Here is a 57,671-nt window from a genome sequence, read left to right on the forward strand (position 1 = left end):
AAAGAGGCTGGGACAAAACTAAAAAACCTTAATAAAAGACGAACAATATAGTTATCATAGGTATCGACTCTAAATAACGCTGTTGATTTCCACAAATGGCTTCGCTTTCCTAGGGGCGGTGCTTGAGCCTCCTCGCTCCGCTGCGGGGTCTCAAGCTACCTCTATCTCCCTCAGGAGTCTTCGCCTTTTGCTCCAATCAACAGCTGGTGCTCCCAAAAACTAAATGTATCTTTTAAACGAAAACAGACCCGAACTAATTTGAGATTTCAAATTAGTTCGGGTCTCATTTAGACTAAAACACTTTTGTCCCAGCCTCTTTTACATTTGGGAAATGATTTGTTGCTTTTCCTCTCTGGAAACATAATGCTTCGTCTTAAATACTGAATACCCCTTCTTCCGTATCGAACCAAGTATCGCCCGATACAAATATGCCGCTCCCTTAACAGGAGTTCTCGAATGCATGGGATACAGATGAATAGTGCTCATCGCCTGTTCATAAAGACTTTCTGCTTTATTTGCCATCTCTTCCCACACAGATATGAACTTATTATTCACAATATGCTTATTCAAGTCATCCAGTGAATAGCCCGCTTTCTCCAACATTTCGATTGGAATATAGACTCTCTCTCGCTCAAGGTCTTCCCCGATATCTCTAAGAATATTAGTAATCTGCATCGCCTGCCCGAGCGCAATGGCATCCTCTCGCAATGCACCTTTTTTCTTAGGAGCCAGAATCGGAAGTAGCATCAACCCAACGGTACTTGCCACATGATAGGAATAATGAAGAACTTCTTCTTCAGTGAAATACATTTTTTTATATAAATCCATTTCCTGGCCAACTATCATGTCATGAAAGGATTGTACGTCCATCTCGTACCTAACGAAAACATCCTGAAGAGCTAACCACATTGGATCTTCAGACGGCAGTTTTCCATTTAAAAAAGAAGCAAACATTCCTTTGAATTCAAAAAGCTCTTCTTTCGGATTTTCCCCTTCATCCACGATATCGTCAACCTGTCGACAAAACGCGTAAACAGCCCATACCGCCTGTTTCTTTTCTTTAGGCAGGAGCATAAATGCTTTATAGAATGTTTTAGAATGTTCTTTAATTATGGATTCACAATGATGATATGCTTTCATTAAGTCGTTCATTGAGATTCACATCCTTTGCAGATGAATGATGGGCAAAATCATGGATAATCTGGTTTGCTGCAAGCCTAGCGCTTTGCATAACAATTGGTATACCACCGCCCGGGTGTATAGATGCACCGGTTGCATAAACATTTTCTAAATTAGAATTTGGTTTAGCCTGAGGTCTGAAAACACCAGACTGAAATAAATTCGGAGCGATACCGAAGCTACCACCTTGAAACAATCCATCGAGCTCGGCATCATTCGGTGTTCTTACTTCCATCCATTCCATTCTTTTTGTCAATTCAGGAAATGCTCTGTTTTCAATGTTCTTCATCATCCTGTCTTTAAATGCCGTTTCCTTGCTCCAATCTATATGCTTGCCAGACGGAACCGGTATAAGGACGTACAAAACACTTTTTCCAACTGGTGCCAATGTGGAATCGATTACGCTTGGATTGAATGTATAAAAGGAAGGATCTGTGGGTACCCTCTTCTCTTTAAACACTTCTCTCATATGCTGCTCGAAGTTTCCACCCATGAAAAATTGGTGAACATCTGAATTCTGATAGATTCCATCCAATCCAAAATAAAACAAAACGCATCCTGAGGAAGGTTCATAGTCTTTTTCAATATTGAATTGTAAAGCTGAAGAAGGAAAATCACCATTCCAAACGAGCCCATCAACCGTAATACTCTCACCATTAACTTTAATGGCCTTAACGCGTCCTTGTTCTTTTTGAATATTTTCCACCTTACTGGAAAGGTGCAGTGGTATTCCGCTAGCTTTCAACGTTTCCACTAGCACATCTACGAGAGACGCATAGCCTCCTTTCACATAGTGGATGCCATGTTCATGTTCACTATACGGAATTAAACTATACATGGCAGGAGCTGTTTGTGGATTACCTCCGATATATAACGTTTGAAGGGAATACGCTTCACGGAGACGTTCGTCGTTGAAATAGGTACCTGCAAATTTTTTAGTTGAATGATAAGCTTTTAACCTAAGCAGGGTCTTAAGGTTTTTCCCCGTCCAAAAATCTCTTTTTCGCGTAAACGATTTCTCCAGGAACGAGGTTTTCCCAATTTCAAAACTCTTTTTCATGTCTGTCATATATTGCTTAAATCCTACTTCTTCGCCTGGAAACTGCTTTGACAACTCGGATAGTTGAGTGTTTACATCTTTAAATTTTGTGTATTTCTTGCCATCCTTGAAATGAATGGTATAAAGGGGGGCAAGGCTTATTAGTTCCCAAGCGTCTTTGGACACTCCCGCTTGTGCCAGTATTTCTTTAAGCATATCGGGCAAGAGGACAATGGTTGGGCCCTGGTCTATCCGGTACCCTTCCCTTTCGACAAAGGCCAGCCGACCTCCTGCCTGTTTTTCTTTTTCAAATATACTAACGTGAAAACCCTGCTTTTTAAGTAAAAGGGCTGTAATCATTCCACCGATACCTGCTCCAGCAATTGCTATATGCTTACTCATTGAGCCTTCTCCAATCTTTGCGCTTGAAAGCTTTTTTGAGAATGGGTTTCATGCTCTTCCCTTAACAGTCGTGTTGTTATTCTCGCAGATTCGAGAATGGTTGGTAATCCGCTTCCTGGATGTGTACCGCCACCAACAAGCCAACAGTTTTCAAGTTCTTCAAATTTATTATGCGGCCGCAATACCATCATTTGCGTTAGTTGATGGCCGAGGTTAAAGGTAGCCCCTTTGTATACAAGCACTTCTTTTTCCCAATCAGCAGGTGTGATGATTTTTTCAACTTCTATGTGATCTCTGAGTCCTTTAAATCCGCTTTTTTTCTCCAGTGTCTCAAATACTAACTCTCGAAACTTATCTTTATTTTCCTGCCAATCTATCTCACTGAAATTGTTAGGAACAGGTGCAAGGATATATAGGGCAGACTTTCCTGCAGGGGCAAGTGTAGGGTCTGTCACAGAAGCATTCTGGACATAGATGGAAGGGTCACTTGATAGCTTCTTTGTTCTGGTTATCTCTTCTACATTCTTTTTGTAGTCTTCAGCAAATATGATGCTATGGTGCGGTAGATTATAAACGGTGTCGAGCCCAAGATAAATCATGAAGGTAGAGCAGGAATACTTTTTCTTCTCAAGCTTCCGTTTACTGTATTTTTGTAATACGTTTTCGTCCACTAAATTTGTCATCACATGGGCGAAATCACCGTTAACCACCACTTCATCTGCTTCCACTTTTGAACCATTCTCCATAATGACACCTTTCACTTTTCGACCTTCTAGCCAAAGCTTTTTAACCCCTGTACCAAGGTTAATTTTGCCACCATATTCTTTCACCACTTTTGCCATGCTTTCAGAAAGCTGATTGACCCCTCCGATTGGATGATAGATTCCATATGCATGTTCCATCCAAGATAGAATGGAGAAGGCACCAGGACATTCCCACGGGGACATTCCTAAATATTTTGATTGAAAAGTGAACGCAAGTTTGAGTTGTTCTTGTTGAAAGTATTTACTTAATTGATCATATAAACTGCTGCCAAGGCTTAGCTGCGGTAACGCTTTAATGACTTTCCATTGGAGATAATGATAGAAACGATCCATTTTCCCTTGAAGAATTGGAGTAAGGGCGTCCATACGCTTTTCCGTTTCGGACATAAATCGGTCATATCCCTCTCCATCCCCAGGAAAATACCGTTCAATGGTTTCTTTCATTTTCTCTTTATCACGAGTGACCATAAATGATTTATCTGGAAAAACAAGTTCATACATTTCTTTCAATTCTTTCATTTCCATGTAATCATGCATGTTCCGTCTTGATTCTTCAAAAATCTCCTCTGCTATTTGAGGCATACTTAAAAAGGTTGGCCCCATATCGAAAGTGAAATCCCCTAATGTTATTGCAGAGTTTCTTCCTCCAACATAAGGTTGTTTTTCCATAACGGTCACTTCATAGCCATTTGCAGAGAGCATCATGGCAGCTGCCAAACCACCAGGTCCTGCTCCAACCACTACTATTTTTTTGCTCATTTTAAGTACGCCTCCTCATTCCAAACAAACCGTCTTTCCATTAAACAAAGATTATACAAATATTATACATATTTTTAAATACCCTTACAATCAATAACACTCTCTCTATGTAAAAACGTGCTGAAACGGCATTTGGATGATGTTTTTTTCATAATCTGCAACAGAAATAAGGGGCTTGTACACACTAATATTAAAATAAAAACCCCTATTCAGGAGCTTTTATTTCTTTAATACGATAAAGAGTTTCTACACTCTAATCAAAACACATTTAATCATACTTAGCAATTTATTCCTTTATTGTTACACCGTAATGTGTAAACCATACATGAATTTGTGCGAGGTGGGCTAATAGTTGAGGACCAGTCATCAGCTGACCAAACCAAGGCACCTGAAATGCTTGACCTTCTGATGAAACGATATCTTTCAGTTTCTTTTTATCCATAAATTCAAGTAAAGGACTATTCGAATCTTCCAGAATTTCTTCTAGCCAACCTTTAACCATTTTTGTATATACCGGATGATGGGTTTTAGGGTAGGGACTTTTCTTCCTGTAAAGTACTTCATCAGGTAGTATGCCTTCCAAAGCCTTCCTTAAAATTCCCTTTTCTCTGTTGCCGTGCATCTTCATTTCCCACGGGATGTTCCAGACATACTCCACCAAACGGTGATCAGCAAATGGAACACGAACTTCTAAACTTGCACCCATGCTCATTCTATCCTTGCGGTCAAGTAGTGTTGTCATGAACCAAATCATATTTAAATAGAACAACTCGCGTCTACGCGCTTCTATCAGACTCTCACCTTCAAGTCTAGGCGTTTCCGCAACCGTTTCTTCAAATTTAGAAGTAATATATTCATCTAGTTTCAGTTTGCTTCTCCATTCAGGTCGAAGCAGTTCCATTCTGGCCTGGGTGGAACGCATCCAAGGGAAGTTACTTGATGCAAGATCTTCTGGTCTGTGGAACCATGGGTATCCTCCAAAGATTTCATCTGCACATTCCCCAGAAAGACTCACGACATAATTTTGTTTGATTTCCCGGCAGAACCATAGTAAGGAAGAGTCTATATCCGCCATACCAGGTTGATCTCTTACTAATACTGCTTCTTTTAAATACGCTGCGAGGTTTGTTTGTGAGATGATGGAACGGTGATGAACGGTACCAAAGGTTTCCGTCATTTTCATGATCCATTTCTCATCGGAATTTGGTTGAAATTCATTTGCTTTAAAGTATTTTTCATTTTCCTCATAATCAATGGAATAAGTATTTAATGGCGGCTTGCCTTCATTCTTAAAAGCATTTGCAGCAATTGCTGTTATGGCACTAGAATCCAAGCCTCCAGATAAAAATGTACATACCGGCACGTCTGATATTAGTTGTCTTGTAACAGCATCTGTGAACAAATAGCGCACTTTTTCCACGGTTTCCTCGAAACTATCCGTATGCGGCCTACTTTCCACATTCCAGTAACGCTTGATTTTTAGACCTTCCCTTTTACTCATAATCATTAAATGCGCCGGGCGGAGCTCTTTGATTTGATGAAAAAGTCCATGACCAGGAGAACGTGAAGGTCCAAGTCCGAAGATTTCTGCTAATCCATCATATCCAACTTCACTCGATACTTCCGGATGGGCCAGAAGTGCTTTCAGTTCGGATCCAAAAAGCAACATCCCCTCCCCTTGATGAAAAAATAATGGTTTCACCCCAAGTCTGTCTCGTGCAATGAACAACTTTTCTTCTTTTTCATCCCAAATCGCAAATGCAAAAATTCCATTTAAATGATGAACACATTCTTCTTTCCATTCCATATAAGCCGTCAGTAAAACTTCCGTGTCAGAATGCCCTCTAAAACCATAGCCTCTCTTTACCAATTCTCTTCTAATATCTTCTGTGTTATAAAGCTCACCGTTATAACAGATAGTATAGTTATTCTCCGCTTTATTCCTTGTCATTGGCTGCTTACCGCCTTCAAGGTCAACAACAGCTAAACGTTTATGGCCAAATCCCACATGACGGTCCATCCAAATATTTGTGTCGTCTGGTCCACGTAAAGATAACGTTTCCGCCATTTTTTTTACTATATCTTTCTGATCTTTAATTTCTTTCTTCCAATCTATCCATCCAGTAATACCGCACATATTGTCCATCCACTCCTTTTGCTTTAAGCAAACTACGGGTGTTCTATACTATGCCAGGAGTGCTTATACCATGAATTCTAGAAACACTTTCACTTTTTTTCTTTGTCTGTCCTCCTCTCAATATTCCTCTGAAAAGTGGGTAAAGTAATAAAAATGCGTCTAGTTTAAAGGCATCACAACTAGGGAAGAATGGCAGACACAAAGGTTTACCCCTACAAAACTTGTTGACTACTGGAGGAAACGACTGTGAATCTTCAAAAAAGGAAAAACATTATTTACGAACAGAAACGCTCCTATACATGCGGTACCATTGAAAATATAAACGAACAATGGATTTTCTTTGAAGCTGAGGACGATGAAGCATTTCTTTTAGAAGAGATTTCAGAAGAAGGCATAGAGATACTCTTTTCGAACGAATGGGTACCGGGGGTGTTATTAGAAACCGGTCAAGTTGTATTACATACCAAACATTTATATGAATTAAACAATGGAGATGCCGTGCGTGTCCGTAAAAGACTTCCCCAGCCCTATATGGAATGGCTTGAAGAACTGTCCGAGGATGCGTTTACAAAATTCACCACCCTGCTGAACAACTCCAATATCTCCATTTATGACTGCATCTATTGCTATAACACCATGCAGTTCATGGATAATATAAAGGAGCCATCCGGAGTAAATTTTCTCGTTTATGATAATGAAACATTTATATGCTCCGTTCAACATCACTTTTCTAGAGGAAAGTCAGTAACCGACCGATTTGAATATACCCTGCAAACCGGCAAAAGATATATGTTTACTAATATGGAACGCAGAAAAGCTGAATAGAACGGCAAATGTAAAAAAGCTTGAATCCCTATTTAATAAGGATTCAAGCTTTTAAATTTGCCAATTATACACCCATTGGAAGGCTGAAGCCTAAGTGGAGAATGTATGCCAATACGACCACGAAAAGAACCCAAACCACAACGGTGGATTTACCTTTCCTAGTGCGGACTGCGATCATTTCCATCAAACCGATAACCACAATACCTAGTACCATCTTCAATAGATATTGCCCGTTTGTGATCAATGTCCAACCAAGCTGCAAGCCTGTCACAACGATCAAGATGTAGAACACTCTAAGTACCATCGCTGTTATCTTAGCACCTTTTTCTTTCCCTGCTTTTGTTAAAAAAAGTACTACGACAAACAGAATAAGTGCGATTGCCCATGTTGAAATATGTGCATGTGTCAATTCTACCAACCTCCTTCATTTCAATCAAAACTACTAGTATCATACCATAGAGACAGAAAAAAACTAAGTAAATTACCTTAATATAAGATTTTGAATATTAACAATGATATAATACCTTTGTAAACCATTACATTCAATAATGGAGGTACTTCATTTATGACAACTAAAACACACGATATCATCAGTATGACAGAGAAATTTGGCGCCAATAATTATCACCCGCTTCCAATTGTGATTTCCAAGGCACAAGGAGTATGGGTAGAAGACCCGGAAGGCAATAAATACATGGACATGTTAAGTGCCTATTCCGCAGTCAACCAAGGGCACCGCCACCCAAAAATCATTCAAGCGTTAAAAGATCAAGCAGATAAAATTACCTTGACATCTCGCGCTTTCCACAACGACCAACTTGGTCCTTGGTATGAGAAAATGGCTGAGGTAACGAAGAAAAATATGGTGTTACCAATGAATACAGGGGCAGAAGCTGTAGAAACTGCCGTTAAAGCTGTTCGTCGCTGGGCTTATGATGTGAAAGGCGTGCCAGCTAACCAGGCAGAAATCATTGTATGTGAAGATAATTTCCACGGACGTACCATGACGGCTGTATCCATGTCCTCTAGTGAAGAGTATCAACAAGGCTTCGGTCCGATGCTCCCTGGTATCAAGGTGATTCCTTATGGCAGCATCGAAGCACTTAAGGGTGCCATTACACCGAACACTGCGGCGTTCATCTTTGAACCTATCCAAGGTGAAGCAGGCATCAATATACCAGCCGAAGGGTTCCTCTCTGAAGCTTATGAGGTATGTAAAGCTAATAATGTTTTATATGTGGCAGATGAGATCCAGGCCGGCCTTGGCCGCTCTGGGAAACTATTCGCTTGTGACTGGGAGAATGTCGAGCCTGATATGTACATATTAGGTAAAGCGCTTGGCGGAGGAGTATTCCCTATTTCCTGCGTGGCAGCAAACAAAGATATTCTTGGTGTGTTCAATCCAGGATCGCACGGCTCCACTTTTGGAGGAAATCCGTTAGCTTGTGCAGTTTCCATGGCATCATTGGAAGTATTAGAAGAAGAAAAATTGGTAGAACGTTCTTATGACTTAGGTAACTATATGATGGAAGAGTTACGTACCATTAAAAACCCTATCATCAAAGAAGTTCGCGGCCGCGGCCTCTTTATAGGAGTAGAATTGACGGAAGCAGCTCGTCCTTACTGCGAAAAGCTGAAAGAAGAAGGATTATTATGCAAAGAAACTCACGAAACGGTAATCCGTTTTGCACCGCCACTCGTTATCTCTAAAGAAGACTTAGATTGGGCTATAGAAAAAGTGAAGCAAGTTCTATCATAACGAAAAAGCTTCCTGCTAGAATGAACTAAATCTAGCAGGAAGCTTTTTTGCTTGATTCAATGTAACTTAACTGACCGTATTTCTTAGCGTACCAATTTTCTCTATACACACTTCTACTAAGTCTCCCCCGGTTAAAAAACGTGGTGGATCAAATCCTTTACCAACCCCAGCAGGAGTTCCGGTCGCGATAATATCTCCCGGCTCTAAGGTCATCCCTTTAGAAATAGTTGCTATTATTTCCGGGATGGAAAAAATCATTTGGTCCGTGGAAGCAAGTTGACGGACTTCCCCATTCACCACAGTTTTTATCTTCAAACATTGTGGATCATCTATCACCGATTTATGCACTATGACTGGTCCCATTGGGCATGTTCCATCTAAACTTTTACCAAGAAAGAATTGTTTATGACGTTTTTGCAAATCTCTAGCCGTAATATCATTCACAATTGTGTAGCCAAAGATATAATCCATTGCATCTTCTTTACGTATAGCCTTTCCTGCTTTTCCGATTACTATTGCTAATTCCCCTTCATAGTCTAATTGCCCGGTTACCTCTTCGTGTAAAGGAATGATTTCTTCGTGGCCAATTACGGTAGTGGGAACTTTCGTAAATATCATAATATGTTCAGGAATATCCTCTTCGCTACCCATCTCCAGTACATGTTCACGGTAATTTTTCCCTACACAAAAAATGTTCTTTCGAGGCCTTCGGACCGGCGCATGAAGCCTGACCTCTTTCATAGGGATAAAATAGTCCTTAGAATTTCGTTGTGTGAACACCCAGTCTCTAAGGCTCGCAACATTGGCGACAAACTCTTCCCCAGCTTCTATCCCTTGCAATAGAGTGGATGGCCATATACTTTCTTCTCCTTTAGCTTCATGCGCTTTTTGAAGATCGATGACAAATAGTTGTGCTTCGTCGGTTAGTCCGATCTTAACTTTTCCGTTAATTTCCATCAATAATAAATGCACTTGTGGACTCATCCTTCCCTCTACAAACACAGTGATTATGTAGTAATTTGTTATATTATGACTTGTTTTATCGAAGTGCTTTTTTTCTTGTTTGAGCCGTGCCATAATAGGGACAACCGCTTGCGTAACTTAATCTTATTATAAATGGAGTAGAAGCAAATGTTAGCCTTAAAAATTGAATTAAAACGACAGCAAATGATTCATTGCGCAAAAGAATACGGATTCACTGCTTCTCAAACAGTGAAATGCAGCCAAGAACTCGATGTACTACTAAATAAACAATCGCAACAGCAACTACGCTTATTGGAGAATCAAAATAAATATACGTTGGCACAATGAAAAGATGTGAAGCCTATGCTCACATCTTTTTAAATTTTGGCCTAGTGCCGTAAGTACCCGCTCTCCATAACCACTCCATCGGACCGAAATAGAATTTGGCAGCCCAAACTCTGCTAATGATAATTTGGAAGATATAAATCCCAAGAACAAGCCATACCCCATAAAACGGAGTAAAGGAACCATAAAAGCCAAGTCCATAACTGTAAAATATAAGCGAGCAAACAACGGACTGAAACAAATAGTTTGTTAAACTCATTTTTCCAACGTACTGAAAAGGGGACAATAATTTCATGCCGACCCCTGTTCTACTTGCCATAACGATAGATAAAAAGTAGAAAAGTGCACTTGCAGGTCCACCTAACCCGTCCTGTAAGTATTCTGTTGTGTAATTTTGAGCAGTGTAATATGGTAGCAACTTAAATATAACTGCCAAAACAAAGGTTGCAATCCAGAGTTTTTTCATCCATGAGAGGTTTTCCTCCACATTTTCCAACCATTTGGACTTTGCTGCTGCCGCTCCAAACAGGAACATCGGTAATACTGATAATACTATAAAGAAGAAGTTCGCAATATTAACGAAAGACCAATCGGCAATCCGTTGTTTCGTAATTTCCATAAATGTTCCATTGGCATATACCTGTAAAGATTGGGCGGCATTTGCCTCAAATGTGGAATAGAGATCTGTATCCCCCATCGTTAAGGTTACTACTAGCATTAATAATGACAACAGTACCGTCGGAATCACAATTAGAAGCAGACCCGTCCAAACCATCGCTTTAGATGACATTTTCCTCATTAACAATAAAAGAAAACCACATAAAGCGTAGGTAATAAGAATGTCACCATGCCAGATCAAAAACGCATGAATGATTCCTATCACCAATAATACGAACAATCTTCTTGAAAAATATTTCGGTACAGAGAGGTTTTTTTCTGCTACTCTCGATGTAAAAATAATAAAACCATACCCAAACAAAAATGAAAAGAGCGTATAAAAGCTTGCTTGGGCAATAATATCCACGCCATTCATCACTAAAATGTCCCGTGTATCTGTCCAATATGTTTTTATGTTTACATATAGCATTGGAGCAAAAAATGAAGGCATGTTCACTAGAAAAATGCCTAATATTGCAATTCCCCTTATAATATCTAATGCTACTATTCTCTCTTTTTCTTCTATGGGTGCCCCTTGCATGTAGAATCCTCCCTTTTCGTTCTTTCTTTCATAAAGAATATTATAGCTCTTTTTCCTTTATATTCCTATCACCAAATCCTCTTTTCCTTTTTCAGTTTCCACTCACCATACAGGGCTAATGTCATAGGATATACCATAAGCGCACAGAAAAGGAGTTAACGTTATGCCAGCAATCGTCGGAGCTGTAAATGTTAACAGCATCGGTAACTCCGGGGTCTTTCATATCGGGGATGTTTTTCAAATGTCCCCAGTCAGTTCCGCCAAAACATTTGCAGGAGCCGGAAGCTTCAACACCGGAGACAATATATCTGTAAGCAACACCAACAGCCAGACCAACACCTATGACCAAGATGTCAATGATCAGCCGGTGGCATTGAATATGTAAATCGAAATATGGAGGGACGCACATGGCTTCCAATTTTTTTATCAATCAAAGTATTGTCATCCATCATTTAAAAATAGGAGGTATATCAAACTCCTCCGTTTTTCAAATCGGCAGCGCAGGAGTTATTAAATCATTATCTAACCTGTACAACACAGGAAATTTCACCGGACCAGCACCTGTCAGCAGTGCTGAAATAGCGCAGGAACAGGAACAGCAAAACGACATACCTCCGAGTGCTTTAGAATTTCCTGTACCTTTAACAGGGTCAAGGTAATGAATATTCTGGGCATTCACCCATTTTCAATGTTTGCATAAAGTATTATAGATGATTCTAATAGCACTTCAACAGCAACCAATGAAAGGGGTGGTCGGATGTATAATAATTATCAGTATTTTTATCAAACGCAGCTACAGATACAGCAACTACAACAAGTAGTGGAAAACCAGACGAAGCAAATTTCCACCCTCGAGGAACTGGTGAAACTTATGCAACAGGAAATCACCCAATTAAAAGAAAAGCCAAGTATGAATATTGAACGGATCGAGTATAAATTTGATCAGCTTAAGGTGGAAACATTAGAAGGCACACTTAATATCGGGTTGACACCTGGGTCACCAGGGGAAATTGAAGACTTTGTCGTAACCCAAAACAACTTGGAAGTGCCTGTACCACAACGAAATCAGAATTTAGCCAAAGGGATAGAAGCAGACCTGCGGGAATATCTCAATAAAAACGGAAAAGCAAAAATTGATCAGATAGCCAAACAGCAAGGAAGGACTCTTGAAAAACACTATCATGATTTCATGATCCAAGATGTAAACAATCAACTAGCTTCACGTGTAAATCACACATTAAATGCGATTACCCCAGAAGCTGTCCAAAAAGGATACAATGATGAAAAAATCAAGGAAATAGCTGTCCAACAGCTTCAAGCTGATATGGATAAAGCGTTTGCTGCCTTTATCCAAGCTCTTCCTAAAAAAAATAAATGAGTGGTGTTCATAGATGAATTTCCAAGTTTCAAATCATAATTTACAAGTAGATAAAATTGATATTCTTGGAGTATCTTCCTCTTCTATCTTCCTAGTGGGGGATACTCAGAATATATGCCTGACCTCTTATTTTGACACTCCCCCTGAGGCATTGGTAATCGGGCCATTTGTACCGCTTACCACGGAATAAGCCATGCGCATTTCTAGAGTGAACGATATTAACTTGCATTCCTTGTCTTTCAGCTCCTATTTCCACATTGGGGATTCGTATTATATAAATGCCAAATCAAGAGCTCTCGCTGTGAAAAGAGAGTTTCCTCGTTTTTATGGTAATGAGGGGAATTTTTCTGAGTATCCGATATTTTCCATGCAATCCCCGACTCCTGTTATAACGGAGCGTGTGAACATGGCGGTGAATAATGTCAACCCCAATATTTGCGTCAATTCCATTAAGATAAAAGGGGTTTCTTCTTCCTCTGTCTTACAAATAGGCTCATCCCAGACGGTATGTGCGGAATCAAGAGTAAAGCATATTAGACAGTTGTTAAGTCCGGAAATTCATAAAGCTGCAGGATTACCAGACACTAAAATAAAGAATGAGGATGAATAAATGCACAGTAGCATCACCTTTTAGGTCAGTGTTCATATAGTATAAGTATCATAAAAACATGGGTAGGTTCATTGTTCAAGCGGAAGAATAGAAGAGTGTGCAAACCTAAAAACAAAAAGGATGTTCTACATGCCAGCTATCGTAGGTCCGGTTGCCATCAACAGCGTAGGTGGAGGCGTCGTCAATTTTGGAGATTCCTTCTACATCTCTCCCAAATCCGCCTCCAAAACCTCATCAGGATCCGGTGGATTTAACACCGGAAACTTCGTCATCACCAACAACGGTCTATCCGCCACCAACACCATCGACCCTGACTTCAATGACCAGGATATTGTGGCGAATAACTAAAGGGCAAAAGTCGAAAGAAAAGAAGAAATAAGGGGTCAGACCCCTCTAGGACTTTCCCCTTCAACCCCGAAATACCACAAAATCCGTGCCAAGGCAAGTGGCACGGATTTTGGTTTTTAACGTTTTTGTTTTCGTTCGTTTGATTTTTTGGTTAGTGGTATTTTGGATGATGGCTGTTTTTGGATCCATTTGATGAAGGATGCTATCTTTGGGTCATCTTTTAGAAGAAGAACGGTATTCATCCGGATAGCAAGCTCTTCGTTCGTATATAGGGCATGTATTTGTTTATGACATGGAATACAAAGATTTGCCGTGGGTAGGAAGGTCCCCCCCATTTCCTTAGGGGTAAGGTGATGGACCGTTATTTCCACCTCTTCTCTTTCACAAAGCTCACAAGTACCAATGTCCCATTTTTTCTTACCCATGACAGTCTACTCCTCCATCATTCAGATTCAACATCCTGACACCTTCCACCTTTCTTCCAATACCAATTCAAACATCATAAGTTTTCCAATGTCACAACAGAACCGTTGCCAGAAGACTTTGCAGGGGTAACCACCAGTCGTCTAGGCAAACGTGCCCGTAGCTCTTGTACGTGGGAGATAACCCCAACTGCAAGGTGGTCGGATTGAAGTTTTTCCAATGCTGTGACTACCGCATCCAAAAGCTCTGCATCAAGCGTCCCAAAGCCCTCATCAAGGAAGAAAAACTGCAGTGGATATTCTCCTCTTAACTGAATTTGAGCGGAAAGGGACAATGCAAGTGCCAAGGATGTAAGGAATGTTTCACCACCAGATAGAGTGGAGACAGGTCTCCGTACGCCACCATTAGCATCGTCACGAATAATGAAGCCTCCATTTGAATCCATTTCCAGGGCATATCTCTGGCGGGTAAGCTGTCCCAATCTTTCTGAAGCATCCCTGCTTATTTGCAGCAATTGCTCTTCCGCCAAGTATTCAACAAAACTGTTTCCTTTAAAGACACTCTGAAGCTTTTGATATGCTTGCGTCTCTTCCGTTAGCTTTTTCTTCTTTTCCTCGAGAATCCTAAACCGTTCATTACGCTCCTTTAGAGAAAGGAGATTTTGTTGAAGAGCACTCTTTCTTTCTATCTCATCACGCAATTCCTTGCGAGCAAACTGTAGTTGTTCTCTGAATTTCTCCCATTCGTCTTCTTCTAAAATGTCTGTACCAATCAATACATTTAAACGGGAAAGGTCCTTTTCAACAGCCTTTCTTTCTTCCCAGTACTGTTCTATTTGCTCTTTCCATACAACTTTTGATTCTATATGAACAATCGATCTCTCTACTTCATCGGTGGCTGTGAACACGGACTTGTCAAGTTCATGCTTCCATTTTTCTTGAATGAAAGCAAGACGGGACTCCGATTCCCGTACCATCTGTTCACTCTGTGAAGCAGCTTTTTCTTTTTCTTGAGCATGCTGCTGGGATTCTATCCATTGTTGGTAGTTTTCCCTTTCCTTCTTATTTAAACTTTCCACTTCATACTCAACACGCTTCAGCTCATCCTGGATATTATTCTCTCCAGCGATGGACTTTATTTCTTCTTGTGTATCTTTCATACGATTCAGAACCTGTTCTAACTGCAGTTCCTCTTGGTAAATGTTTTTTTCAATCTCTCGCTTCTTTTCTTGTGTTACTTTTAATTCTTTCTCTTTTGATTCAATAAAATCCACACTTGTATTTATTCTTTCCTGCAGGTCTATTCGGTGTTTTTCATTTTCTTTGGCAGCTTGGAAGGTGGTTTCGATTTCTTCAAAAGTTTCTTCTACGAAATCTCTCTCCCACTTGCTTTTCTTTTCTAATAAATCCTTTTGCGTTTCTTCTTGACGCTTCTTCCATTCATCACGCTGTTCCATATAGCTAGAAGCAAGCTTTTCTGTTTCCTTGAAAGTCCCTGTCCACTTTTGGAGGTAATTGTCCACCTTCTCTTTCTTTTGTTGCAATTGAATGAGGTCTTGAATTAACGCCTTTTGTTCTGTTGATATTCTATGGTATTTTTCAGCAATCAGACCTGCTGTGTCCTTTGACTCGTTCCATTCCCTGTCCCACAGGTCCCACTTTTCAGACGATTCCTTTGGCGAGGGCAAGCCTTTTTCCCCTTCAAGGTCTCGATGAAGCTCGGAAGCTATTTGCTCTAATTTAAGCTTAATCTTCAAATTTTCCTGTTTTTGAAACGAAATTGCAGAAGGAAGTTTTCCTATACCGTTTTCCTCTTTGCTGCTTGCAACTTCCCTATGAGCTTGATGAGAAGCTAGACCGGGATGAACTGTGGAACCACAAACGGGGCATGCGTCTCCTTCTTCAAGAGATTTGGCCAACTCCAATGCCAATTGATGGATTTTAATATCATCCGCAAGCTTTTGTTCCGCCTCTAAGAACTGTTCTAGCTGTCGTTCAAGCCAATCAAGCTGTTGTGCCATTTTTGATGCTTGATCATAGTGCTTTTCTGTACTTTGGAAAATTTCTAAAAGGGATTCTTTTCCCTTATTTAGATTCGCTTCTGCTTTTTGGTTGTCAGCCTGGAAGGTAGAAATTTTGTTTTGTAAGGAGTCTACTTCTGCTCCATTTTCCTTCATTTTTTTCTCAATGAGCAGTATCTCTTGTTTCTTGTCAAATGCTTTCTGAAGTAATTCTAGACGTGCAGGTGCAAACGCAAGGGAGCCAAGCTCATCTTTTAATGTCTTTTGCTTGTTTACTGCCTTGGTATACAATTCCTTAGCTTTTTCTTCCTGGTTGTGTAATTTAGAAAATACTTCTTTATTAGAATCCAAAGAACGTTTCAGTTCTTCCATTTTGGGGTGATGTGAAGTCAATCCTTCCTCAAGGTTTCTCGCACGTTCTAATTTTTCTTTCCTTGCGAGCAGCACAGGTAATTCTGATTCTTTCTTCACTCTAGTTGCTTCATACGTACTCAAGGCTTTATTCAACGCTTCTATTGCAGATTCATTGGCTGTTTGGTCGAGTTTATTTCTTTGTTTCCACTGTAATAAGGCTTTTTCTACCTCTTTCAGATCTACCAACAAAGATTTTAAGCTCTCTGCCTGTACCGCCAATGTATAGGAAGTTTCCAGCTTCTTTATTGAAGCCTCTTGCAAAAGGAAAGATTGAAGCTTTTTTTCCACCTGTGCCTTTTCAAGCTGCCTTTCCCACTGCTTCTTTTTTTGCTCAAAAGCATGTTCCATCTCTTGAAGTGCTTTTTCTGAACTTTTAACGAGAGTCTCTACTTCCTTGAACGCTTTTTCTGCTTCTTGTACCGCCTCATCAGAAGCTTCGCCCAACCCTAATTGCTCAGCGTGTATTTCTCCTAACAGTCTTGTTTTTTCTTGCAGCTCTTCTTTTATTTTTCGTGAAAGCTGGTCGCCGTATTTTTCTAACTGGAAAAGGCGTTGCAGCATTTGTCTTCTGTCTGCACCTTTAAGCGACAGAAATTCGGCAAATTTACCTTGTGGCAACACAACGGCTCTGGTGAAGTCATCAATGGTCAGTCCAAGTATTTCTTGAATGGCCTGATTCACTTCACTTGCTTTATCCGCTATAACGATATGCTCGTCTTCCTTTACTTCCGTCAATCTTGATATTCCTGACTTAACACGGATGTCATCCGTCCTTTTAAAGGTACGTTCCACTTTAAAACGCTGCTTCCCCTTTGCATTTTCTAGTTCAAATAAAAAGGAAACCTCTAACTGATTTTCAGCATGATTCATAATTCCTTGCGTATTATTGGAGGCACGTTCTACTTTTCCGTACAGAGCAAGCGTCATCCCGTCCAGTATGGAAGATTTTCCACTTCCGGTTGGTCCAAAAATTCCAAATACGCCACCCTCACAAAGCGATTCAAAGTCAATTACTTGTTTTTCACGGAAGCTGTGCAGCCCTGCGATCATCAATGTGATTGGTTTCATACTTGTTCCTCCTTCAACGTTTCATCTTGCAATAAGGAGAGAAATAACCGGACTAATTCTTCTTCGGGTTTGGCTCCTCCTGATTGTTTTTCATAAAACCTAACAAACAGCTCTTCCATGGGAACGCTGTCCATCTTCACCGCTTTCCTCTCTTCGACCATTTCTGGAAAAATGGGACGAATATGGAGGATGCCGTCGTGATGTTTTCGGATTCGGTGAATTTCCTCCATGGATAGTGCATTGGTGACATGTATTTCAAGATCTACCCATGCATTGCTATCCTTCTTATTTTCAAGCCATTCATACACTTGTTGAACTCCATCTATTGCCTTCCATTTCACAAGTGGCTTTCCGCTAGAGAGATAGATTTCTTTCGTTTCCACTGCTTCACCAGGCTTTGCATCTATAATGGTGACACTTTTCGTGTAACCAGCCTCTGAAAAACTATAAGCAAGCGGGGAGCCAGAGTATCTGGCTGCCGTTTTGGCACGCTTAATGGTTTGAGGGCGATGCAAGTGGCCTAGAGCAACATATTGGGCTTGATGTGGCAAGCTTTCTGCTGCAACCGTAAATGCTCCCCCTACTTCTATAGGACGTTCTGAATCAGAGGAATTTCCACCGGCAACAAAAAGATGGCTCATGGCAATATTGACAGAGGACTCGGTAAACTGTTCACACATCTTTTCAAAGAACTGGCGAATTCTTGCATCATAATGATTCCTGATAGCCTTTTCCTCAAATTCTTCGGAAAGCACTTCGTTTAACCTGGACTCGGATGGGTATGGCAAAGAAGCGAGTTTCAACGTTTCTTCCGTCGTTGGGACATAGATTGTCTGAACGTCCATTGTGGGATAGCCTAGCAAGGAGATATTTTGCGAGCTTGCAAGAGGTCTGGATGCAGAAAGACGGTCTGGATTATCATGGTTCCCTGCAATGACAGCAACAGGCCTTTTTCCACTGTTGGATAACTGTTGAAGCGACTCATAGAAAAGTACTTCCGCCTGGGCCGGGGGATTGACAGTGTCATAGACATCTCCTGCCATCAGTACCACGTCTACTTTTTCTTCTTCTACAATTTGCAGAAGCTCTTCCAAAAACTGTGCCTGCTCTGGCAAACGACTTCTTCCTTCTAACGTTTTTCCCAAGTGCCAGTCGGCAGTATGAAGTATGCGCATCTTTATTCTTCCCTTCCATGAAAGTGGCTCAAGTAACAACATTTGCCACCTGAGCCACTCTTTATATTAATCCATTTTCACTAATCGATTTCCATCAAAAAAATATAAATATTTCTCCTTTAATTCTTTCTTCCAAATTTCTTCAACGGCTTTCCCGTACAGAGCTACTTGGTCTTTATAACGATTGCGCAGAACTGGTTCTGCTTCTTCAAATCCGTTACCAAATCTACCTGTGATGGTATCCGTTTTATAGTCGATTAAGACAAGCCCTTCCTCATCTTCTAAAAGGCAATCAATGACACCCTGCACCAGAATGGTCTCCTCTTTTAGTTCTTTTTGCTCAAAAAACCCATTTTCTTGCAAAGCAAAACTGAATGGGACCTCCCGGTGAACCTGTAGTGCCTCTAGCATCCGCTTCCCAATAGGAGTGACAAAGAAAGAGACAACTCCGTCAAAATCAATGACGTTTGCCTGTTCGGCTGTAATTAGCTCTTTTTGAACCATTTCCAAGACCTGAGCCTGTACATAATCCCGATCAATTGCTTCAGCTGCAAGGTCTATATTCTGCATCACCGCGTGCATCGCTGTCCCAATTTCTGAAGGAGTCAACTTTTTCTTCTGTAAGAAGGCCGGACGATCAAGGAAATACCTTCTTTCTGTTTGAACAAGCGTGTTGTCTGCGTATGGGTCCTGCTGTTCTCTCATTCTTTTTATCTCTGAAACAGATTGCTTCGAACGATGAATACTTGCCTCTTTGTATGGATAGGTCCAATTCAGCTGTTCCACCACTTTCGCCTTAAAAGGGCTTTCGATGTCAACCTGTTTCCCTTGTTTCACATAGTCTAGAAGAAGGTTTTCTTCCTCTTTTTCAGCTTCAATCTCCTGAATCAACTGTTCTACGTTGGTGACAGATATCTTCCATGAAGTCGGATGATTAGCGATGTCCTCTTGGTTAACAATGCTCGCACCATCTTCTCTCAATACTTGTGCATCCTTGTGTCGCACAAGGGCAGGACCAACCCAGTCCATATACGATTTTGCACCTGCTCTTACATAGTCCGGTAACAGCCAATTTTCATGTAAGACGTGTTCCCCCCACTGCAATTGAGATTTTTCAAGGTCCTTTACCGTTCCGACCAGGTATAATTTTTCCTTTGCCCTGGTGAGAGCTACGTATAATACACGCATTTCCTCTGCTATCAGTTGGGCCTTGGCTTTTCGTTTCAAGGCCAACTGCAATATCGTTGGATAGGTGATTCGCAGTTTTGCATTTACATATTTGGAACCAAATCCGAGCTCTTTATCTAGCAAATAGCTGTTGTTAAGATCAATCATATTAAACTGTCTGGACAGTCCTGCAACAAAGACGATCGGAAACTCTAGTCCTTTACTTGAATGAATGGTCATCAGCCTGACAACATCCTCTTGCTCCCCAAGCGCTCTTGCAGCTCCAAGGTCTTCTCCTCGTTCTTGCATCCTTTCAATAAAACGCAAGAAACGGAACAAGCCGCGGAAAGAGGTGGATTCATATTGTCTGGCACGGTCATACAGTGCTCTCAAATTTGCCTGACGTTGCTTACCGCCTGGCATTCCCCCAACAAAATCAAAGAAGTGAGTGTCCTGATAAATCTGCCAAATTAACTCGGACAATGCTCCTTCACGCGCAGCTGTACGCCATGATTGAAGCAAATGATAAAATAAACGAATTCTTTTAGCTAATTCATGTTCCTCCACCGTATCAGGGGCCTTGTCCATAAATGCCATTAACGCTTCATAATAGGAGCCTCTTTTTTGCTGAATACGAATGGTGGCCAAATCGTTGGAATCAAGCCCGACAATCGGTGACCTTAATACAGAAGCCAATGGAACATCTTGATATGGGTTATCAATGATCTTCAATAACGATAAAAGAATGGCAACTTCTGTTGCTTCGAAATATCCCGTGCTCAAGTTTGCATATAACGGCAAACCTTCCTGCTTAAACTCTTCCATAAATTGAGGAGCCCATGGCATTGAGCGCATCAGAATCACAAAATCCCGATAAGTGACAGGGCGCATCGCTTTTCTATCTTTATCATATATTTCATACCCGGACTGAATAAGATGCTTTATTTTTTGAGCAATCATCTTCGCTTCCACTTGAGCTGTTTCTAATTCCACTTTATCAAATCCAGCGGAGTTATCTTCAGACTCAGACTCGGAAAGCTCTTCCTCATCCCCAGAAACTGAACCGCTTCGATTTATTATCAATAATTCCGATTCTCGGTCCGGCGCTTCCGGATAATAGGCTGCCCCGAACTTTAATTCCGCATCGTCGTCATAGTCTATTTCCCCAACAGTTTCTCCCATAATTTGTTTAAAGATAAAGTTGGTGGCATCAAGGACTTCCGGTCGGGAACGGAAATTTTTATTTAAATCAATACGAAGGCCAGATTCTCTTCCTTCCGTATCAAACCGTTTGTATTTGCTTAAGAATAGGAAAGGTTCCGCTAAGCGGAATCTGTAAATGGATTGCTTTACGTCCCCTACCATAAACATATTTCCAGCTTCTTCACTTTCCTTCGTAACTAGCTTCAGGATCGCCTCCTGGACCATATTTGTATCCTGGTACTCATCCACCATCACTTCTTTAAAAGTGGACTGATAGCGGAGTGCGGCTTCCGATCTCTCTACTTTTCCTTCGTTAAAAGTCGTGAGCACACCTAAACAAAGATGCTCTAAGTCGGAAAAGTCCACTAATCCTTTATCCTGTTTTAAGAGGCTAAATTCCTTCCCATATTTCTTAACTAAATCAACAAGTGTCCCCATCACAGGTGCTAACTCCTCAAGGTCTTTCAGAAAAGAATCGGGACGTCGGGAAAACAATTCATCTTTAATTCCTTGTACCATTGCTTTTGCATCATTACGTACCTTGGTCCATCTTTCTATTAGCTCTTTATCGTATTCATCTCCGCGGCAGGTTTTAGCCCTGGAAAAATCAAGTTCCTGCATAACTGCATACAAGTCTTCCCATGATGTATCAAGGGCACTTTGAAGTCTGTGAAGTTGAGTCAAATCCTGCTCGATATTCTCAGCACGCGGAGCAGGTCCACCCGGCTCAAGCGTAATTTTCATCGCTTTTTCCAGCAAGCTTTCCGCCCCTAGAAACTGCAGCTTCATTTCACGTTTCAATGTCTGGATGAAGGGCAAGTCATCAATAGAATACTTGCTGGTAGACTGATAGAACGATTCAATCTCATCCAGCCATTTGTCAGGGCTTGGATTGGCCCTTGAAAACTCATGAAGATCCAGAACAAGATTTTGCAAAGCTCCATCAGAACGATCATTCGTGTAGCGGTCGACCAATTCAAAAAATAAGTCGTTGTCCTCTTTTCCGTACTCTTCTTCAAAGACGCCTTCAAGAACCTCCTCCTGCATTAATTGGATCTCCGTTGTATCGGCAATACGGAAACTTGGATCAATGTCGATCAAGTAATAGTATTTCCTTACTACCTCAAGGCAAAAGGAGTGAATCGTAGATATGGATGCCCTGTTCAATAAGCTTAGCTGTCGGCGCAAATGAAGCGATGCCGGCTTTTTCTCTAATTGTTTTTCCAATGCTTCGCCAATTCTGTGGCGCATTTCTGCAGCTGACGCATTGGTAAACGTTACGACAAGCAGCCTGTCCACGTCTACATGTTCCTCCACAATCTTATGAATCATTCGTTCAACAAGAACAGCGGTTTTTCCTGACCCAGCAGCTGCTGCTACGAGAATATCTCTCCCAGAAGCGACAATGGCTTTCCACTGATCATCTGTCCACTGGGCATCTATTGGTTTTGGAAGAAGTTCCATGCTCATGATTCCCCTCCCCCTTCTATCTTCGTTTTCATCGAGGAAATGACCTCATTTTTAGGTATCGTTGACAGCACTCTATATTCGTTTTCATCAAGCGATGTATCAAATTGACAAAACGATTTATAGGAACAAAACGTACAAGGCGTTTGATTCTTTAATTTGTAAGGAGCTATGCTTGTCTCACCTTCAGATATTTTCATGCCAATCTCTTCGAACGTTTTTCTAACATATGTTCTCAGCTGAGTGAATTCTTCTTCACTTGCAATCGAAGAGTTCGCTTGAAACCCACCATTCTTTTTTAGTGCAGCAGACACTATTTTGGAGTGCCCGGTCTCGAGCGTCTGATCCATCAGCTTAACAGATTCCTCATCACCTAAAAGCAGACCTTTCATTTTGAAGCTCTTAAAAATCTCCTCTTCTATGATGTCCTCCGGTTTCATTCCATTCGTTTTTATCATTGGATTATGAACATGGAAATACAGGACGCCGGCAGGAGTGGCTTCATTTCCTAGCCAGCCTTTGGAATGAGAGATGACTATATCCAAATAGGTCAGCATCTGTAATGCCAGCCCATAATAAACCTCCGTAAGGTCAAGTGCTTTATTGCTCGATTTATAATCAATGATACGAAGCAATAAGCCGTTGCTTCCCTCTGCTTTATCAACGCGATCTATACGTCCTACAAGCTCCATTGTCACACCATTTGGCAAGTTGATTTGAATTGGCGGCAACTCTTCCTGTTTGCCAAAGCCAAGTTCCAACCCAACTGGGGTAAATTTGCTAGCTTTGGAGTGATCGCTTAGAATCTGCGAAGCTCTTGTGATAATCGTTTCCAACTTCCGTTTGATGTAATGAAAACGATTGGAGCTTAACAGGATTTCCCCTTGCAGCTTTGGCGCGAGAATATGAACAGCTTCTTTTGCCAGTACCTCACACTCCTGTTTGGTGAGGTTCTTCCAATCGTTTCCGCTTTGTCTTAGTTTATCTGAAATATGCTTAAGTGCTGCATGAAAGAGCTGCCCGATATCCGGTGCTTCCAATCGGTAGATTTTTCTTTCCTTCAGCTTTAAACCATGAGAAGCGAAATGGGAAAAAGCACACGCACTGAACTTCTCCATCCTCGACACACTGGCTTCCATGAAGTTTCCGTATAACTCACGACTAACCTTTTGTTTTAATTTTTTGGCTTCATTTTTGTAAAATAAACTTCGTAAGACATGTTCCGTTTTATCCTGCCATTCTTCATTCTCTAATAGTGTATTGTAGACATCCCACCAGATTGGTTCCACGGGATATTTCTTCATCCACGCTTGAAGCTGTACTGCCAAGTTAGATAGTGTGGTCGTTGGGGTATGAATATACCTTAGCTGTTCCTCGTTTGACAGCTCTGCTGGTTCATTGAGCAACAACTTCTCCTCAAGCAAAGGAAACATTTCCTTAATTCGCTTAATATAGGAGGAAGGCAACAATGTTTTCCCCTCTTCGTCTGCCAGTGCATAGCTTATATACAAGTGATGGGAAGGGCTTAAGAATGACGTATAAACAAGGAAATGTTCATCAAGCAGCCGCTCTAAGCTTGTAGGTGCAAGATCCATTCCGTAATTGGACAAGAGCTCTCTCTCTTCTTCTGATATAAATCCCTCGTCTTTAATCTTGGCAGGAATCACCCCATCATTTACACCAATCACAAAACTGTGCTTAATATCTGTCAGGCGCGAGAGATCAAAGTTCGCAACGATAACCTGGTCAATCGCCGGTGGCACTAGGCTAAATCTCAGGCTTTCCAATCCGCTTTCGACCATTTTCATAAACATGGATAACGAAATCGGATGGTCTCCTATCAGTTCGACCATCTGATCTAGCATTTGAATAATCGCCTTCCACACTTGCTCGTTTTCTTTTGCAACGGACAAATTGCCTTCATCTTCGGCCTTGTTCATTCTTGCTTCCAGTTTTTGTGGAATTTTCAAATCTTCCATATATCCATAGAGTGCCTTGCAATAGCCATCAATAGAATTTGCTTTTTTCCAGCGCTTTTCAAGCATGTGAAGAGGTTCTACAATCATCGCTCTTAATTCATTGATTTCCTTTTCATAGGCAATCTCTTCATCTGTTTGCACGTATGGACCTTCTGTATCCACACTAAAAAAGCGACGATATTTCCATGGCTCAGTCGCAGTCCATCTATTCCCTTGTATCCCATAGGACAGGCAATAGTTTTCCAGTTTATCCGTCTTTTCGCGCATCTCATTAATATCTTGATCCTGCGAGTAAAACAAATCCGTCTTTACACAACGAAAAACAGATTCATAGCGCCAGTTTCTTGAAATTACCTCAAGACTAGAACGCAGCAATTCCACCAATGGATGATGGAGCATTGTTCGCTTTTGATCGACGAAAAACGGGATGTCATAATCTTTAAAAACGGTATTGACCAAATCAATGTAAGATTCGGCATTTCTGACAATCACCGCTATATCTTTATAACGGTTACCCTTATCTCTGACAAGCGAGACAATCTCCCTTGCGATGCCTTCCATTTCCGCTCTACGATTGACTGCTTGTAAAATAGATACGTCGGCCTTATTGGGATAGACGACAGTTGGCCGAACATCAAAATACTGTTCCATATGACGCAAGGAATCAGCGTGGTGGAAGCGTGGTGTTTCTAATAAAAGCTCCGGTGTTTCTATTTGGCATCCTTCTTCCAATGCGATATCTTTAAGCTTTTGATAGGTCGTTCCGGTCTCCCTGAACAGATGAAGATCATACGGTGCTTCCTCGTCATATGGCTTATCTGCTGTCAAAGCAATCGTGACCGAGTTTGCATGCTTCATTAATTTCTTCAAGACTGCCAATTCCTGAGGGGTGAAGCTATGAAAACCATCAATGAAAATATCTGCTTTTTGGATATATCTCGAACTTGGTATTTTTTCCACCAAGAGCTGTAAATAATCTTCGCCATCTAGATATTTTCCTTCCAGCGTTTCTTCTAGCTGACGATAGACAACAAGTATGTCTGTCAGCTTTTTAGCTAGCATTTTTTCATGCTCAGAAATGGAGAAATCCTCACCAATACGTACGATTTCTTCCTGTAAAAGTTCAGGTGAAACGCAATAACGTTTAAACTCTGTGATCATGCTTTCCATTTGTTCAATGAATCCGAACTGCTCTGCAGACTTCCCAAATACATGGAACTTACTTTTATGTTCTTCAATCACCTTACGAAGCAACATATGGATACCTGTCTGATCAATATGAAAACGGCTGATACCGCCAACTTCCTGTAAAATTCTCCATGCAAGTCGCGTAAAACTGAACACTTGCGCCCGAATCATTCCCTTAACATCAGGTGACTGCACAATCCGATATTCTGATTGAAAAGTCATCTGTTCCGGCACAAGGTAGACAACTGGCGGACCTTGTGGATCTTCTTTAAGCTTTTGAAGAATTTGTTCGTTGCACCAGGTTGTTTTCCCACTGCCTGTTCTTCCTATTAAAAATCGTATAGACACAAGCTATCCCCCATTTTCCCAATTCCCAAAAATAATACGTACTTATGTTCTTCTTATTCTATTGTACTGAAAAACTACTATTATTGCCAACGGGTTACTTTCGAGAGTGGAACCGGCCAAACACCCATCGCATAAGGTAACATGGGCAGGTGAACGGAAATGCAACGAAGAAAAAACCATTATTTTTCAGCAACATTATTAATTGTCATGGGTTTTTTAGTGGTCTGTAGCCTTTACACATTAATTCCACTTTACAATTCCATTAGCTGGGAGTGGAATGTTCCCAAACAAAAAGTAATATTGGCCAGCAGTTTTTTTAGCATTTTTTATGCAATAGGACTACTGATGTTCGGTCCGTTATCCGATCGATTTGGCAGGAAAAATATTATTAGCTATGGTTTTCTGCTTTCGGCTATCGCTACCATACTCATTGCGCAATCTACGAATATTTCTCACTTGTACGTTGCCCGCTCCATTCAAGGATTCACCCTCGGTTGCTTTGCACCCGTTGCTTTTGCCTATTGCTTTGACCACTTCTCTCCATCACTTCGAAACTTTACTATTTCTCTTATTAACGCAGCGTTTTTGTTATCCGGCATCTTCGGACCTATGATAAGCGAAAAAATAGCTACTTATTTTCAATGGAAAGGCGTATTTATTTTCTTTTCATTTTTTTACTTTCTTTTGTTCTTATTTGCCCGCTTCATTTTAAGCCCATCTAATACATTGATCCTTACAAAGGACAAACCTTGGAAACATTTTTCCACCCTCTTGGCTGACCGTGATTTAAGAATTTTGTATTTGATTGTATTTTCCTTGCTACTCTCCTTTGTGACTTTTTACGATAGCCTATTTCAATACTTATCTAAGGCTTTTCCTGATCAATCTTTTATGTTGGTACGTTCTGTCGGACTGGTTGGCACTGTTTCATGTATCTTTTCTGATTTAGTGATGCGGACCGTCGGCACTAAGCGGTTACTTCTTTCCTGTTCTTTAAGCATTTCGATTTCGTTATTCATTATGATGATTTTTTATGAAAATCTATTTTTGATAGGTGCTTTTTCTGTAATTTATGTAGCTGCCATTTCCTTTTTTCTACCGGCAATCATTACGTATATTGGGATATTAGGTAGTAATCACCGGGGAAGTGCCATCTCCTTGTATTCTTTCACATTGTTGATCGGTACTGCGGTTAGCCCTATCATAAGCCATAACTTTTCATTTCTATCTGTCTTGGGCTTTTTAGGAATATGTTTTTTACTGAATGCTATTTTAGTATTGGGAATCAGAAGAGATGCGTAAGAGAAAGCGGGCAAATCGCGGCTGCACTTTTATGAAGACCTCTTCTTCTACTTTTCCGTTCCACTGAGGTCTTCATTCGCTCCATGAAGACTTCTCTTTCTCACATTCCTGCTCCACTAAGGTCTTCATTCGCTTTATGAAGACTTCTCTTTCTACTTTCTCGCTCCACTGAGGTCTTCATTCGCTCTATGAAGACTCCTCTTTCTCCTTTTCCGCTCCACTGAGGTCTTCATTCGCTCTATGAAGACTTCTCTTTCTACTTTTCCGCTCCACCGAGGTCTTCATTCGCTCTATGAAGACTCCTCTTTCTCCTTTTCCGCTCCACTGAGGTCTTCATTCGCTCTATGAAGACTTCTCTTTCTCCATTCCCGCTCCACTGAGGTCTTCATTCGCTCCATGAAGACTTCTCTTTCTACTTTCTCGCTACACTGAGGTCTTCATTCGCTCTATGAAGACTTCTCTTTCTCCATTCCCGCTACACTGAGGTCTTCATTCGCTCTATGAAGACTTCTCTTTCTCCATTCCCGCTCCACAGAGGTCTTCATTCGCTCTATGAAGACTTCTCTTTCTCCTTTTCCGTTCCACTAAGGTCTTCATCCGCTCCATGAAGACTTCTCTTTCTACTTTCTCGCTACACTGAGGTCTTCATTCGCTACATGAAGACTTCTCTTTCTACTTTTCCGTTCCACTGAGGTCTTCATTCGCTCTATGAAGACTTCCCTTTCTCCATTCCCACTCCACTAAGGTCTTCATCCGCCCCATGAAGACTTCCCTTTCTCCATTCCCGCTCCACTGAGGTCTTCATTCGCTCTATGAAGACTTCCCTTTCTCCATTCCCACTCCACTAAGGTCTTCATTCGCTCCATGAAGACTTCTCCTGCTCCTTTCCCACTCCATTGAGGTCTTCATCCGCCCCATGAAGACTTCCCTTTCTCCACTCCCGCTCCACTAAGGTCTTCATCCGCTCTATGAAGACTTCTCTTTCTCACATTCCCGCTCCACTGAGGTATTCATCCGCTCCATGAAGACTTCTCTTTCTCACATTCCCACTCCACTAAGGTCTTCATCCGCTCCATAAAGACTTCTCCTGCTCCTTTCCCACTCCACTAAGGTTTTCATCCGCTACATAAAGACTTCTCCTGCTCCGTTCCTGCTCCACTAAGGTCTTCATCCGCTCGATGAAGACTTCTCCTGCTCCGTTCCTGCTCCACTGAGGTCCTCATACTCTCCCTAAACAACACTCTCCTCCCCTTTTCCTCTTTAAATACTAATTTACGAGGAAGGAATATCAAAAAAAACCTCCAACTTCCCTGATAGGAGGTTGGAGGTTTCATCCAATTATGTGCTTGGAACAACTGTTGCTTCTTCCATCTGTTTTAAAGTTTTCATTCGTTTTTTCAAATAAAGACCTTGCCCAATACCGAATAAATTTCCTATCACCCAATAAAGTGCCAGTGCAGAAGGCAACGTCAATCCGGCGATTAATATAAACACCGGGATGATGTTCATGACCATCTTCATCTGTGGCTGTACGTCATCTGTAAGCGTGACTCTTGTTTGAATGAATGTCGTGATAGCTGTCACAACCGGTAGAATATAGAATGGATCTGGCTGACCGAGACTTACCCAAAAGAAAGAGTGCTCAGCTATTTCCGTCGTTCTTCCAATTGCATAATAGAAAGCCATGATCACAGGCATTTGAATCAACATTGGAAAACAACCAGCGGCAGGGTTCACTTTGTGGGTCTGGTATAGCGTCATTAATTCCTTTTGCATTTCCCTTTGATCGTCTGGATTCTTTTTATCTTTATATTTCTTTTGCAATGCTTCCATTTCCGGCTTAAGTTTTTGCATCGCAAGCATGTTTTTCTGCTGCTTCAATGCAAGTGGCAGAATAAGTGTACGAATAGCAATGGTAACGATGATGATGGATATACCGTAGCTTCCACCAGTCCATTCAGCCACGCTTGTCAGCGCGAGAGACAACGGATAGACAAAATAATGGTTCCAAACTCCAGAACTATCTGCCGTAATGGGCTCGCTCATGTTACAACCTGTTAATAGTGCCAATAAAAATAGAACTAAACTTACTGTCCAAAACTTTCTCATTTAAATTCCTCCTACTTTTCACAAAATTATCGACTCATGTTTGCATAGTAGAAAGAGGAATCTTCTTCATCTAGGGTTGCTTCTTTTGTAGGCCGTTTTCTATATATGAATGTAATTAGCCTTCTTCGCTTACCAATGATAGACTGCAATTTATTCGATTCAAGGTCCAAGGATGTTGTATAACCACTGTGTTGGTAGACTACATACTTGGAGTCCACAAAAAAGCAGAACGTCAAAAGGCAAAGAACGGCGGCTGTTACATATGGTGCGTATAGTAGAATATCAAGATAAAATTCCATATTATTAGCATTCACCTTTTTAACTGAATATAGTAGATACTACTTGTACGAATGGATAACATTAATGTTTCATTTAAAGTATATCCCTCCAATAAAAAGATACACCTAGTGTGCAATAATTACTAGGTGTATCTTTTTGTTAATTTTCTACTATACATGTTCTTCTTTATTTTTATTATTATAATCATATAGCTTACTAAAAGAATTTTGTAAGTTCTTTTTATCCATTTTCCCTACCGCCGTTTTTGGTACTTCCGGAACAAATACTATTTTCTTAGGTATTTTATAAACTCCGATTCTGGTTTTGCAGAAGGTCAGCAGCTCCCTCTCAGAAGTTTGCCTTTTACTAGAAACAATGGCAATGACCGCCTCTCCCCATACAGGATGAGGTACACCAATTACACATGCTTCCTTGACCGCCTCATGCTGACAGAGTATTTGCTCCACTTCCAATGGATAGATATTTTCTCCACCGGAAATGATCATTTCTTTCGTCCTACCGACTATATAAAAATAACCGTCTTCATCTCTTCTACCCAAATCACCTGTTCTCAGCCATCCATCATGTTTGGCTTTCTTGGTTTCTTCTTCTTTCCCCCAATATTCAGAGAAGACATGGGATCCTCTAATATATATTTCCCCAACCTCTTCCTCCATCGCTTCTAAGCTATCATTTACCATCAATTTCACTTCATTAAATAGCATTGCTTTGCCGACGGAACCCTTTTTTCCATATGCCTCAAAAGGATCGATGTAGAAATTGTTTGGACCCGCTTCTGTAAGTCCGTATCCTTCCTTAAACAATTTCCCCTTCTGGTAGAATATTTCGTAGATTTCTAATGGACAGGGCGCACCACCTGAAAGAAATGTTTTCATGGTTGGAAAATCTGTTCCTTGAAAGTGAGGATGCTCTATCAGCATGCTATACATGGTTGGTACCATTAGGGCAATGGTGCACTTATACAAATCTAATAGTTTGATGGCTTTTTCCGCATCAAAACTCCTCATCAAGACAACGGTCCCACCTGCCATGAGCAATGGAGTCGACAAGGCATTAAGGCCCCCTGTATGAAACATAGGTAGGCAAGTGAGGGTGGTATCTTCTCCATGAAGTCCCCAGCTTACAATAGTATTGATGGCATTACATGTAATATTTTCGTTAGTAAGTATTACTCCTTTTGGGTGGCCGGTTGTGCCCCCCGTATAGATAATGGCCGCTGCGTCATTAATTCGTGTGGAGTGTGAAACTTTCTTTTGTATTTCTTTTGTCGCCAATTCATCCAGTGAGAACACCTGACATTTCAACTGCTTTGCTTCCTCTAAATAGTCATCATGCACTATCACACATTTTGCTTTGCAGTCTCTTACTATATAGTTCCATTCGTTTTCCGCCAGTCTCCAATTGAGCGGCACAAAAATTGCCCCTATGTCTACACATGCAAAAAGCAATTCAAAATACACTATATGATTTGGTGACAACAAAGCCACGCGATCTCCTGGTCCAATACCCGCAGATAACAGTCTGCCTGCCATTTCTCTTGATCGATCGAATAATTGCTTATAATTCCATCTTTCTCCCGTTTCGCCGTCTATCACTGCGATTTTATATGGAGAATGTTGTGAACGCTTCTGTAACCAAGAACCATTCATTTCCACTTCCATCTCTCCCCTACACTTTACAAGATATCCATACTATAGGAGATGGGAGTTACAGAAGGGTTACAATGGAAAACGGGCACCCATATAATGATGGATACCCGTTCACAATACTTAAGCTTCTTTCACTTTCTTACGTTTAATCACAATATAAAAGGCTGGAACAAACAACAATGTAAAGAAAGTAGAAAAGAATATTCCCGAAATAATTGATATTGCAAGTGGGGTAAATAATACATCCCCGCTAAACGCTATCGGAAGTAAAGCGGCGATAGATGTAAAGGCCGTCAGTACGACCGGTCGCAGCCTTGCTTTACCAGAATCAATGACTGCTTCACTCAAGGTTGCACCCTCTTGCAAACGCGATTCCATAAATTCAATGAAGACGGTAGCATTCCTTACCACAATTCCCGCAAGTGATACAATACCCATCATCGCCATGAAACCTAGGCCGGTTTGTGTGATGAATAAGCCAATCATCGCACCAGAAATTGCCAAGTAAACAGAACTCATGATCAGCAATGGCAATCTTAATGAATTAAACTGTACAACCATTAAGATATATATCAGGAAAATGACGATCAAGAACAGCTTCCCTACTTCAATAAAGAAATCACTTCTTGCAGAAGATTCTCCTCCAACTGAAACGGAAATAGTATCTGTTTCATAGGACGCCGCGATATCTTTTACTTCCGCTTCTAATTTCTGTTTGTCACCCTCCCCTGGATACACACGTACCGTTATGGTTCTGTCCCCATCCTTATGAGGAATCAATGGCAATACTTCTGTTTCCTCAACAGATACTAGCTCGGATAGTGGGATGAGAACTGGCGCCCCAAATTCAGTTGTTTCTGTTTTACTTGGAAGCTCCAATGCTTCAAGGTTTATCGTTTCTCCATCTTCTACAAGGTCTTGAACGATGGTAAGTGTTTCTCTCTCAAGTCCCGCTTCATAAGAACCAACTGGGATTCCTTCTGTCACAAGCCTTATTTGATTACTTATTTCTTGAGCGGTAATTCCATGCTCTTCCATTGCTTCTCTGTTTGGAACATAATTGATAGTAGGTTGAGCGGATCCTACGTCATCAATAACCGCTCCGCTTCCTTCCAAGCTTTTAATCTCTTCTTTCATCCCTTTGACGGAATCCATTAGTTCTTCTATGTCTTCTCCGACAACCGTCAAGGCGATGGGAGCTCCTACAGGCGGACCTGCTTCAATTGTAGAAAGCATCACTACGGCGTCTGGATTTTCATCCCGTAGTTCAGGCTGCCATTTGGCAATCGTATCTGCAGCAGACTGCTGCTCCCGGTCTACTCTTAAGACAATCTGTCCCGTGTTCTCACCTGAATTGGATAATGTGCTGCCGAATATTCCAGGTTCTCCGCTCCCTGCAAAGATGGTTGTTTCGTAAACAGCTTTATCTGTTTTTATGCTGTCTTCCATTTGTTGGAGCCTTGATTCTGTTTCCTCCAGTGGTGTCCCAGCAGGATATGTGACGGATACAGTCACCTCTTCACGATCTGCACTAGGGAAGAATACGACCGGAATAAATGGAACGAGTGCATAACTGGCTGTACAGAATGTAAGAACAGCAAGCCCTGTGAGTAGAGGTTTTTTCACTACTTTGGTTAAGATTTTTGAACTATACCAGTTCCCTGCTTTATCGAATTGAGAGCCTAGCAGACCATCTTTCCCCTGTTTGCGCGTCTTTTTCTTTTGACGCCATGCCATAAAAATCGGCACAATGGTCAAAGCGACAATCGTGGAACCTATGATGGTAGCAATGAGAACGGTAGGAAGTGCAGAAATGAATGCACCGTTTGGACCACCTAGGAAAGTCAATGGCAAGAAAGTAAAGACGATGGCCAATGTTGAGGTAATGATGGAAATCCTGACTTCTTTCGTTCCGGTTATTGCACCTTTTAACGGGCCATCACCAAGTTGGTAACGTCTCTGGATGTTATCATTTACTACGATGGCATCGTCCACCAGAATACCTAAGGCAATGATGATCCCGATAATGGAAATCTGGTTTAAATCCACATTTGCATACGGCAAGGGGATTAATCCAAGCGCAATCGATATTGGAATAGAGATTGCCACCAGGATAGCAGAAACGGTATTTAATCCAAAAAACGTAATCAATACCACTGCTAGAATAGAGATAAGGAATGAAATTCCCAAGTCTTTAAAAATTTTGGACACAATTTCATTCTGAGTATAGTAAAGGTCCTTCTCCACTTCTTCTGGCAGGTCTTCAGCGAGACGTTCCATTTCTTCATTCACTGTGGCATGCAGAGTTGGAATGTCTACTCCTTTTTCTTGCATAATGGTCAAAGAAATGGCAGGCGAACCATTATACGTAATTAAATCTTCTTGTTCTGTCGGTATCTGCGTCAAGGTTGCAACATCCCCGACATAAAGCGAATTTCCTTCTTCATCCTTTTTCAAAAATACATTTTCTACTTCTTCAATATTTTCAATATGTTCAAATGTCAGCTGGGAGATCTGGTTTCCTTCTTGCTGACTGCCAAGAGGGGTGATTTCCAATTCATTTTGGATGGCTGTTATTACATCAGGAAGTAGCACTCTCTCTTCTTGCATGGTTTCTGAATCCAAGTTAAGGGTGTAGCTAGACTCTTCCAATCCTTTTATTGTAACTTTTCGAACACCATTAATATCCTCCAATTGAGGAACCCATCCTTCAATGATGTCCTTTTGCTCTAATAACAGTGCACGGTCTTCATGTAAAATGTTGTATGAAGCGATAGCTCCCATTTGAATATCCGTGTTGATTGTCGGTTCAAAAGCGTCTTCTGGAAACTCGCGGCTTACATCAGAAACTTTTTGTTGAACTTGGGAGAATACTTTATCCCTGTCCGCATCATCGGTCAGTTCCATTACAATATTAGATACGCCTAATCCAGAAACAGATGTGACACTATCCATTCCGTCAATATCCAATAGTTCTTTTTCAAGCGGAGTGGTAATGTCCCTTTCCACTACGTTTGGAGCAGCCCCTGGATACACTGTGGTGATGGTTCCTACATTTAGTGAAATTTCAGGGATCTCTCGTTTTGGTATTTGAAAATAGGTCAAGGAACCGATGACCACCAATAATAGTAAAAATATTAATGTTACTTTTGGCTTTTTAATAAGCGCATTAAACACTTGGATTTCCTCCTATACTCAATTATTCAAATTTGACTATTTAACCTGAGTTCATCATAAGGTGTGGTTGTTAGTCTTGGCAAGGATGAATATGCTTTGGAGTGATTTGTTACTTTTTTCGTCAAAACTTCTGAATTGTATACGAAAAAAACTAGGTGCCTAATTAGCACCTAGTTTAAAAGTAAACTATTTTTCTTTTACATCATAATTCCACCATCTACATGTAGTACCGTTCCATTCACATAATCTGACTCATCTGAAGCAAGGTACAGGTATGCACTTGCGATATCACTCGGCTTGCCCAGTCGCTGGAGGGGAATGACTTGTAACAAGCTCTGAATTACTTTCTCTGGGACGGTTGCTACCATATTAGTGTCCACAAATCCAGGTGCCACAGCATTCACATTAATATTTTTCCGGCCAAATTCCTTTGCCCACGATTTTGTCATTCCAACAACCGCAGCTTTAGATGCCGCATAATTGGTCTGTCCAACATTTCCATAAACCCCGCTCACAGATGACGTATTGATGATTTTCCCTTTGCCATTTTCGAGCATATGAGGTACCACTGCTTGCGTACAATTAAATACGCCATTTACATTAACATCCATTACTTTTTGGAAGTCTTCTCCACTCATTTTTAGAAGCATGTTATCTTTTGTAATACCTGCATTGTTAATGAGAATATCTATCTTTCCGAACCTCTCTTTAACCATGGATACCATCTCTACTACCTTGGCCTGATTTGAAACATCCACTTGGTAAAATGCCGCTTCCCCTTCTGCTTGAAGCTCTGCAGTCCTTTGTTCCCCTAGTGTTGCATCATAATCCACAAGTGCAACCCTTGCCCCCTCTTTTAAAAATACACGTGCAGCCTCCAAGCCTAAACCATTGGCTGCACCGGTTATGATGGCCACTTTACCTTCTAGTCTCATTTGTACTGTTCCTCCTGTTTCGTCACGAAAGTTGTAATCGCTTGCAATAATTGTGATAAATCATCCACTTGTGCGGAATGTCCACACCCCTTGAGGGAAAGAAACGTCGCCACTCCCCCTAGGTCCGCTACCACTTCTCTGGACATCTGTTCAGAAATAACAAGATCTTTGTCACCAGCCAACACAAGAACCGGTATGTTTATTTTCTCCACTTCCCCGGTTCCTTGTTTCAGTCCATTATGGTGATTGCTGATGTTAAACATATTTAGCGCATGCAGAATTTCTGGATAATTGCGCTGTGTAAGCATATCTTCCAGATACTCCTCATACCGATTTTCTTCCGGTTGATTGTCATGGTAGATCGCATAATCCCAAATCATTCTTAGTACCTCTTTATTACGGTTTTCGTATGCATGGGAAATGGTAATGGTCCTGGTCTTGTCCTGCATTACCTGTTCATAACTTGTTAGTCTTTTTGATAGATCCGGTTGACCGTTTTCATCCGTTTCATGCATTGGATAACCTCTTGTTGATGCTGATGCAAGTAGAATGAGCTTTTTTGCAAAGTTTGGGTTATCAGCTACAAATTGCATGGCCACCGCTCCGCCTGTGGACCAACCAAGTATTGTAAAGTCGGTTAGATTTAATTCGTCCACAAATAGTTTTATGTCATCTGCTAGTTCTTTAATAGAATAGATTTTTTCGTGATATGTCGACTCACCAAACCCCCTCATATCAACCGCTACAAGATGAAAAGAATCATCTATGTTCTCCATTAGCAAATCCCAATGCTTAGAAGAAGTCATATTTCCATGTATGAGCAGGATGGTTTCACCAAAACCAGCTCGTTCTCTATATCCATATGTCTCCCCGTTTGACAGTTTCACTTGTTTTTGAACGATCATCTTCCAACCTCCCTATTTGACTTTCCCCATTGAATAGTCGTTGCACCCCAAGCATAGCCAATCCCCGCACTCACCAGCACTACATTGTCTCCCTCTTTGATTCTGCCTTGCTGTAAAGCAAGCTCCAATGAAAGAATTTGATCGATTTGACCGACGTGCCCGTAGTTTTCTAGATAAATAGATTGTTTCTCGGACAAACCTAGTTCCTTTAAAACATAATGGTGGGCAGATTTTTTCATGTGAAGAATTCCGAGATAATCCAACTTTTCTTCCGTTAGACCGCTTTTGAATAAAGATTTTCGAATCACTTCCAAGAAATTCTTCATGGATTTCTGTTCTAATCTGGCTTTCATTCCTACTGGATCAAGTACATCCAGCTTATTCAAGCCTTTTTCCAATGCTTCCGGTGAAATGGGATGTTTTGTTCCGCCCGCAACTACCACCACGTCCTCGGAGAAAGAACCATCCGTTATAAGATGAGAAGCCAATAAAGCATTTTCATCATGATTTTTTCTTAACACAATGGCTCCTCCACCCGCTGCAAGGTTATACATGAATCTGGTCCTTGGATTGGTGTAATCAATGAAATCTTCGTTACGGTATCCACCGGCAAGCAGAACTGTCTGAATAGATTCATCCGCTATCATCATATCTTTCGCAACTTTCAATCCCATGATTGTCGTTCCGCATCGCAATCCCATATCAAAGCCTATCGCATTTACCGCCCCAAGCTGTTTCTGCATGTATAAGGCTGCCGTCCATAGTGGATATTCTTTATGTTCTTCTCCAATATAGAGAATCAGGTCTATTTCCTTTGGAGCAATATTCCCCTTTTCCATCGCAATCCGTGCAGCTTTTATTCCCATTTCACACGTATGATCCTCATGACCAGCAACTGGCTTTGACCTAATGCCCAGTTTTTCTTCGACCACCTCTATAGGTATTCCAGATTTCTCTGCAATTTCCTTGCTGGTCATGAAATTTTCTGGAATAAATGTACCGACACTCACAATACCAATCTGCGTCATTATCTCACCCACTAAGTTTTTCTTTCATATATTTACAGACTTCTTCAAAGCAAGTAACCGTTATTTCCTCTTCTCCTTGCACGTGACTGACTGTTATTCTCCAGATTGGTGACGGCTGCCCTGCATCCGAAAAACCGGCACACCGTACAACAAAAGATGCAACTTGTGGCTGACTACTCATCCATTCCCCTCCCATTATCCTGAAATGTCTTTCTCTTTTCCTACTTTGAGCTGTACACCTTTTCTTCTAGACCACCATAATTTGACGGTCCCTACGATACCTTGAGGGAAAAACATCACCACTACGATATAAAGGATTCCGAAGAAAATAATCCATCGTTCAAAAATCCAATGAACTTTTGCAAGGTCTGTTAACCAATGGTGTGCAAACTCTATCAACCCTGCTCCAATTATCGCGCCTATTAAAGTACCTACACCTCCAATGATGGTCATCAGTAGTGCATCCAACGTGACATCTACTGCAAAAACAGACGTATTGACGAACCTAAGTGTCAATACATAGAGACTACCGGCAAAGCTAGCAAACACACCGGCTACCACACTCGCTATGACTTTATAATGCAGCACATGGTAGCCAAGCGATTCAGTTCGATCTTCATTCTCTCTTATTGCCTGCAGAACCCTTCCTAATGGAGAATGTGTAAATCGCTTTAGTAAAAGAAAAATTAGGACCATCATGATTAAAGACAGTAGATATAAATTTAATCTATCACGCAAAAGATCAGGGATACTGAAGGTAAACCCATCATTTCCATATGTGAGTGTACGCCATTTTTCCGCCAATACAAGAAACAGTCCGGAGAAAGCGAGGGTTAACATAGCATAGAAGTGACTTTTCAAACGAAGGGAAAGCATCCCGACAATATAGCTTACAACACCTGCTATAACTGCACCAACAAGTATCGCTAATAAAAGCACTGGTATGGTACTTTCATATTGCTTCAACATAATACCCGTGGAATAAGCTCCTATTCCAAAAAACATGGCATGACCAAACGAAACAATTCCCGTGTAACCAAGCAAGATATCATAACTCATTGCAAAGATGGCAAAAAGGAAGATTTGAGTAAACATGATTAAGAGAGTACGAGAATCTGTAACAAACGGAAGTGCAAGAAGCATCAAAAACATAATGATATAGACGGAATTTGGTATGGACATATATCTGTTCATTCTCTCACCCCTTTACTCCAAATAATCCTTGTGGACGGAAAATCAAAACTACGGTCATCAGCATCATGTTTACTGCCAATGCTAAATCCGGGACGAAATAGGCCATATAGGAACCACTCAATCCGACCAAGATGGCTGCAAGTACCGAACCTGTAATGCTTCCCATCCCCCCAATTACCACCACAATGAATGCCAAGATCCCAAACTCCAGCCCCATCTCTGCATAAATGACACCGGAATAAGGCCCAAGCAGCATGCCACCAAGCGCCGCCATTGCGGCCCCAGCCATAAACACGAGCATAAACACCCGTTTTATGTTGATGCCCAATGCCTGCACCATCTCTTTGTTGATAACACCCGCTCGTACGATTAGGCCTATTTTTGTATTTCTTAAAATATAGAAGATTGCAGCGAAAACAAGCGTACCTATAATGATGATAAATAAACGGTATTTGATGATGATGATATCCCCAAACTCCCAGCTCCCACTCAAATATGATGGAGTTCTTGCGCTAAGCTGGTTTGGACCGAATACCACTTTAATCATTTCGCTTAAAACTAGCATGACTCCTAACGTAATCAGAATCTGTTGAACATGATTTCCATAGACAGGCTGGATGATATATCGTTCAAGCGCAAGCCCCAATATAAGCCCGGTACCGATTGCAGCAATAATTCCTATCATAAAGCTGCCTGTTGCCGAATACACCCAGATCCCTGAGAAGGCGCCCCAGGCAAACAGCCCCCCATGGGCAAAGTTAAGGACATCCATTAAACCAAATATTAAGGTCAGACCAGCAGCAAGCAAAAAAATCAACATTCCCGTTGCTAATCCGTTTACTGTCAGATTCACTAATACATCCACTATATGCCCCTCCTTTATGCGATCCCAAGATATTGCCTTCTGAGCTCCTCATCTTCCTTCAGCTCATGCATGTGACCATGGTGAACGGTCTTCCCGTCATCCAAGATATAGAAGCAATCCCCAATTGTACTTGCCATATAAAAGTTCTGCTCTACTAGAATAATGGTCGTTTCTTTTTTCATCTGCAGGATGGAATCCATCACCTTTTCCACCATAATTGGAGCTAACCCCTTACTAGGTTCATCAATCAATAGAAGCCTGCTGTTATTAATATAAGCTCGAGAAATTGCAAGCATCTGCTTTTGACCGCCACTTAAATTCCCACCACGCTTTTTCCAATAGGTTTTTAAATCGGGAAACAAGTCTAACACCCAATCTAATTTCGCAAGCGTTTCTTCATCTGCTTTTTTCATGGCAACCTTCATATTCTCTTCTACTGTTAATTCTCCGAACACCCCTTGATCTTCTGGAACATAACCAATTCCTCTATTGGCAATTTCATACGTTGCCATTCCGGTAATATCCTGCCCATCAAACACGATAGAACCCTGTTGAGGAGGATTAAGTCCCATCACACTTCTGAGGGTTGTCGTTTTCCCTGCCCCGTTTCTTCCTAGCAGTACAGTGACTTCTCCTTGTTTCGCTTCAAAATCAACACCTTGCAAAATGTGAAACTGCTCAATATATGTTTGTATCTTTTCCACTTTAAGAAGCGTTGTCATCATACAATCCTCCCAAATACGCTGACTGAACTGTTTCATTATTCATGATTTCTTGCGGTGTACCGTCCGCTAACAATTTCCCATTGAAAAGTACCGTAACAGAATCAGATAAGTCTAATATCATGTCCATTTTATGTTCAATTAGTATGATGGTCCTGTCTCCCCTGGCTTTTATTAGTTTAATAACCTCCAGTATTGCCGGTACTTCTTCAATGGACATACCCGCCGTTGGTTCATCCAAAAGAAGCAGTTCCGTTTCAAGCGCTAAAAGCATGGCAATTTCAAGTTTTCTCTTTTCTCCATGTGCCAGATTTTTTGCAAGTGATTTAGCTTTATCATCCAGAAGGACCGTCTTCAATAAATCCAAAGACCGCTCTTCAAACTCCTTGAATTGTAGGAAATGGGAAAACATGTTATACCTGACTCCCCGTTGAGACTGAACTGCCAGCCGAACATTTTCCAAAACTGTTAGATTTGGAAACACATTAGTAATCTGAAACGACCTCCCGATACCTTTCCTAGTCCGTCTCATGGAGGAAAGGTTTGTTATGTCCTCACCTTTCCAAATCACCTCTCCCTTTGTAGGCTTCAGCTGTCCGCTTAAGAGGTTGAAAAATGTCGTCTTTCCAGCTCCATTTGGGCCGATGATGGATTTGAAGTGGAAAGGCTCCACAGTAAAATTCACATGATCCACTGCCACATGCCCACCAAAAGCAATGGTTAAATCCTTAGTCTGCAAAATGGGATTCAAAGTGTGTACCTCCTTCTATTAGTTATCTAATAACACGAAGGAACTTTAGAGCATAGCTCCAAAGTTCCACTTCTACTTATTGATTGTTACGGATTGGAGGAGCTGTTTCCTCCGGAGATAGCTCCCTCATTAACACAGGTACTGGATAGTCGAATCCATCCACTTTCTCCAGACGCACAGCATATAAAGTTTGCATCGCTTGATGATCCTCAGGTCGGAACGTCATTTGACCTTTTGGTGTTTCAAAGCTCATTCCTTCCATTGTTTCTATGATTAAATTGGAATCTGTATCTCCCTCTGTTTTCTTTAGTGCTTCCACGATAGCGATGGCAGCCGTCATTCCTCCTGGAGTAAACAGGTCCGGAACTTCTCCGTTGAACTTTTCTTTATGTTTTTCCACCAACCAATCATTGACTGGATTATCAGGCAGTGTATGGTAGTAAACAGAGAACCCTTCCATTCCGATTAACTGTTCCATCGTGTGTAATGCCGCAATATCAGGAGCACCTGTAGAAATCTTGATTCCTCTTTCTTGTACTTTCATATCGGAAATTTGATTCCAAGGAGAATTGGCACCTGCCCATACAACAAAGAGATAGTCAGGATCTGAATCTAAAATCTTTTGGATATTGGATGTAAAATCAGTTGCAGCAGGATCTGCATATTCTTCTAGAACAATCTCAGCACCAAGTTCCAATGCTGCTTCTTTGAATGCCGCAACTCCATCATGACCAAAAGAATAATCTGGCGCCAATGTTGCAATCTTCACGCCTTCCCCTGCGATTGCAGCTGCTCCAGCCACTGCATCTTGAGAGGAATTTCTTGATGTACGGAAAATATATTTGTTCCAATCTGCTCCTGTAATACTATCTGCCACTGCTGGTTCCACAAGCATCACCTTTTCATACTCTTCTGCAAGGGGCAGTACCGCTAAAGTATCTCCAGAGCTTGAAGATCCGACAAGGAAGTCCACCTCATCTTCTTCCAATAGTTTAGTTGCTTTTTGAATCGCCACTTCCGGTTTTGTTTCGGTGTCTTCCACTACAAACTCTATCTTGTGTCCGTTTACTTCCATTGTTCCTTCTGTTGCATATTCAAGACCAAGTTCAAAGCCTTGAACCGTTTGCTTACCATACGTTTCAAGCGCACCAGTTAATGAAGCGAGCACACCCACCTTGATTACCTTTTGATCTCCATCACCGCTTGAATCTGTTTCTGTTCCGGCATTGCTATCGCTACAGCCAGCCAACACCAACATCAGTGCACACATAAGCAGAAATCCTGTCTTCCACTTTCTCATTTACCTTCCCCCTTAACCCATTAATGTGTTTAAGTTGTAGTTTCAGCTTAAGACGAGGTGGTTACAAATGGGTTACAAAGCAAAGACTGCTACACGAAAAACAACCGCCCGGTTCTTTTTTAGTTGTTGGTTAGTCTCCGCTGTTGATTTCGCAAATGGCTGCGTTTTCCTAGGGGCGGTTGCTTGAGCCTCTTTGCTCCGTCTTTGACTTAAGGTGTTCTTTAGACACCGCTGTTGATCTCCGCAAATGGCTTCGCTTTCCTAGGGGCGGTGCTTGAGCCTCTTCGCTACGCTGCGGGGTCTCAAGCTACCGCTATCTCCCTCAGGACAAGGAAGGCTCCGGCAGCGATACATCGCACGAAGAAAATGCGTAGCATTTTCGAGGAGTCTTCGCCTTTTGCTCCAATCAACAGCTATAAATTACGAGTACGAAGATTTTATGTACTTTCAGTTAGCCTGGGTAGATACCTTTTCTTAATCTCATAGTTGAATGAAGCCACCTTGTTGATTGGAGTGGAAGGCGCGTAGACGCCCGCGGGAGGAAGGGACAGGTGAGACCCCGCAGGCTTGCCGAGGAGGCTCACGGACCGCCCGCAGGCAAGCGAAGCGGCTGGAACGGAAATCAACCGTTTTAAAATATTTCTTATTATTAAAAAAACCCCACCATCATAGCGGGGTTAGTTGGCTTTTCCAAGCACCATGTCGTACATCTTTTTCGTCGAAAACATCGGCTCTACGCCAAGCTCACTTTCCAAATAGTGTTTGCACTTTGCAAACCATTTCATGGCTTGTGAACGATTGTTTTTGTGATAATAACAAAACATCAGCAAGCGATATGCTTCTTCCCAAGTTGGGTCCTTTTCAATAACCCTCTCACATAACTGTATAGCGGAATCGAATTTCTTACGTGCAACCAAAAGTTGTGCAAGCTTTTCACTGCACCGCAGGTAGTAGACCAGTAGTCTCTCTCTTTCATTCAAACACCAATCTGCATATTTCTGGTCTGGAAGGAAATCTCCCTTATATAAAGCCAATGCTTTTTCTAAATAAGTTATGGCCCTTGCAGGCTCCTGTTCTTCCAATCCAGCTGATGCATAGGATTCAAATTCACTACAGTCCAGAACATAGCCACAGCTTGGGTTCAACCCATACGAATTCCCTTCTCTTTGAATGAAGAAAGGCTCGGTTCTAGCTTTTCTCACGGGTTCCAATGCATTGTTCAATGCGTTTAGTGCTACTTTAAAGTCTCTCGCTACCGTTTTCTCAGGAACATTTGGCCATATGGCTGCAAAAATTTCATCTTTAACTAATTGCATGTTTCTTTTTGTGACAAAGAACTCTAGCAGTTCCTTTGCTTTTGCACGCTGCCAATCTTTTGCCCCTACTTCCTTCTGACCGAGCCAAACTTTGAAGTTTCCTAGTGTTTGGATTTTCAACGTATAACCTGGATGATTCTGAAGATGAGAAAAGCCAAGCTCATTCAGTAAGGAAGTAACGTAAGCCCGTTGAATTTCTCTATTCTGCGCTTCCATTAGAAGCGGAGTGAATTGTTGAAGATCGTTTGGCCCAAAGGTCGTTCTGTTGGATAGTATAAATTCATAGTTTCCAGTCTGTAAGAAGTTCAAGAATACATTCATTGATTGTGTAAACTCTTTCCACTCCTGCCGTTCAAAGTAGTAGATGGATTTCCAGAAAGACAGTAACATCTCTGCATACTGATCGCCGCAATTACGCAAAAGCCTGCTCGCACGGAGACCGTAATAATCTGCCTTATCCCACTTCCTATTGTGAATACAAGCTATTTTCATTGCGAGATAGATGAGACCAGAAAGCCAATTATCTTTTACTTCTTCCGTTTCTTTCAACGCCTCTTCTCCACATAGTATGGCTTTCTCATAGGCACCTTGATTGGTGTGCAATATACATAAGCCCATATTAGCCTCTGCTTTTCCTCTTGACACATTCAGCTCTTCCATAATTTCCAGTGCAGTTTGATAACATTCCTTAGCAAGTGCACTATCATAAATCTCCATCAGCTGAACAGCATGCCCTAAACGAATCCAGCCACAAGCCTCTACAAAAGGAGCTTGAAGTTTAATGCCTTGTTTAATTCCTGCATCAGCCAGTTTTTTTGCCTGGTCTGCATTTCCCATGAATGCTTCCACCAGCGATAAAAGGAGATCTGTCTCACGGTGTGACTGCTGCAGTGTCCCTTCTGTTTGATCTTTTTTCTTATAGAGAAGGAGTTTTTTCGCTCTATGCAGGTTGCCTGAACGCAAAAGAATTCTTGCTTCGAGGTTTCCTGCCTCCTCCTGTTTATATACAACATCAAGCTTATCGAACCATTCGAGCGCTTTTGGTGCATGCCCTGCATTCAAGAAATTTTCTGCCATAATGGCATATAATCGATTTTCCTCCTTCTTTTCAATGGGGCATGCTTCTATTAGCATAATCGCTTCAGACAGGACTCTTTCGGCTTTAATGGGTTGGATGGTATCCAGATATATTTTTGCAATCCCTTTCAAAGATCTTATGATTACAAGTATATCCCCGGACTTTCTGGCAGCATCCAGTCCATTTCTATATGCCGTTTCTGCTTCCTCATAAAGACATCGGTAACGAAGAATCTCCCCTTGTATATACCAAAGCATATAATATCTAACTTTTATTTCATCAGAAATTCTAAGCAATTTTTCCAAAACGTAGGAGAGTTGTCCTTGTTCCATCAATTGAATTCCATGCTCATGAATGAGAACACCGATAGAAGAGTAATCGCCTATCTTTTCAAAATGTGAGATTGCCGGGAGAATGTCCCGTTGTTTCATATACCATCTTGCACAGCGTTTATGCAAAAGCAAGAATTGTTCTTCCTGCCCCATAAATCTTCTTTCGAGAAATTCTTTAAAAAGGGCATGATAACGATATTGGTTTTTTCCTGTTACAGTAATGAACAGATGACGCTCTGTTAGGGACTGCAAGATATAGTTGGAACCATTTATGCCCAAGACCTCATCACACATTTCTCCGTTAAGCACATCCAGTATCGAGGTCTGTTCCAAGAACTGCTGAATCATCGGTGTCTGCTTCATGAACACTTCAGTTGCCAGGTACTTGAATAGGTCTTCCAATTTTCCTTGTGTTGTGACCAAACCAGCTGTGGATGTTTCTTCTGCAAGCCTTTGACTCAATAGACCTAACGCCATGACCCAGCCTTCTGATAAGGCGTAGATGTGTTCTATATCGTCATTATTAACATCCAACATATAAATATCTTCGAGAAGCACTTCCACCTCTTCCCTGGAAAACTTGAGATCTTCCTCTGTTATTTCCAAGAGTTCATTCTTCACCTTCATTGCCGTAATAACTTCCCAATCTGGCCTTTCCCTTGTGATGAGAATGACATGAAGATTACTCGGGAAATGCTGTAGCAACCAATGGAACCATGTAACGATGTCAGGGTTTTTCTGTACGTAGTGGAAATCATCTATAATTAAAACCAGAGGTCCATCTATATGCGCTATTTCATTGATAAATAGTGAGCATAGATCTTGAATTTCCTCCTCACGAATATAACGGTCCATCTTGTTCAAATAACTTAATATACCTTCTCCAAATTGATTTTTCCTGGTTCTGATTGAGTGGACAACATATCGAAGAAAGGGGATTAATTCATCATCAAAATCCGTTGCGGTGTACCAACAGGAGATGGCATCAAAAGTAGGTGCGAAGGAGGCAACAATTGTGCTCTTTCCATATCCCGGACCAGAGTGAACAACAGTTACACCGAAGTTGGTAACCGCTTTCATTTTTCTTGCAATTTTAACCCTTCTAAGAACATGTTCTTTGACTGTAGGTGTCGTGATTTTAGTCTGCAATACGGTTTCTTGAGAAAGCATCTACCTACCCTCCTTTTTTCTGAATTTTAGATCTATTATGTTCTATTATAATGATTTGGGAGTGTAAAAACATTAAAAAGAACAGCTAATCCTAACAAAAGCTGTTCTTTACTTGAAGGTCGTATTAAATTCATTAAATGGCCAGTAGCGGACATGGACTTTTCCGACGATGTCTTCTATTTTTACAAAACCAAAATGCCTGCTATCCAAGCTGTTTAATCTGTTATCTCCTATTACAAATACATGCCCTTTCGGTACTTCTTCTTCGCCCGTTAACTCTTTTAGCGAGAAATCTCCTGTAAAGTTGCCACCAAAGATTTTTAAATTTTCAGGAGAGATAAATGGCTCTGTCACGAGCTCTCCATTTACATAAAGCATATCTTGCTTGTATTCAATTTGGTCACCAGGCAATCCAATTACTCTTTTTACATAATGGATATCTGCATCATCTTGTTGAAAAACAACGACATCAAATCGTTCTGGCTTGGTAAAGGAGTATACCATTTTATTGACCATTAGGAAATTCCCCTGCTCCAATGTAGGATTCATAGAATGCCCTTCTACAATATAATTAGAAAAGAAAAGCGCACGAATCATAAGCACCAAAAGGAATGTGACAACCAACCATTTCATTGCTGATTTACGTTTTGTGATCTTTTCTTTCAATTCATAACCCCCGAAAGTCTATCTAGGTCTTTTGTACTTTAATATTATCATAATATACTGAATTTTTACAAACAATTGTTTATTTTTCGCCTGATAGCTGTAGACGAAGTTCTACTTTTTTACCAATAAACCACAAAACTAACATGATCGTAATGGCAATGGCAGTTTTTATAGGCGCGCGAATAAAGGAAATGATGTCATAGCCAATATAACTGATGGTAAAAATCATCACCATTTTACCAGCTACCAGCGCCAGGAAAAATTGATAAAATTTTATTTTTGAGAGGCCGGCAACCACGTTAATTAAGAAAGAAGGTGTAAAAGGAAAACATAGCAAAAGGAATATAGGGCCGAAGCCATGCCTCTCAATCCAAGACATCATTTTTCGAATCTTCTCTTTTCTAAGCAAAGCTTGTATTCTTCGGCTTCTCTTCAATTTATGTACAAAATAGTAAACAATTACAGCTCCGACTACAGACCCTGTCCATGATATTAAAAAACCGAACCAAAGACCAAAAGCGGCAGCATTTGCCATGACAATTACTATTAATGGGAGAAAAGGAAGGAAAGCTTCAAGCACCACAAACAGGAAACCCGGCAGCGGACCAAACGATTGGTACTCTTCCAAAATCTCCAGTAGATTTTCCATTGTTAATAATTCTTTCATATATTCGATAAATTCCATTACACTATCTCCACTTCTCTGCTAGTCATCTTTCTCTATTGTACTAATTATTCCTTTAATGTCCCATTAAATAACCTCATTTTCAAATTTTACTTTGTTAAACAGCCAAACTTTTCATTATGTAATTTCTCAAAAACAAATATGCTTTTATAAAATAGTTCACTATAATCTTCTCCGTCCTCCAACGACCAGCAGATAGAAAGTACCGTATGTGCGAAGCCCCAGGCAAGTATTCTTCTTTCGTTCAATTTCAATTTGTCCACCAGAATGCCAATTCGTTTTGATAGGATTGGTTCTATATTATCATCCGGAAGATTGTTTAAAAGAAATTGAATCGTATCATATTCACGTTCTCCCACCAAGCCTTTAGGGTCGATGGCTATCCATGATGATTCCGCCTTTAAAATATTGTAATGGTGAAGGTCTCCATGCAGGATGTATCTTTCATTTTTTTCATCAAGCAATCTTCGAAAGGTATGAATGGCTTTTAGAAGAAGGTCTTGTGTAATAGGAGCTTTACCTAATGGATGTTCTTTAAAAAAATTATTAAGACTACGCTCTCTTTCTTCAATATGAGGAAGGGTGGAATCAGATTTATCTGGTACCCACAACGTTTTCATTATGCCAGCAGCAATCTTGGTTGCATCTATGTCACCTTCAAGAGTGACAAGCGTATCACCTGGAGTCAGTCGTTCTAAGATTAATATTCCACGATTTAATTCCATGTCTATGATGCGGACCATGCCGTCTCCAGCAAAATACCTTAACGCGTCTACTTCCGAATAGAATTCCTTGCTTGGGACAGAGAGCTTCAGGACAACCTGGCCCCCATCCTTTTTTATAGCAGGAGCCACAAAATTATACGAAAGCTCAAAGGGAGGGAGAACCTTAAGACTCCACTTTTTCTCGCAGTAATGGATTAAGGAGCTAAAGTTCTGTAACCACTCTTCCCCCTTTTCTTGATGGATTTTCCTTATTGTCTGAACATATTTTGTCGGGAGATTCACCATGTTCCTATTCTCCACGCTGTGTAAACGCCCATCGATGACCATCTGGATCTTCCAACTCAAACTGGATGTCTCCCCATGGACGAGTTACCGGCTCAGTAAGTGTTTTATTGCCATTCTGATGGTCTATTGGTGTGAGCCCGTTTTCTTGGACAAAGCGAAAAAGTTCTTTAACATTTTGGACTGCTGCATGTACCTCTGTAATGCCGGGATTTGTTTCGTCTGCCGGATGAAGCATGACTAGACCGCTACCCAGATGGAACCAGTGCATCCCTTCATAACCATGTGAGTATTGGAACCCTGCATTTGTGTACCAATCCTTGGAGCTCTCCGTATCTTTACAAAATAGAACGATGTGATCGAGACCTTTTATCATGTGTAATTACCCTCCTTATTTTTCTTTTCAATAAAACGAAGCTCCCCCAAAAGGAAGAGCCTCGCATGCTTTCTACTTTTTTACTTAGCACCTTCCAAATACTCTACAAACCAGTTCTTAATGTGCTCCAGCCTGTGAATGCGCAGTGCTGGATCTCCGCTTCTGGAGAGCTCATGATTGGCACCTGGGAAACGAACAAGCTTAGTTGTTTTACCCTGTTGTTTCAATGCAATAAAAAGCTGCTCTGCTTGTTCGACAGGACAACGGTAATCTCGTTCTCCGTGCAGAATTAAAAGTGGCGTATTTACATTGCTAACATATTTGATCGGGGAATGCTCCCAAAGCTTTTCCACTTTTTCACCCATATCTCCCTTTACTTCCCATTCAGAGAAATAGTAACCAATATCGCTGACACCATAAAAGCTCAGCCAGTTTGAAATAGAGCGTTGTGTGACAGCTGCTTTGAAGCGGTCGGTATGACTGACCACCCAGTTTGTCATGAAGCCTCCATAACTTCCTCCCGTAATACCCAGATTCTTTTCATCAATAAACTCGAAAGTTTCAAGTGCGTAATCCATTGCAGCCATTACATCGAGATAATCCTTGCCCCCGTAATCACCTCGCACAGCATCGACAAATTCCTGTCCATAACCATGACTTCCACGCGGGTTGGTGAATAAAACGACAAATCCTTGGGCGGTCAATGTTTGGAACTCATGAAAGTATGTGTTGGCATACATGGCATGTGGGCCCCCATGGACCTCCAAGATTGTCGGATATTTTTTACCTACTTCAAATCCTGCAGGTTTCATTATCCAACCATGCAAATCCCAGCCATCGGGTGCTTTATAGCGGATAGGCTCGGCGACACTTAACTCTACTTCATTTTTCCAAGCTTCATTGACATTAGTCAATTGGGTACGTGTCTGAGAACGGAAGTCAAGGTAGTAAAGTTCCCCCGGATCTGTAGAGTTGCTTACCCCTACAATCGCCTCATGAGTATCGGTAAGCATGCTTACAGCATATACATGCTCATCCGGAAGATGGATTGGATACATAGAACCATCCAACGAACCGAAGTAGATTCCTGTTGCACCTTGGTCACTCATTAAGAAATAAAAGCCTTCACTTTCTTCTGTCCACATAAGCCCAGGATTCACATTACCGGAATGGAAATCACCAATTGCAACGTCTCCAACCTCTACATCCAGGTTCTCTGAGAGACAATGAGTTTCACCTGTTGCAAGCTGCGTCACCCATACACGAGTCAACGTAGCACTTTGAAACTCTTTTTCATGTCCTAAGAAACCTAGGTACTGACCATCTGGTGAGAAGGAAATCGTAGAGAAGAAGCCGTTGCTATGAGTAATTTTTTTCTTTTCTTTGGACTGAACATCCATTACATAAACATCCGAGACCAATGAAACATCTGGATCATCTTCAAGATTTGCTACAAAAGCAATTTTTGTTCCATCAGGCGACCAGGCAGGGCTGCCATAATCCCGATCTCCTTCTGTGAGGAGGCTCACTTCCTTTGTCTTTAAATCCAATAGTGCAAGATGGTCGTTCTTGTTGTCTAAAAACCCCTTGGCATCAGACTTGTAACGCATTTTTTCCACTACTAGGGGCTCAGGCTTCTTCTTTTCTTCTTTTTCAGAGGAAGCAGCATGCAAATCCCCCGCACCCTCTACAGAAGTACTGAACAAAAGTTTTGTACCACATGGCGACCAGACCGGACCCCTGGCACCATTTTTGCAGAAGGTAACCTGCTCCGCTTCTCCGCCGTTTACTGGCATAACATATAGTTGGCTTTTCTCGTTTCGGTTAGAGACAAAAGCAAGCTTGCTTCCATCCGGAGACCACCTAGGGCTTGTTGCTCTACCTTTTCCGGATGTAAATGGTACCGCGTTCCCCTCTAAATCCCCTACAAAAATGGAAGAGCGATATTCATTATCTTCCTCGTGGACTGTAGTCTGCACAAACGCATACTTTCGGGAATGTTTATCCCATTGCGGATCGGTGATCGAAGTTAGACGAAACAGATCTTTAGAATCTATTTTTCTCTTTGTCATTGAAATCTCTCCCTTATGTAAAATTCTCCATTCTACTTATTTCGACAAATGAAATAATTCCCCTTTAAGAAAATTGAAAAAACTTTAAATTACAGTTTTTAAAAGGTACTTGCATATTTTTTAGTTTTTGGTATAAAATAAATACGAACAAACGTTCTTAGTTTTTAGGAGGAAGATGAAATGACAAGATTATCAAAAGAGCAAATAAACCTGTTTGAACAGGCGATATATCTTCCTTTGTTATTGATTGTTCTAGAAAGAGATACAAGCGTTATTAAGGACAGCGGAATTAAACTAAAAGAGCCCTATCTTACACTTATTGATCAAGTCATGCGTAAAATTCAGCTTCAACTTAAGCAAATAAAAGCGGACATGAAGCAGCAACACATGAGGCTCCACAAATTAAAGCAGGATGAATCCTTCACCATGTATGCTTTTCTGTTTAATGGATATGAAGAGCACCATAACTATTTCAACCCACGAATTAGGAATAAGGTAAATGAACTTTTGATGCAATTTATTCTACAAACGGAAGATAACTCAACTAATGAAAAATAGGAAGGTATGGTTCCTGTAGAGGGTTACGCAAAGTAACATTCAAATCATTATGTTCATTTACAGAAGCATAAAATACATCTTCAACACTAGCTACTTTCTGTTTTAACAGTTCTTCTCGAAGCCAGGCCTCACTTAACCCTTTGTATGCCAAGGTTTCCTTATAAATTCGACCGTCCATTATGACTGGAAAATCTATGGAGTTTTCGTATCCAGCCGAGCGAACATCTTCCACCTTTGCCACCTCTTTTTGGGGCTTTATTTTAACGGATATGTTTCCATTCGCTTCAATTAAAGCAAAGTGAACATCTTCCACTTTAAATACATCTTTTTCCCTCAGCATTTGCAGGATATTATCAATGGAGTAACTGATTTTACGCATATTTTTAATATGAAATTGACCCTCATATATGACTAATGTCGGTTCGAACGTTAAAAGTCTGCCAAGCTTATGATTTTTTATCTTTCCCCACGCTATTACCTTCTGCAGCAGACCTATCGCGATAATTGCACCTGCAGTAGGAAAATGATGGATGCTGGGGTCAGCAATATCCGCTCCAACTACTGCTCCAAGGGTGATAATAACAATAAAATCAAAGACAGGAAGCTCTCCAATGGACCGTTTTCCCATATATAAAGTTACAATCAACATGAGCGGAAGAATCGTGATAATTCTTCCCAGCACCTTTAAGAAGTCTATGAATAGTTCCATTTTAATCGCCCTCCTAGCTGTGCTTAATGAAAAATTGGTACACTTTGTGTGTAACCGGGGGTTTTTAAGGTAACATGCAGGCTTTTATCTTCATTTAGTGCCGCATAGAATACATCCTGGATATTTACAATATTTTTTTTCAAAAGCTCCTTCTGTAACCATGCTTCATCTAACTCCAGATATTCCAATGCTTTTGGCTGTACTCTACCATCCATGATAACGGTGTATTCGACAGAAGGTTTTGCCAGAGCACCCTGCACATCTTTCATTTTCACAGGCTCTTTTTCAGGTTTTAATTTCACTGATAGCTCTCCATTCGCTTCAATTAAAGCAAAATGGACATCTTTCATTTGGAAAACATTCTTTTCCCTTAACATTTGTAAGATATTATCAATAGAGTAACTGATCTTACGCATATTTTTTATATGGAATTGCCCTTCATATATGACAAGAGTCGGCTCAAAAGAAAGAAGCCTTCCCACTTTATGGTTTTTTATTTTCAACCAAGCAATCAACTTTTGTAAAAGTGCAATCGCAATAATAGCTCCTACAGTAGGAAGATGATGGATATTAGGCTCAGCAATATCTGCACCGACCACCGAACCCAATGTTAAGATGACAAGAAAATCAAAAACCGGAAGTTCACCAACAGAACGTTTTCCCATGAATAAGGTTACGACGAGCATCAATGGCAAAATGGTAATAATGCGAAAAATCACCTTTAATAAATCCATTAAAAGTTCCATAAAGTGAATCGTCCCTCCATCCTTTTTCTTAGCGTTATTCAAAAAGAGAAGGTTATGCATGTTTACTCCAAAAAAAGAAGCCTTTCTTATTCGAAAGACTGTAAGTGAATTTATGAATTATTTTCTGTTAACCTTGCCTCAACTTTGTAAGTCCTTCCTGGTTCTCACTCTGTACATAAGCCCGGGGTTAGCAACAAGGCTGCGGTTTAAGTTACTCCTCTTCCTATTGACTCGTTGCTGAAGCTTTGCCCGGAAAAGAGACGTGCGATGGACTTGTGCTTCATAAGAAGTTTTTGATATAGGAAATTCCACCATGATGTTGTTAGGGAACATGACTTTTGTATTCCCAGTTGGACTATGTTTATATTCATATGCGTAATGTAGAGAAATCCAGATGCAGTTATCATTTGAAGGTGATGCGGTGGGGAAAAAGAAAATGTCATTCATTGGATCGATGACAATTGGGGGTTTGTGAGTATAACCGGAGATGCCCTTGGTACCTTGTTTTCGTCCTTCAAAGCTAGATCCATAAAAATTGCAGCTATCTTCAATAATTTTTATTGGAGGCAATGAAACATAAATTTCTCCTTCTTCTTCAAGTACCTTTGTATAAAGGTTTCCCTCCATTTCAAAGGGAATGATTGCCATGGTAAAGCCATTAATTTCATAATCACACGACATCTCGACATTATTCTTCATTATATTCATCCTTTCCATCCGCGCTCTCTGTCATCTCGTGACAAAAGAACTAGTTATTTGACTATTTATGTATATTTTCCCAGAAAAACCAATCAGTGTAAAGGTTTTTAAAATATTTTAAATATTTTAAAAATTTGTTGATTTTTATAGCGTTCCTCAATATACTATTAAAAAGACTCGAGGTGAGGAACTCATGAAGAATGAGAAGTCTTATACGGAATTGATGAAAGCGAAGAAGATGAACAAGAAAGTGTCCGTTGAAGCCTATATGATGAATGTGTATGTTCAGATGATTATTGATGAGTCTTTATTCCACTACCACAAAAACCTTCTGCAAGAGAAAATTGACAGTGCCCTGGATGCCAATGACCCTTCCCTGTTCCACCTACTTTCCACTAGATATAAAAAATTCCTAAATGATTGGGGCGTTTCCGCTTAAAAGGATAATTCCCAAAAATAAGAGAAGAGCTCATAGCGCTCTTCTCTATTTCTTTTTATTATTTTTTCCCTTGATAAAATTGCGCTTCTTCTGTTGAGCCGCTCAGTGCAGTGGTAGAGGATGTTCCGCCGGAAACGAGCTTCGCCACTTCATCAAAATATCCAGTACCAACTTCGCGTTGATGACGGGTTGCTGTATAGCCGTACTGCTCACTTTCAAACTCAGCTTGCTGCAACTCGGAGTATGCTCCCATTCCACGGTCACGATATCCTCTCGCAAGCTCGAACATACCGTGATTCAAGGCATGGAATCCAGCCAGGGTCACAAACTGGAACTTATAGCCGAACTGGGCAATCTGCTGCTGGAAGGTTTCAATCGTTGCATCATCCAATTTTGCTTTCCAGTTAAATGATGGCGAACAGTTATATGCCAACAGTTTGCCAGGAAACTTCTCGTGAATGGCTTCAGCAAAAGCTCTTGCCTGTTCTAAGTTAGGCTCCGAAGTTTCACACCAGATCAAATCCGCATACGGTGCATATGCAAGACCACGAGCTATAGCTTGATCAATTCCTGCTTTGGTGCGGTAAAATCCTTCAGCCGTTCTTTCACCAGTCAAGAAAGCATGGTCGTTCTCATCAATATCACTTGTAATAAGATCTGCCGCGTCCGCATCGGTTCTTGCAATTAAGACCGTCGGAACACCCATTACATCGGCTGCAAGACGTGCCGAGATTAGGTTTTTCACAGCTGTTTGAGTTGGCAATAATACTTTCCCACCAAGATGTCCGCACTTTTTCTCAGAAGACAATTGATCCTCAAAGTGAACGCCAGACGCACCGGACTCGATCATGCCTTTCATCAACTCAAATACATTCAACTGACCACCAAATCCAGCCTCTGCATCTGCTACGATTGGTGCAAAGTAGTCCACCTCTTCGCTTCCTTCTAGGTATTGGATTTGATCTGCACGTTGCAACGCTTGATTGATTCGTTTAACAACATGTGGCACACTGTTTGCCGGATAGAGACTTTGGTCTGGGTACATATGACCGGATAGGTTGGCATCAGCCGCAACTTGCCAGCCGCTTAAATAAATTGCTTTCAAACCCGCTTTCACTTGCTGGATAGCCTGATTTCCCGTTAAAGCTCCAAGTGCATGTACATAGTCTTGTGTATGAAGAAGATCCCAAAGTTTTTGTGACCCTCTTTTAGCCAATGTATGTTCAATATCAATGGAACCTCTAAGACGCAGCACTTCTTCTGCTGAATAAGGTCTTTCAATCCCATTCCATCGTTGTTCTAGTTCCCAGCTTTCTTCTAACTGTGCAATTCTTTCTTCTCTTTTCATTACTATTTCCTCCCTTAGTTTAGATATCTATTAATCTTCCAATAATTTGTAAGCTGGAAGTGTTAAAAACTCAGCAAATTCATCATCTTTAATTAGGCTTTCAAAAAGAGTGGCAGCCTGATCAAGTTTCCCTTCAGTAAAACGGTTAGGACCTACTTTTGCTATGATGGCTTGCTTTTCTTCCTCAATCAATTGTTTGACCAACTCTAATGTGATTAGGGTTCCATCTTCTAGTTCTGCTTTTGGATGTCTAACCCATTGCCATACTTGGGATCTGGAGATTTCTGCTGTAGCTGCATCTTCCATCAGATGAAAGATTGGGACAGCACCGTTTCCATCCAACCATGCTGCGATGTACTCCATTCCGACATGAATGTTTTTCCGCAAACCATCTGCCGTTATTGTCCCTTTTGGAATTTGAACGAGTGCATCTGGATCTGCCTGGACATCTTCCCTTTTTATGTGCAACTGATTCGGACCTTCCATGTGCTCATTAAACACTTCTAATGCCACTGGAACCAATGAAGGATGTGCCACCCACGTTCCATCATGTCCATCTTTCACTTCACGAAGTTTATCTTCCCTTACTTTTGCAAAAGCTTGAGAATTTGCTTCCTCATCATTTTTGACTGGAATTTGTGCTGCCATCCCACCGATTGCGAAGGCACCTCGTTTATGGCAAGTCTGAATCACCAATTGTGTGTAGGCTCTCATGAAGGGAACTGCCATTGTCACTTGGCTTCTGTCAGGCAACAGGAAAGTCGGATCATTTCTAAATTTCTTTATGAAACTGAAGATGTAATCCCATCTCCCACAATTCAGTCCTGCAGCATGCTCTTTCAGCTCAAATAATATTTCATCCATTTCAAAGGCTGCAGTAATGGTTTCTATTAATACAGTTGCTTTGATCGTCCCTTGTTCGATTCCCAGTTCTTTTTGAGCAAATACAAACACATCATTCCACAGCCTTGCCTCTTGATGGCTTTCAAGCTTTGGAAGATAAAAATATGGAGCGCTTCCATTTTCCTGCAAAGCCTTTACATTATGGAAAAAATACAACCCAAAGTCGAAAAGGCTTCCAGAAACTGATTCATTGTTGATTTGAACATGTTTTTCTTCTAAATGCCATCCTCTTGGTCTTACAAGAAGAGTGGCGATTTCTTTATTCAATTTGTACTCTTTTCCGTTTGAAGCAGTGAAGTCGATTTTGCGCTGATTCGCATCACGTAAATTGATTTGTCCTTCTATCATGTTGCTCCAAGTTGGGGAGGAGGCATCCTCAAAGTCCGCCATGAAGACTTTTGCACCTGAATTTAAGGCATGAATAATCATCTTACGATCAACCGGACCTGTTATTTCCACTCGTCTGTCTTGAAGGTCTTGCGGAATAGCGTTCACTTTCCAGTCACTTGTTCGAATAGCTTTCGTGCTATCAAGAAAGCTTAATGGTTCTCCCTGATCAATCCTTGCTTGCCTTTCTTTTCTTGCTGCTAACAATTCTCTTCTACGCTCATTGAAAGTGTGATGGAGCTTCTCGATGAAAGATAATGCTTCCTGTGTTAGTACAGTTTCAAACCCATTTTTCATTGGTCCTTTAACGCTGATGCCTGTTGTACCGGTATTCACGATATACTTGCTCCTTTCTTGTTATGAAACAGTTAGTATATTTGTATTGTATTATATAACAGAGTGTTCGTAATAAAAAGGCTTTTTTGAAAATTTATTGGTAAATATTTTTCGACACGAAAAAAAAAAAAAAAAACGGGCATGAACAACCCGGTCTAATAAAATTTAAGAAAGCCGTTGTTCCTTTCCGCAAATAGCTGCGCTTTCCACGGGGCGGCCTTGAGCCTCCTCGCTTCGCTGCGGGGTCTCAACATTTCCGCTACTTCCCCGTAGGAGTCTCCGGCATTAGCTCCAATACACAGCTAGAAATAAAAAGAACAAAAGAATAATGTTTTTTGAGGCTTTTTTAACCTTAGTTTAAGGGAGTCACCTTGTTGAATGAAGTGGAAGGCGCGCAGGCAAGATATGTCCCTAAAAAACTGATAACGCAAAGTTTTTAATGATTCCTA

At 41.0% G+C, this 57,671-nt stretch carries 48 protein-coding genes; 12 read left to right on the forward strand and 36 right to left on the reverse strand.

The features are described 5' to 3' along the window. Nucleotides 1–318 precede the first annotated feature (318 nt). From HC179_RS04620 to asnB, 4 genes are all read right to left on the reverse strand, one after another. Complete coding sequence (locus tag HC179_RS04620) at nucleotides 319–1,152, reverse strand: phytoene/squalene synthase family protein (protein WP_168863273.1); 834 nt, start codon at nucleotides 1,150–1,152, stop codon at nucleotides 319–321. Further along, entirely contained in the window at nucleotides 1,118–2,620 is a 1,503-nt protein-coding gene (locus tag HC179_RS04625) for a phytoene desaturase family protein (protein ID WP_168863274.1), read from the reverse strand. The genes HC179_RS04620 and HC179_RS04625 overlap by 35 nt, the downstream gene beginning before the upstream one ends. Further along, on the reverse strand, nucleotides 2,617–4,143 hold the full coding sequence (locus HC179_RS04630) for a phytoene desaturase family protein (protein WP_168863275.1): 1,527 nt from the start codon (nucleotides 4,141–4,143) through the stop codon (nucleotides 2,617–2,619). The genes HC179_RS04625 and HC179_RS04630 overlap by 4 nt, the downstream gene beginning before the upstream one ends. 286 nt (nucleotides 4,144–4,429) lie before the next feature. Further along, nucleotides 4,430–6,280 carry an asparagine synthase (glutamine-hydrolyzing) gene (asnB, locus tag HC179_RS04635; protein ID WP_168863276.1) on the reverse strand — a complete coding sequence of 617 codons (1,851 nt, stop codon included), beginning with the start codon at nucleotides 6,278–6,280 and terminating at the stop codon, nucleotides 4,430–4,432. Between the two features lie 246 nt (nucleotides 6,281–6,526). Here asnB and HC179_RS04640 point away from each other — a divergent pair, with 246 nt between their 5' ends. Then, entirely contained in the window at nucleotides 6,527–7,105 is a 579-nt protein-coding gene (locus tag HC179_RS04640; RefSeq protein WP_168863277.1) for a DUF2777 family protein, read from the forward strand. A gap of 64 nt (nucleotides 7,106–7,169) precedes the next feature. Here HC179_RS04640 and HC179_RS04645 read toward each other — a convergent pair whose 3' ends face one another. Further along, nucleotides 7,170–7,514 carry a DUF1516 family protein gene (locus HC179_RS04645; RefSeq protein ID WP_168863278.1) on the reverse strand — a complete coding sequence of 115 codons (345 nt, stop codon included), beginning with the start codon at nucleotides 7,512–7,514 and terminating at the stop codon, nucleotides 7,170–7,172. Nucleotides 7,515–7,670: 156 nt separating this feature from the next. Between HC179_RS04645 and HC179_RS04650 the strand changes: the two genes are divergently transcribed. Next, nucleotides 7,671–8,864 carry an ornithine--oxo-acid transaminase gene (locus HC179_RS04650; RefSeq protein WP_168863279.1) on the forward strand — a complete coding sequence of 398 codons (1,194 nt, stop codon included), beginning with the start codon at nucleotides 7,671–7,673 and terminating at the stop codon, nucleotides 8,862–8,864. A gap of 66 nt (nucleotides 8,865–8,930) precedes the next feature. Here the strand turns inward: HC179_RS04650 and HC179_RS04655 are convergent, their stop codons facing one another. After that, nucleotides 8,931–9,848: a fumarylacetoacetate hydrolase family protein gene (locus HC179_RS04655; RefSeq protein ID WP_205825225.1), complete on the reverse strand. Its 918-nt coding sequence runs from the start codon at nucleotides 9,846–9,848 to the stop codon at nucleotides 8,931–8,933. Between the two features lie 147 nt (nucleotides 9,849–9,995). Here HC179_RS04655 and HC179_RS04660 point away from each other — a divergent pair, with 147 nt between their 5' ends. Beyond that, a complete protein-coding gene (locus HC179_RS04660) occupies nucleotides 9,996–10,175 on the forward strand; it encodes an aspartyl-phosphate phosphatase Spo0E family protein (protein ID WP_168863280.1) in 180 nt (59 codons plus the stop codon). Nucleotides 10,176–10,194: 19 nt separating this feature from the next. Here HC179_RS04660 and HC179_RS04665 read toward each other — a convergent pair whose 3' ends face one another. Continuing rightward, complete coding sequence (locus tag HC179_RS04665) at nucleotides 10,195–11,370, reverse strand: DUF418 domain-containing protein (protein ID WP_168863281.1); 1,176 nt, start codon at nucleotides 11,368–11,370, stop codon at nucleotides 10,195–10,197. Between the two features lie 163 nt (nucleotides 11,371–11,533). On the opposite strand from HC179_RS04665, the gene HC179_RS04670 reads away from it, so the two are divergent. The 6 genes from HC179_RS04670 (at nucleotide 11,534) to HC179_RS04695 (ending at nucleotide 13,706) form a co-directional block, all read left to right on the forward strand. Continuing rightward, nucleotides 11,534–11,755, forward strand: a complete 222-nt coding sequence (locus HC179_RS04670) for a spore germination protein (protein ID WP_148989432.1) — start codon at nucleotides 11,534–11,536, stop codon at nucleotides 11,753–11,755. A 22-nt stretch (nucleotides 11,756–11,777) separates the two neighbouring features. Next, a complete protein-coding gene (locus HC179_RS04675; protein ID WP_168863282.1) occupies nucleotides 11,778–12,029 on the forward strand; it encodes a spore germination protein GerPB in 252 nt (83 codons plus the stop codon). Nucleotides 12,030–12,127: 98 nt separating this feature from the next. Next, nucleotides 12,128–12,748 (forward strand): spore germination protein GerPC, encoded by a 621-nt coding sequence (gerPC, locus tag HC179_RS04680; protein WP_168863283.1) that lies wholly within the window; start codon nucleotides 12,128–12,130, stop codon nucleotides 12,746–12,748. 13 nt (nucleotides 12,749–12,761) lie between these two features. Continuing rightward, nucleotides 12,762–12,938, forward strand: a complete 177-nt coding sequence (locus tag HC179_RS04685) for a spore gernimation protein GerPD (RefSeq protein ID WP_168863284.1) — start codon at nucleotides 12,762–12,764, stop codon at nucleotides 12,936–12,938. Between the two features lie 3 nt (nucleotides 12,939–12,941). Continuing rightward, entirely contained in the window at nucleotides 12,942–13,358 is a 417-nt protein-coding gene (locus HC179_RS04690) for a spore germination protein GerPE (protein ID WP_168863285.1), read from the forward strand. Between the two features lie 129 nt (nucleotides 13,359–13,487). After that, complete coding sequence (locus tag HC179_RS04695) at nucleotides 13,488–13,706, forward strand: spore germination protein (protein ID WP_168863286.1); 219 nt, start codon at nucleotides 13,488–13,490, stop codon at nucleotides 13,704–13,706. Between the two features lie 116 nt (nucleotides 13,707–13,822). On the opposite strand, the gene HC179_RS04700 is transcribed toward HC179_RS04695, so the two are convergent. The 5 genes from HC179_RS04700 to addB all read right to left on the reverse strand — a co-directional run bounded on the left by HC179_RS04700 (nucleotide 13,823) and on the right by addB (nucleotide 26,158). Then, nucleotides 13,823–14,131 (reverse strand): HNH endonuclease, encoded by a 309-nt coding sequence (locus tag HC179_RS04700; RefSeq protein ID WP_168863287.1) that lies wholly within the window; start codon nucleotides 14,129–14,131, stop codon nucleotides 13,823–13,825. Between the two features lie 74 nt (nucleotides 14,132–14,205). After that, nucleotides 14,206–17,631: an SbcC/MukB-like Walker B domain-containing protein gene (locus tag HC179_RS04705; RefSeq protein ID WP_168863288.1), complete on the reverse strand. Its 3,426-nt coding sequence runs from the start codon at nucleotides 17,629–17,631 to the stop codon at nucleotides 14,206–14,208. Beyond that, complete coding sequence (locus tag HC179_RS04710; RefSeq protein ID WP_168863289.1) at nucleotides 17,628–18,806, reverse strand: exonuclease SbcCD subunit D C-terminal domain-containing protein; 1,179 nt, start codon at nucleotides 18,804–18,806, stop codon at nucleotides 17,628–17,630. The genes HC179_RS04705 and HC179_RS04710 overlap by 4 nt, the downstream gene beginning before the upstream one ends. A gap of 66 nt (nucleotides 18,807–18,872) precedes the next feature. Further along, nucleotides 18,873–22,646, reverse strand: coding sequence for a helicase-exonuclease AddAB subunit AddA (addA, locus tag HC179_RS04715; protein ID WP_168863290.1), 3,774 nt, complete (start codon nucleotides 22,644–22,646; stop codon nucleotides 18,873–18,875). Then, nucleotides 22,643–26,158 (reverse strand): helicase-exonuclease AddAB subunit AddB, encoded by a 3,516-nt coding sequence (gene addB / locus HC179_RS04720; protein WP_168863291.1) that lies wholly within the window; start codon nucleotides 26,156–26,158, stop codon nucleotides 22,643–22,645. Before addB ends, addA begins: the two co-directional genes overlap by 4 nt. A gap of 159 nt (nucleotides 26,159–26,317) precedes the next feature. Between addB and HC179_RS04725 the strand changes: the two genes are divergently transcribed. Further along, nucleotides 26,318–27,460 carry an MFS transporter gene (locus HC179_RS04725; RefSeq protein ID WP_168863292.1) on the forward strand — a complete coding sequence of 381 codons (1,143 nt, stop codon included), beginning with the start codon at nucleotides 26,318–26,320 and terminating at the stop codon, nucleotides 27,458–27,460. A 1,338-nt stretch (nucleotides 27,461–28,798) separates the two neighbouring features. Here HC179_RS04725 and yidC read toward each other — a convergent pair. From yidC to HC179_RS04820, 19 genes are all read right to left on the reverse strand, one after another. Continuing rightward, nucleotides 28,799–29,569, reverse strand: coding sequence for a membrane protein insertase YidC (gene yidC, locus HC179_RS04730; protein ID WP_168863293.1), 771 nt, complete (start codon nucleotides 29,567–29,569; stop codon nucleotides 28,799–28,801). 26 nt (nucleotides 29,570–29,595) lie between these two features. Next, complete coding sequence (locus tag HC179_RS04735; RefSeq protein WP_168863294.1) at nucleotides 29,596–29,868, reverse strand: hypothetical protein; 273 nt, start codon at nucleotides 29,866–29,868, stop codon at nucleotides 29,596–29,598. A gap of 150 nt (nucleotides 29,869–30,018) precedes the next feature. Beyond that, nucleotides 30,019–31,530, reverse strand: coding sequence for a class I adenylate-forming enzyme family protein (locus HC179_RS04740; RefSeq protein WP_168863295.1), 1,512 nt, complete (start codon nucleotides 31,528–31,530; stop codon nucleotides 30,019–30,021). 108 nt (nucleotides 31,531–31,638) lie between these two features. Next, nucleotides 31,639–34,695, reverse strand: coding sequence for an efflux RND transporter permease subunit (locus tag HC179_RS04745; protein ID WP_168863296.1), 3,057 nt, complete (start codon nucleotides 34,693–34,695; stop codon nucleotides 31,639–31,641). Between the two features lie 197 nt (nucleotides 34,696–34,892). Further along, on the reverse strand, nucleotides 34,893–35,630 hold the full coding sequence (fabG, locus tag HC179_RS04750) for a 3-oxoacyl-ACP reductase FabG (protein WP_168863297.1): 738 nt from the start codon (nucleotides 35,628–35,630) through the stop codon (nucleotides 34,893–34,895). Continuing rightward, a complete protein-coding gene (gene phaZ / locus HC179_RS04755) occupies nucleotides 35,627–36,535 on the reverse strand; it encodes an intracellular short-chain-length polyhydroxyalkanoate depolymerase (RefSeq protein WP_168863298.1) in 909 nt (302 codons plus the stop codon). Before phaZ ends, fabG begins: the two co-directional genes overlap by 4 nt. Then, a complete protein-coding gene (locus HC179_RS04760) occupies nucleotides 36,532–37,563 on the reverse strand; it encodes a 3-oxoacyl-ACP synthase (protein ID WP_168863299.1) in 1,032 nt (343 codons plus the stop codon). Before HC179_RS04760 ends, phaZ begins: the two co-directional genes overlap by 4 nt. 4 nt (nucleotides 37,564–37,567) lie before the next feature. Next, the gene (locus HC179_RS04765; protein ID WP_168863300.1) at nucleotides 37,568–37,744 is read right to left on the reverse strand and encodes a hypothetical protein; all 177 of its coding nucleotides are present in this window, start codon (nucleotides 37,742–37,744) and stop codon (nucleotides 37,568–37,570) included. 14 nt (nucleotides 37,745–37,758) lie between these two features. Beyond that, nucleotides 37,759–38,757 carry a branched-chain amino acid ABC transporter permease gene (locus HC179_RS04770; RefSeq protein ID WP_168863301.1) on the reverse strand — a complete coding sequence of 333 codons (999 nt, stop codon included), beginning with the start codon at nucleotides 38,755–38,757 and terminating at the stop codon, nucleotides 37,759–37,761. Between the two features lie 4 nt (nucleotides 38,758–38,761). After that, complete coding sequence (locus tag HC179_RS04775) at nucleotides 38,762–39,622, reverse strand: ABC transporter permease subunit (protein WP_168863302.1); 861 nt, start codon at nucleotides 39,620–39,622, stop codon at nucleotides 38,762–38,764. A 14-nt stretch (nucleotides 39,623–39,636) separates the two neighbouring features. Further along, a complete protein-coding gene (locus HC179_RS04780) occupies nucleotides 39,637–40,344 on the reverse strand; it encodes an ABC transporter ATP-binding protein (protein ID WP_168863329.1) in 708 nt (235 codons plus the stop codon). Then, the gene (locus HC179_RS04785; protein WP_168863303.1) at nucleotides 40,328–41,095 is read right to left on the reverse strand and encodes an ABC transporter ATP-binding protein; all 768 of its coding nucleotides are present in this window, start codon (nucleotides 41,093–41,095) and stop codon (nucleotides 40,328–40,330) included. The genes HC179_RS04780 and HC179_RS04785 overlap by 17 nt, the downstream gene beginning before the upstream one ends. Before the next feature lie 76 nt (nucleotides 41,096–41,171). Beyond that, entirely contained in the window at nucleotides 41,172–42,395 is a 1,224-nt protein-coding gene (locus tag HC179_RS04790) for a substrate-binding domain-containing protein (RefSeq protein ID WP_168863304.1), read from the reverse strand. 677 nt (nucleotides 42,396–43,072) lie between these two features. Further along, nucleotides 43,073–46,291 (reverse strand): BTAD domain-containing putative transcriptional regulator, encoded by a 3,219-nt coding sequence (locus HC179_RS04795; protein WP_168863305.1) that lies wholly within the window; start codon nucleotides 46,289–46,291, stop codon nucleotides 43,073–43,075. Nucleotides 46,292–46,399: 108 nt separating this feature from the next. Further along, nucleotides 46,400–46,924 carry a signal peptidase I gene (gene lepB / locus HC179_RS04800; protein ID WP_168863330.1) on the reverse strand — a complete coding sequence of 175 codons (525 nt, stop codon included), beginning with the start codon at nucleotides 46,922–46,924 and terminating at the stop codon, nucleotides 46,400–46,402. A 112-nt stretch (nucleotides 46,925–47,036) separates the two neighbouring features. Beyond that, on the reverse strand, nucleotides 47,037–47,642 hold the full coding sequence (locus HC179_RS04805; protein ID WP_168863306.1) for a TVP38/TMEM64 family protein: 606 nt from the start codon (nucleotides 47,640–47,642) through the stop codon (nucleotides 47,037–47,039). Between the two features lie 89 nt (nucleotides 47,643–47,731). Further along, nucleotides 47,732–48,712: an aminoglycoside phosphotransferase family protein gene (locus HC179_RS04810; RefSeq protein WP_168863307.1), complete on the reverse strand. Its 981-nt coding sequence runs from the start codon at nucleotides 48,710–48,712 to the stop codon at nucleotides 47,732–47,734. Then, a complete protein-coding gene (locus HC179_RS04815; protein WP_168863308.1) occupies nucleotides 48,657–49,025 on the reverse strand; it encodes a VOC family protein in 369 nt (122 codons plus the stop codon). The genes HC179_RS04810 and HC179_RS04815 overlap by 56 nt, the downstream gene beginning before the upstream one ends. Before the next feature lie 80 nt (nucleotides 49,026–49,105). After that, on the reverse strand, nucleotides 49,106–51,097 hold the full coding sequence (locus HC179_RS04820; RefSeq protein WP_168863309.1) for a S9 family peptidase: 1,992 nt from the start codon (nucleotides 51,095–51,097) through the stop codon (nucleotides 49,106–49,108). A 180-nt stretch (nucleotides 51,098–51,277) separates the two neighbouring features. Between HC179_RS04820 and HC179_RS04825 the strand changes: the two genes are divergently transcribed. Then, nucleotides 51,278–51,655, forward strand: a complete 378-nt coding sequence (locus HC179_RS04825) for a YhjD family protein (protein WP_168863310.1) — start codon at nucleotides 51,278–51,280, stop codon at nucleotides 51,653–51,655. Here HC179_RS04825 and HC179_RS04830 read toward each other — a convergent pair. The 3 genes from HC179_RS04830 to HC179_RS04840 all read right to left on the reverse strand — a co-directional run bounded on the left by HC179_RS04830 (nucleotide 51,642) and on the right by HC179_RS04840 (nucleotide 53,809). After that, nucleotides 51,642–52,364, reverse strand: coding sequence for a DUF421 domain-containing protein (locus tag HC179_RS04830; RefSeq protein ID WP_168863311.1), 723 nt, complete (start codon nucleotides 52,362–52,364; stop codon nucleotides 51,642–51,644). The genes HC179_RS04825 and HC179_RS04830 overlap by 14 nt on opposite strands. Nucleotides 52,365–52,387: 23 nt before the next feature. Then, the gene (locus HC179_RS04835; RefSeq protein WP_168863312.1) at nucleotides 52,388–53,110 is read right to left on the reverse strand and encodes a DUF421 domain-containing protein; all 723 of its coding nucleotides are present in this window, start codon (nucleotides 53,108–53,110) and stop codon (nucleotides 52,388–52,390) included. Between the two features lie 138 nt (nucleotides 53,111–53,248). Beyond that, nucleotides 53,249–53,809: a competence protein ComK gene (locus HC179_RS04840; protein ID WP_168863313.1), complete on the reverse strand. Its 561-nt coding sequence runs from the start codon at nucleotides 53,807–53,809 to the stop codon at nucleotides 53,249–53,251. 193 nt (nucleotides 53,810–54,002) lie between these two features. Here HC179_RS04840 and HC179_RS04845 point away from each other — a divergent pair, with 193 nt between their 5' ends. Next, complete coding sequence (locus tag HC179_RS04845) at nucleotides 54,003–54,248, forward strand: IDEAL domain-containing protein (RefSeq protein ID WP_148989399.1); 246 nt, start codon at nucleotides 54,003–54,005, stop codon at nucleotides 54,246–54,248. Between the two features lie 58 nt (nucleotides 54,249–54,306). On the opposite strand, the gene aceA is transcribed toward HC179_RS04845, so the two are convergent. Together aceA and aceB are read right to left on the reverse strand one after the other, a co-directional pair. Then, on the reverse strand, nucleotides 54,307–55,596 hold the full coding sequence (aceA, locus tag HC179_RS04850; RefSeq protein ID WP_168863314.1) for an isocitrate lyase: 1,290 nt from the start codon (nucleotides 55,594–55,596) through the stop codon (nucleotides 54,307–54,309). A gap of 30 nt (nucleotides 55,597–55,626) precedes the next feature. After that, nucleotides 55,627–57,222: a malate synthase A gene (gene aceB / locus HC179_RS04855; RefSeq protein ID WP_168863315.1), complete on the reverse strand. Its 1,596-nt coding sequence runs from the start codon at nucleotides 57,220–57,222 to the stop codon at nucleotides 55,627–55,629. Nucleotides 57,223–57,671: the final 449 nt, after the last annotated feature.

This window comes from Bacillus sp. RO1 (genome assembly GCF_012524115.1).
Classification (GTDB): Bacteria; Bacillota; Bacilli; order Bacillales; family Bacillaceae_I; genus Sutcliffiella_A.

What these genes read in the sequence shown, in the direction of transcription:
- HC179_RS04660 (WP_168863280.1), top strand. Translation starts at nt 9,996, where the DNA reads ATGTTAGCCTTAAAAATTGAATTAAAACGACAGCAAATGATTCATTGC.
- HC179_RS04710 (WP_168863289.1), bottom strand. Translation starts at nt 18,806, where the DNA reads ATGCGCATACTTCATACTGCCGACTGGCACTTGGGAAAAACGTTAGAA.
- HC179_RS04675 (WP_168863282.1), top strand. Translation starts at nt 11,778, where the DNA reads ATGGCTTCCAATTTTTTTATCAATCAAAGTATTGTCATCCATCATTTA.
- HC179_RS04825 (WP_168863310.1), top strand. Translation starts at nt 51,278, where the DNA reads ATGACAAGATTATCAAAAGAGCAAATAAACCTGTTTGAACAGGCGATA.
- phaZ (WP_168863298.1), bottom strand. Translation starts at nt 36,535, where the DNA reads ATGATCGTTCAAAAACAAGTGAAACTGTCAAACGGGGAGACATATGGA.
- HC179_RS04780 (WP_168863329.1), bottom strand. Translation starts at nt 40,344, where the DNA reads ATGACAACGCTTCTTAAAGTGGAAAAGATACAAACATATATTGAGCAG.
- gerPC (WP_168863283.1), top strand. Translation starts at nt 12,128, where the DNA reads ATGTATAATAATTATCAGTATTTTTATCAAACGCAGCTACAGATACAG.
- HC179_RS04760 (WP_168863299.1), bottom strand. Translation starts at nt 37,563, where the DNA reads ATGACGCAGATTGGTATTGTGAGTGTCGGTACATTTATTCCAGAAAAT.
- HC179_RS04740 (WP_168863295.1), bottom strand. Translation starts at nt 31,530, where the DNA reads ATGGAAGTGGAAATGAATGGTTCTTGGTTACAGAAGCGTTCACAACAT.
- HC179_RS04685 (WP_168863284.1), top strand. Translation starts at nt 12,762, where the DNA reads ATGAATTTCCAAGTTTCAAATCATAATTTACAAGTAGATAAAATTGAT.
- HC179_RS04845 (WP_148989399.1), top strand. Translation starts at nt 54,003, where the DNA reads ATGAAGAATGAGAAGTCTTATACGGAATTGATGAAAGCGAAGAAGATG.
- HC179_RS04665 (WP_168863281.1), bottom strand. Translation starts at nt 11,370, where the DNA reads ATGCAAGGGGCACCCATAGAAGAAAAAGAGAGAATAGTAGCATTAGAT.
- HC179_RS04695 (WP_168863286.1), top strand. Translation starts at nt 13,488, where the DNA reads ATGCCAGCTATCGTAGGTCCGGTTGCCATCAACAGCGTAGGTGGAGGC.
- HC179_RS04795 (WP_168863305.1), bottom strand. Translation starts at nt 46,291, where the DNA reads ATGCTTTCTCAAGAAACCGTATTGCAGACTAAAATCACGACACCTACA.
- asnB (WP_168863276.1), bottom strand. Translation starts at nt 6,280, where the DNA reads ATGTGCGGTATTACTGGATGGATAGATTGGAAGAAAGAAATTAAAGAT.
- HC179_RS04815 (WP_168863308.1), bottom strand. Translation starts at nt 49,025, where the DNA reads ATGATAAAAGGTCTCGATCACATCGTTCTATTTTGTAAAGATACGGAG.
- aceA (WP_168863314.1), bottom strand. Translation starts at nt 55,596, where the DNA reads ATGAAAAGAGAAGAAAGAATTGCACAGTTAGAAGAAAGCTGGGAACTA.
- addA (WP_168863290.1), bottom strand. Translation starts at nt 22,646, where the DNA reads ATGAGCATGGAACTTCTTCCAAAACCAATAGATGCCCAGTGGACAGAT.
- HC179_RS04765 (WP_168863300.1), bottom strand. Translation starts at nt 37,744, where the DNA reads ATGAGTAGTCAGCCACAAGTTGCATCTTTTGTTGTACGGTGTGCCGGT.
- HC179_RS04620 (WP_168863273.1), bottom strand. Translation starts at nt 1,152, where the DNA reads ATGAACGACTTAATGAAAGCATATCATCATTGTGAATCCATAATTAAA.
- HC179_RS04690 (WP_168863285.1), top strand. Translation starts at nt 12,942, where the DNA reads ATGCGCATTTCTAGAGTGAACGATATTAACTTGCATTCCTTGTCTTTC.
- HC179_RS04650 (WP_168863279.1), top strand. Translation starts at nt 7,671, where the DNA reads ATGACAACTAAAACACACGATATCATCAGTATGACAGAGAAATTTGGC.
- HC179_RS04835 (WP_168863312.1), bottom strand. Translation starts at nt 53,110, where the DNA reads ATGGAACTTTTAATGGATTTATTAAAGGTGATTTTTCGCATTATTACC.
- HC179_RS04790 (WP_168863304.1), bottom strand. Translation starts at nt 42,395, where the DNA reads ATGAGAAAGTGGAAGACAGGATTTCTGCTTATGTGTGCACTGATGTTG.
- HC179_RS04840 (WP_168863313.1), bottom strand. Translation starts at nt 53,809, where the DNA reads ATGAAGAATAATGTCGAGATGTCGTGTGATTATGAAATTAATGGCTTT.
- yidC (WP_168863293.1), bottom strand. Translation starts at nt 29,569, where the DNA reads ATGAGAAAGTTTTGGACAGTAAGTTTAGTTCTATTTTTATTGGCACTA.
- HC179_RS04630 (WP_168863275.1), bottom strand. Translation starts at nt 4,143, where the DNA reads ATGAGCAAAAAAATAGTAGTGGTTGGAGCAGGACCTGGTGGTTTGGCA.
- HC179_RS04655 (WP_205825225.1), bottom strand. Translation starts at nt 9,848, where the DNA reads ATGAGTCCACAAGTGCATTTATTATTGATGGAAATTAACGGAAAAGTT.
- HC179_RS04830 (WP_168863311.1), bottom strand. Translation starts at nt 52,364, where the DNA reads ATGGAACTATTCATAGACTTCTTAAAGGTGCTGGGAAGAATTATCACG.
- HC179_RS04770 (WP_168863301.1), bottom strand. Translation starts at nt 38,757, where the DNA reads ATGAACAGATATATGTCCATACCAAATTCCGTCTATATCATTATGTTT.
- HC179_RS04705 (WP_168863288.1), bottom strand. Translation starts at nt 17,631, where the DNA reads ATGAAACCAATCACATTGATGATCGCAGGGCTGCACAGCTTCCGTGAA.
- HC179_RS04670 (WP_148989432.1), top strand. Translation starts at nt 11,534, where the DNA reads ATGCCAGCAATCGTCGGAGCTGTAAATGTTAACAGCATCGGTAACTCC.
- HC179_RS04725 (WP_168863292.1), top strand. Translation starts at nt 26,318, where the DNA reads ATGCAACGAAGAAAAAACCATTATTTTTCAGCAACATTATTAATTGTC.
- HC179_RS04735 (WP_168863294.1), bottom strand. Translation starts at nt 29,868, where the DNA reads ATGGAATTTTATCTTGATATTCTACTATACGCACCATATGTAACAGCC.
- HC179_RS04625 (WP_168863274.1), bottom strand. Translation starts at nt 2,620, where the DNA reads ATGAGTAAGCATATAGCAATTGCTGGAGCAGGTATCGGTGGAATGATT.
- fabG (WP_168863297.1), bottom strand. Translation starts at nt 35,630, where the DNA reads ATGAGACTAGAAGGTAAAGTGGCCATCATAACCGGTGCAGCCAATGGT.
- lepB (WP_168863330.1), bottom strand. Translation starts at nt 46,924, where the DNA reads ATGAAATGGTTGGTTGTCACATTCCTTTTGGTGCTTATGATTCGTGCG.
- HC179_RS04820 (WP_168863309.1), bottom strand. Translation starts at nt 51,097, where the DNA reads ATGACAAAGAGAAAAATAGATTCTAAAGATCTGTTTCGTCTAACTTCG.
- HC179_RS04805 (WP_168863306.1), bottom strand. Translation starts at nt 47,642, where the DNA reads ATGGAATTTATCGAATATATGAAAGAATTATTAACAATGGAAAATCTA.
- HC179_RS04700 (WP_168863287.1), bottom strand. Translation starts at nt 14,131, where the DNA reads ATGGGTAAGAAAAAATGGGACATTGGTACTTGTGAGCTTTGTGAAAGA.